Below are 57,671 nucleotides of genomic sequence, written 5' to 3'. Positions count from 1 at the left end.
TATTCAGTTATGTAACCCGGAGCTGACGCCGGATGAGATTAAAGCTCGGGTGTTTGCTGAGGAGAACGAAGTGGCGATCGATTATCAGATCTAATCGCTGATTTATGCCTGAAACGGAGGCTCCGTTGCGTTTTGCCTCGATTTGCATGAGCTAAATTGGGCCTATACCGGCGTTCGGCGGTGTTCAATAGACAGTGACGAAACGCATAATTATGAAAACTACCCCGAACGTAGCGCTTGATCTCACGGGAGGGGGATAGTAGCATGCCTCGGCATAACAACAGGTTATGCCTTTTTTATTTTCTTTTGCGATACAAATAGTTGCGCAATTTTAATGAATAACTATTTGATTACGCATTCTGTTTTGGTGAGTCACGTATTTGCCTGTGGGTCACGAGTTTTTGCAAAAATAACCTTCAAACCTCCCCCTTCATCTGTAGCAGTTCAGCATACGCTGGAGCGTTCGATGGCTGTGTTGTAGCCATCGGCAAGTAGTGCAGGGAGCACAGACAATGGATTCGTATTATGAAAAAACAGAAAGTTAGCCTTGCCTGGCAAATCCTCATCGCATTGATTGTCGGTATTGCCGTCGGTGCCTGGTTGCATGAAAACCCGGCCAATAAGCTGTGGTTGGTGACCAATGTGTTAAGTCCGGCTGGGGATATCTTCATCCGGTTGATCAAAATGATTGTGGTGCCAATTGTAATCACCACGCTGGTGGTGGGTATCGCCGGGGTGGGCGATGCTAAAAAATTGGGACGTATCGGTTTTAAAACCATTGTTTACTTTGAGATCATTACCACGCTGGCGATTGTGATTGGTATTACGCTGGCCAACCTGTTTCATCCTGGGCATGGCATTGATATGTCGATGCTGACCCGGGTGGATATTTCTCAGTATGAGAAAACCACCGAACAGGTGCAAAGCGGTTCGCACAGTCTGGTGGGTACTATCCTCTCGTTGATTCCGCCCAACATTTTTGCCGCGCTGGCCAAGGGTGACATGCTGCCGGTGATCTTCTTCGCCGTATTGTTCGGCCTTGGGCTGTCATCTCTGCCGCGTGAGCAGCGTGATCCGCTGTTGAACGTGTTTCGCAGTGCCTCGGAAACCATGTTCCGCGTCACCAATATGATTATGCGGTATGCCCCGGTTGGGGTATTTGCGCTGATCTCGGTGACCGTCGCCAATTTCGGGTTCGCTTCGCTATGGCCGCTCGCCAAGCTGGTCATACTGGTTTATGCCGCGATTCTGTTCTTTGCGTTGGTGGTGCTGGGAGCGGTAGCGCGTCTGTGTCGGTTACGGATTATGACCTTGATCCGTATCCTGAAAGACGAGCTGATTCTGGCCTATTCCACCGCCAGCTCTGAAACGGTGCTGCCGCGTATCATCCAAAAGATGGAGGCCTACGGTGCGCCGAAGGCGATTACCAGTTTTGTAGTGCCGACCGGGTACTCGTTTAATCTGGATGGTTCAACGTTGTATCAAAGTATCGCGGCTATTTTTATTGCCCAACTTTATGGTATCGATTTGAGCCTGTGGCAGGAATTGGTGCTGGTGTTGACGCTGATGATTACCTCCAAAGGGATTGCCGGCGTACCGGGTGTTTCCTTCGTGGTATTGCTGGCGACCCTGGGCAGTGTAGGGATCCCGCTTGAAGGTCTGGCGTTCATTGCCGGGGTAGACCGTATTCTGGATATGGCGCGTACGGCACTGAACGTGGTGGGCAACGCCCTGGCCGTGCTGGTGATTTCGAAGTGGGAAGGGCAGTTTGACGAAGAAAAAGCGCGAGCCTATGAACTGGAGCAGGCAACAATGGCGGTCCGTCCCGCCGCCAGTCAGGAGTAGACCAGCGCGCTGACAACAGGCCATCGGGCGTTGCCCGGTTCTACGCTTCTCACCCTCACCCTGCGAGCGCTATGCTGGCAGGGTGTTTTTTTATATCGGTTCGTATCGGTATGTTTATGGTATGTGATGCATTGTCGATAAGGCCGTTACGGTGAAAAGATGTTTCATATGGGCTGGCAAATGTGGGAGGCGTTATGGCGTTATCCAATGAAATGATTGAGGACCTCAATCGTATCGCCAGGTGGCTGGCGCTGGATGATTTTTTGCAGGCAAAGCACATGACGCCGGACATGATGATCGTGGCAGGCCATGCCATTTTACCCAATATTTTCGGTGCGCTCACGCTGGCGAAGCACGCCTGTCTCCCGGTGTTGTTCAGTGGGGGGATAGGGCATTCAACCGTATTACTGCGCCAGGCGATCAGCGATAACCCGCTAACCTCTGGGATTGATACCGAAGGGAAAAGTGAGGCAGACCTTTTGTCTGACATCGCTACCACGGTATTCGGTATTAGCACCGACAAGATACTGCTTGAAAATCAATCCAGAAATTGCGGGGAAAACGCAGACTTTAGCCGTGACCTGCTGGCGGATAGAAACGTCGCAGGGAAAGACATCATTCTGGTTCAGGACCCCTTGATGCAAAGACGAACCGCAGAAACCTTTGCATATAGCTGGCGTAAGAAAAATATGAACAGCCGGTTTATCAGTTGGCCTGTATTTATACCAGCACTGGTCATTATAAATAACAAACCGGTGATTAGCGGTGGTCAGATAGCGGGAATGTGGAGTCTTGATCGCTATATTTCCATGATCCTCGGCGAGGTTAAGCGCCTGAAAAACGACCGTGACGGTTATGGCCCATTAGGTGCCGGTTTTATTGGCCATGTGGATATTCCCGACGCCATCAGAATGGCGTGGGAGCGCTTGATAAACAATCCACTTATGGCGCAAAGCGTCAGGTAAGAGTGGCTGAATGAGGGCGGTAGTGTTGCGTATTGGCTGTGTGGCTATAACAGGGGGCGACTATCTTGTATGTTACGTTCTGTTCCGCTAATCCATTTTGGAGCCTGAGGCATGAAGATAGCGTTGGTTGGGTCGGGAAAGATAGTTGCTGCCTGTCTTGAGGTGCTGACAACTATTGAGGGGATAGAACTGTGTGCGTTGTGTGTCCGACAAGGGAGCTTGTCAAAAGGTGAAACGCTCGCCCGTCAATATACTATCCGTTCGCTGTATACCGATTACGATGCCATGCTGCGTGATGAGCATATCGATATTGTTTACCTCGGGATACCCAATCATCTGCATTACGCGTATTCCCACCGGGCATTATCTGCGGGGAAGCATGTTGTCTGTGAAAAGCCGTTTACATCCAGTTATGCGCAATTACTGAGTTTGGTGACGCTGGCGAAATCAAAAAAGCGCTGTTTGTTCGAGGCGATAACCGCAATTCATACGCCCGGATTCCATTATCTGAAGCAAAACATCGCTGAAATTGGCGACATTAAACTGGTACAGGCGAATTACTCGCAGTATTCGAGTCGTTACGATGATTACGTCAATGGGATCGTGCATCCTGCATTTGACCCGGCTTCGTCCGGCGGCGCGCTTTACGACATCAATGTTTATAACATTTACCTTGTCTGCGCGTTATTCGGCGCGCCAGAGCGTGTGAATTATCTGTGCAATAAAGGGCATAACGGTATCGATACGTCGGGTGTTCTCATCATGAGTTATCAGACGTTTATTGCGGTTTGCAGTGGTGCCAAAGATTCAGCCAGCCCGGCTTATTTCACCGTGCAGGGGACGGCGGGCTATGTGAAAGTTAACGATATACCTGGCGTATGCAAGCATGTCGAGTGTGTGAAGCAAGGACAGCTCGCCACATTTGACGATGCGACAGATAACCATCACATGAGGTACGAGTTCGAGGTATTCAGAGATATTGTCAACGCTCAGGATCTTTCCCGCTGTTATCAGTTGCTGGATATGGCGTTGATTGTTGCTCGGGTGCTGGAACAGGCCAGAGTGTGCTGCGGTATTGATTTCCCTCTTATTCAAGAATAACCCGCCGCCGGTCAGCGCGGCGGCGGGATGATCGCGATCAGCGCGGGGTCGACAGTTTGTCCTGCGTTTGCGTTTCGAAGTCGCTGGCGTCGTGACGTTCATGCAACTGGGTGGAGGGATCGCCGCTCAGGCGGTTGACCATGCGGCCGCGCTGAACCGCTGGGCGGGCGAGAATGGCGTCCGCCCAGCGCAGCACATGCGGGTATTCGTGCACGGACAGAAATTCGGCACCGTCATAAAGCCAGCCTTTCACCAGACTGCCGTACCAGGGAAACGCAGCGATGTCGGCGATGGTATAGTGAGAACCGGCCAGATAGTCGCTTTGTGCAAGCCTCTGATTGAGGACATCGAGCAGACGTTTGGTTTCCATTGTGAAGCGATCAATGGCGTATTCGATCTTGACTGGCGCGTAGGCGTAGAAGTGGCCGAAACCGCCGCCAAGGTAAGGTGCGCTGCCCATTTGCCAGAAAAGCCAGGACAGACATTCGGCGCGTTCAGCCGCGTCGGCCGGCAGGAATTCGCCAAATTTTTCAGCCAGATAAAGCAAAATCGCGCCTGATTCAAACACCCGCACCGGCTGTTGCCCGGAGTGGTCCACGAGTGCTGGAATTTTGGAATTGGGGTTGGCTGCCACGAAGCCGCTGCTGAACTGGTCGCCATTGCCGATTCTGATTAACCAGGCGTCATATTCCGCGCCGCTATGACCAAGCGCTAGCAGTTCTTCCAGCAGGATCGTCACTTTCTGGCCGTTTGGCGTCGCCAGCGAATAAAGCTGAAGCGGATGACGGCCGACCGGCAGGGCCTGGTCGTGCGTGGCGCCGGCGATCGGGCGATTGAGACCGCCGCTGGCTCTATTCCAGGCCCAGACTTTCGGTGGTAGGTATTCGGATGAATCGGTCATGCAAATCTCCTGATAATCACATTCGGCAGAGATAAGGATAATGAATGCAGCGGACGTAGCAGACTAACCCACGCTTACACCGACAGTCGTTGCCATTGGTGCGCGTATTATAGCTATAGCGGTTCCGATCCTGATGTCCGTATACCGGGCTGCCTGCCATCTAATCCGTAATTCGCATAAATCAGTTGAGACGCCGGTTCGGGCTTTCGGGTCAATCCGCGTGGGTTACGCTGTGCTGCGCCGTGGCGGCCAACGCCTGCCTGAGCGCCGCGCTATCCACCGCGAACGGTAATCGGGCTGCGACGTCAGCCGGGATCGTCACCTGTGCGGCGATATCGTCCCACTGGGATTCGTCGGTCAGGCCCAGCGCTTGCGGTGTCAACGGGCTGTCATAGCGACGCAACTGCGCCAGCAACTCCGAGTTGTCAATACCGTGGCGCATTTCCAATTGAGCCTGCACGGCCAGACCAAAGCCGACCTTTTCGCCGTGCAGCCAGCGTCTGGATTCCGGTTGACGGGTCAGGCTGTTATGAATGGCGTGGGCGACGCCCAGCCGTGCGCGTTCATCCTTAACGCTGTTGGCGATGCCGGCTAGCGCAATCGTCGCGTCGATCACCCGGCGCAGCGCCGGCGTTACCCGCTGTTGCTGGTTATCCGCCAGCGCTTGCTCGCCGTGCGCATCAAAAATATCGACCGCCAGCCGGGCGATGCGCGCTTTGATATGCAACGACAGGGCATCGTCGCCGTGTCGCAGGTAGGGCAGAAATTCGTACCATTTGGCGAGAGCATCAACGATGCCAGCTTTCAGATAGCGCACCGGCGCGCGGGCTATCACCGTACTATCGACCAGCACCCACACCGGCAGGCGGTTCAGGCTGAGACGACCCTGATGCACGCCGTCGCGGTTGTACAGCACGCTGATGGGCGACCAGGCGGCGCAGGTGGCGGCAAGGGTCGGCACGGCGATCATCGGCAACGCGCTGGACTGGCTGGCCACCGCTTTGGCGGTATCCAACACTTTGCCGCCGCCGACGCCGAGAATCAGCTCGGCGCGTTCGATGTGCACCTGTTCACGCAGCGCCGCGATGCTCTCTTCGGTGCAATAGCCTTCCACAAACAGCGTCCGGTAGTGCAGGCCGTGCTGTCTGAGGCTGGCTTCCAGCGTGGCGGCGGTGTGCTGCCAGGCGGTCGGACTGGTGATGATCAACACTCGTTTCGCCAGCGGCAGGATGTAATCGCCCGCCTGGGCGAGTAGACCGTCCTGATTGAGGTAAGTGTCTGGAACCTGTATGGCGATCATGCTCTCTTCTCCTTGTTTTTTGAGCAGCCTAGCGCTGCATACCCCATTTGCGGACGGTCAGACGCTCCAGCGTGGCGAAAATCAGCCCTTCGACCAGTAACCCGATCAGGATCACCGAAGCTAGCCCGGCGAACACGCGGTCGGTATACAACTCGTTGCGGTTCTGGAAGATATACCATCCCAGCCCGCCTTTACCGCTGGACGCGCCAAAGACCAGCTCGGCGGCGATCAGGGTGCGCCAGGCGAAGGCCCAGCCGATTTTCAGCCCGGAAATAATCGCCGGCAGTGCCGCGGGGATCAGAATATGGACGACGTAGCGCCAGCCGGTCAGGCCGTAGTTGCGCCCCGCCATGCGCAGGGTGTCGGAAACGCCGAGAAAACCGCTGTAGGCGTTGAGCGCCATCGGCCACATCACCGAATGTACCAGCACGAAAATCAGGCTTTTTTCACCAAGACCAAACCACAGCAGCGCCAGTGGCAGTAGGGCGATGGCGGGCAGCGGGTTAAGCATCGCGGTAAGCAGCGCCAGCAGATCGCGACCCCATTGTATCGACACCGCTAGCGTGCTGAGCAACAGTGCCAGCAGGCTGCCGATGACATAGCCTTTGAGCAGCGTGCCAATGGACACGGCCGTTTTCTGCGGCAGTTCACCGCTCAGCCAATCCTGGCAGAATGCTCGCAGCGTCTGGATAAAGCCGGGTAGCATCAGATCATTGTTCTGCCAACGGGCGGCGGCTTCCCATACTGCCAGCAGCAACAGCACCAGCATCAGCCGACGTAGGGTGGTATGCTGCGCCAGCCGAGTCAGCCAGGGCAGCGGTGCTTCCAGTGTATCGGGCGGCAGTGGTGTCAGCTCACGCTGATACTCGGGCCTGACCGGGGGAGATGTATTCATGGGATACCTCAGGTGAAACCGACGCGCCACGAGAGGCTGGCGCCGGCGGGAATAACAGGTCATGGATGCGTCGTGCGGTGTGCTGGAAGGCGTCGCTGCCAGCGTCGTCCAGCGAAAACTGGTGGCAGTTGATTTCCGCCCGCACCCGGCCGGGATGGGGGGACAACAGCAGGATCCGGCTACCGACCACCAGCGCTTCCTCGATCGAGTGGGTGACGAACAGGAGTGTGAAGCGCACTTCTTCCCACAGCGCCAGCAATTCCTCCTGCATCTTGCGGCGGGTGAGGGCGTCCAGCGCGGCGAAGGGCTCGTCCATCAACAGGATTTTTGGCTGCATCGCCAGCGCACGGGCGATGGCAACCCGCTGTTTCATGCCACCGGACAGCGTGTGTGGGTAGGCATCGGCGAATGTCGCCAGCCCGACCTTATCGAGAAAGTGCAACGCCCGCTCGCGAGCCTCTGATGTGCTCAGTGTGCCGCTGGCGACCAGCGGGAACAGCGTATTTTCCAGCACGGTTTTCCACGGCGGCAACTGGTCGAATTCCTGAAACACCATCATACGGTCCGGCCCGGGGCGGGTGACTGGTTGGTTTTCCAGTTGAATACTGCCACCGGCCGGCGACAGAAACCCGCCGATCGCTTTCAGCAGGCTGGACTTACCGCAGCCGGACGGCCCCAGCAGCACGAAGCGTTCCGCCGGGAACACGTCAAAGCTGACATCGTGGGTCGCCTGTATCTGCGCGCGATGGGTGCGGTAACGCAGGTCAACACCGTTGACCTGCAACAGCGGATGTAATGAGTGAGCGGACATCGCCATCTCCTGTAGCCGGATATTAACTTCCCGGCTGATCGTGGATTTCAGTGAAGAAGTAGTCTTTCCAGGACCCAGCCTTGTTTTTCAGTACGCCAAGCTGGTGCAGTTTTTCGGCGTATACCGAGGTACGCTGTGGCACGATGGTGAAATTCACTTCCGGGTCTTCGACGATGCGTTTGACCAGCGGCAGCGGCAGGCGTGAATTTTCCACCCGGAGATAGGTTTCAGCGGCGGCGGCCTTGTTGGCGTTGATAATGTCGGAGGCTTCTTTCAGCGCGTCGTAAAAGGCGCGGTAGGTTTTCGGGTTTTCATCGTGGAATTTCTGGGTGGTGTAGAGCACGTTGAAAGTGCCCGGCCCGCCCAGCACGTCATAGGAACTCAGAATCTTGTGCACGTTCGGGTGCTCCAGCGCCTGATATTGAAACGGCGGGCTGGAGAAATGGGCGGTGATTTCCGAGCCACCGGCGATCAGCGCTGCGTTGGCATCCGGATGCGGCAGGCTGACGGTAATATTGTCGAAGCGTTTGTAGTCGCCGTTGCCGAACAGTTTGGCGGTTTCAATCTGCAATGTGCGCGACTGGAAACCGACGCCGGCGGCGGGGGTGGCGATACGGTCGCGGTCGCTCAGATCGCGCAGGGTTTTCACCGCCGGGTTATTGCTCAGCAGATAATTCGGCATCGATCCCAGCGAGGCGATAGCGCGCACATTCTGTTTGCCCAGCGTACGGTCCCACAGGGTCAGCATCGGCGGCACCCCGGCGGACGCCACATCCAGCGCGCCAGACAGCAATGCTTCGTTGATAGCGGTGGCACCGGACAGCGTGCGCCAGTCGACCTTGATATCCACCCCCTGCTGTTTACCATGCTTTTCAATTAGTTGCTGGTCGCGCACCACGTCCAGAAGCAGGTAGCCGATGCCGAACTGCTGGGCGATGCTGATGCTGCCCTCCGCCTGTGCCGCCAACGGCGCAGCACCCAGCGTGAGCATTAGCGCCAGCAACCAACCGGTTTTGACGTGGCAGGAAGCGGTATTCGGCCCGGTCGTCTTTTCCGCCCGGTTTATTTTTAGGTCCCGGTTTATTGTTATGAATTGCATTTCCACTGGCGCCATCGGTATAGTCTCTCAGTTGGTTAATTATTTAATTAATAAAACTCGGTGATCATTTTTCATTTCGAACGAGATAATTATTTCATGCTATTTTTATAATTCGTGACGACAAAGCTTATTTAGAAATAACTTATTAATATTCCGTTTATAGTTATTTTTGATAACAGTAGTCGATATTCTGTTAAGCAATGTTGTTGCTATGGTTTCCCGTATTATTCACTTACCCTGTTTTCCGCGAGGATTATAGTAAAACCTTTCTGATTTACGGGGACTCGGAGCATGCCTGTTTTTTCTCACGATTATTTACGTCATTATTTGCGCGAACGCCTGAACGAGGCAGCGGTGAACGCGGAGGTGGCCGGTCTGGTGGCGGATAATCTGGTGGAGTCCAGCTTAAAAGGGCACGATTCTCACGGCGTCAGCATGCTGCCGCGCTATATCGCCGCGATTCGCGAAGGCGGGCTGGCACCGCATGCACAGGCGGAAAAAACGCTCGATGCCGGGCCGATGCTGGCGTTTTCCGGACAGCATGGTTTCGGCCAGGTAGTAGCCCGGCAGGCGATCGCACAAGGCATTGAGCGTGCGAAGCAGCACGGCGTGTCGGTACTAAGCCTGGCGGACGTGCATCATCTTGGGCGCATCGGTGCCTGGGCGGAGCAGGCGGCACAAGCAGGGCTGGTGTCGCTACATTTCGCCAATGTCTACACCCGTCCGATCGTTATGCCCTGGCAGGGGCAGCAACCCCGTTTCGGCACCAACCCATTCTGCGCTGGGATTCCGGTAGAAGGTGGCTCACCGGTGATCCTCGATTTCGCCACCAGCGTGATTGCCGGCAACAAGGCGCGCATCGCCTGGAACGAGGGGCGGTCATTGCCGCCGGGGCAGATTGTCGACCATCAGGGCCAGCCTGCGGTGGATCCGCGCTGGCTGATGGAAGAACCCTTCGGCGCACTGCTGGCGTTCGGCCAGCATAAAGGTTCCGGTCTGGCGCTGGTATGCTCGCTGCTTGGCGCGGCGCTAACCGGCGGGTCGACCGAACGCACCGCCACTGGTCAGGGCAAGCAGATCATCAACAGCATGCTGTCGATACTGATCGACCCGGAACGGCTGGGCGGCGGTACCAGCTATCAACAGGAAATTCCTGCATTGCTGGAATGGGTACGCCAGTCGCGTTCCGATGGTGGATTGCTGCTGCCTGGCGATCCGGAACTGCAGGCCTACCGGCAACGGCTGGTAAACGGTATTTTCGTCGACGACGCCAGTTGGCGGCAGTTAACCGAGTTGGAGCAGCAAGTGGCATGAATCAACAGTGAGTCAGCGCGCCGCGATTATTTTTATCACCCTGAATAGCCTGTACGTCATCTTATTTCATAGCGTGTTCTGCCACGTTTTTTTTATTATTTCATCCACCGGTCCTCGTGGGAGAAAAAGATGAAAAAAGCAACGGCTAAAACACATTAATTATTTCCCGAGGAGAAGAATATGCATCTCGCCCGTTTTCCCCGCTTGTCGCTGGGCCATTTCCCTACGCCGCTGGAGTCGCTACCGCGTTTATCGACGTATCTTGGCGGCCCGACGATTTATATCAAACGCGATGACGCCACCGGGCTGGCGACCGGCGGCAATAAAACCCGCAAGCTGGAATTTCTGCTGGCGGAAGCGTTGCAACAGGATGCCGACATTATTATTACTCAGGGTGCCACCCAGTCCAACCATGTGCGTCAGACCATTGCTGCCGCGGCGAAGCTGGGGCTGAAGACGCAGGTCCTGCTGGAAAAGCGGGTTGACGATTACGGTGTTGACTACCAGCGTTCCGGCAATGTGCTGCTGGATAAACTGCTGGGCGGCGACATTGTTGGGCATCTGCCGGCTGGCACCGACATGCAACAGGCGATGGAGGCGCTGGCGGCCACGCTGCGCGAACAGGGTCACCGGCCTTATGTGATCCCCGGTGGGGGTTCTAGCCCGACCGGTGCATTGGGGTATGTCGCCTGCGCAGAAGAGTTGCTGTATCAATCCAGTCAGCAGCGGCTACGTCTTGATCATATCGTACACGCCACCGGCAGTACCGGCACTCAGGCAGGGTTGGTGACCGGGTTGGTCGCCAGTCACAGCGGCATTCCGGTGCTGGGCATCAGCGTACGCGCACCGAAGGCGAAGCAGGAAGAGAACGTGTGGCAACTGGCGCAGCGCACCTGGCAGAAGCTGGGGCTGACGGGCGAGGTGCCGCGCGAGGCGGTTCAGGTTAACAGTGACTATGTCGGGCAGGGATACGGCATTCCCACCGCTGGTACGTTGGAGGCCCTGCAACTGGCGGCGCAACTGGAGGGGATATTGCTGGACCCGGTCTATTCCGGCAAGGCGTTGGCCGGGTTGATCGATCTGGTGCGCAAAGGGCAGTTCGGCAAAAACGACAATGTGTTGTTCATTCATACCGGCGGCGCGGCCGGATTGTTTGGTTATCGCCAGTTGCTTGAACAGCAGGAAGGTTGGTGATGCCGTCGCCGGCGCGTTTTCTGGTCGGGGTGCTGGGCGGCATGGGGCCGCTCGCCACCGTCGACCTGTTGCAGAAGATCATTGCCGCCACACCCGCCGAGCGTGACCAGCAACATGTACCGGTGGTGGCGTGGAATGTGCCACAGATTCCGGATCGCCAGCGGGCACTGGCCGGGATTGGAGTCTCGCCGTTACCGGCGTTGCTGGATGGCGTTGAACACCTTAACCGGCTGGATATCAGCCACCTGATTATTCCCTGCAATACCGCGCATCACTGGTTTGATGAATTGCAATCGGCCAGCCTTGCACCAGTACTGCACATCGCTGATGTCACGCTGGCGCAGGTGAGGGCCGTGCTGAACGGCGCTCCGTCGCCACGGGTGGGGGTGATCGCCACTCATGGCACGCTGGCGGCGGGGTGGTATCAGCAGCGGCTGGCAGCGCTGGATATCGAAACGGTGCTACCTGATGAACAGGAGATGGATAATTTGTTCGTGCCGGGCTGTTATGCGGTGAAACGTGGCGACGTCGCAGCGGGGGGAGCATTGTTCGGACAACTGGCTGAAAGGCTGGCTGCACGCGGTGCCACCCATCTGGTTCTGGCCTGCACCGAAGTGGCACCCGGGCTGGCGGCAACGCAGTCACGCTGGCTGGCGCGCAGTATCGACAGTACCGAGGCGCTGGCCCGGCATTGTGTCGCACTGTGGCAGAAGCATGCGGAGCGGTAACGAATAACCGCCCGACGGCTGGGACCGAGCGGGCGGTTGAGGGAGAAACCGACATGCGCCAGAAGAGCGGTCTGGCGCAATGGCTAACTCAGTAACATTAACTCAGTAACATTAACTCAGTAGTACCCGTACATGGCGGCGAACACCCAGCCGAATACGCTGGAGGTGATGACGCCAATCAGGCCGGGCAGAATGAAGCTGTGGTTAATGACAAACCGACCGATATGGGTCGTACCGGAGCGGTCGAACTGGATAGCCGCCAGATCGCTGGGGTAAGTCGGCAGAATGTAGTAACCATAGCAAGCCGGTGCAGATGCCACGATATACGCTGGGTCGACGCCAATCGCCAAGGCGACCGGTACGATAGCGGCCAGCGCGGCAGCCTGCGAGTTAACGAACTTGGAGACCAACAGCAGGATCAGCGCATAAGCCCAGGGGTACTCTTTTACCAGCGCCCCCAGCGTGTCCTTGATTTGCGCCAGATGAGCACCGAACATCGTTTCCGCCATCCAGGCGATACCGTACACCGCGACAATCGCAATCATCCCGGAACGGAACACCTCATTTTTCGAAATTGACCCCGGATTGGTTTTGGTGGCGATAATAATAATGGCACCAGACAGCAGCATAAACATCTGGATTACCAGCACCATGGACAGTGGTTTGCCGCCGAAGGTCGGACGCAGGCTTTCGACTGCACCCAGCAGAGCTACCGCCGCGATAGTGGCAAGGAAGATCCACATGGCGACCCAGTTGCTGCGTGGCAGTTTGCGATCCAGCAGGGTGGCGGTGTCACCATAGACGTACTCACGGTTTTCCGGTACGGAAATGAATTTCTGGAAATCCGGGTCTTTATCCAGGTCTTTACCCCTGAACCAACTGAAAATCCCGATGGCCAGAATACCCAACAGGGTAGAGGGAATTGTGATTGCCAGTAAGTCCAGAAACTCGAGGTGTTTACCGTGGAAGGTAAATTTACTGAGCATGGCGACCAGTGATACCACCGCCACGGATACCGGGCTTGCGATAATCCCCATTTGCGCGCCGATCGAGCTGGCTGCCATGGGGCGTTCCGGACGGATGTTATTCTTGATAGCGACGTCGTAGATAATCGGCAGAATGGTATACACCACATGGCCGGTACCGCACAGAATCGTCAATATACAGGTGACGAACGGTGCAATAATTGACACGTATTTCGGGTTACGCCGCAGCATTTTTTCCGCTACCTGCAGCATAACGTCCAAACCGCCGGAAGCTTGCAATGTCGCCGATGCAGCGACTACGGAAATGATGACCAGCATCACGTCCACCGGTGGTTTCCCAGGTTCTAGTTTGAAAATGAAAACCAGAATGACGAGTCCGATACCCCCTAATAATCCGAGCGCGATACCGCCTTTTCGCGCACCGTAAAACAGGCAGATCAGGACTATGACAAGTTGAATGATAAAGTCCATAGATTCCCCATTACTCAGCATGACGAGTTAATTAATTGAGATTGGATTACTGTCGTCGCAACTACTATAGGGATTATTCCGTCTATTTTTTCTTGATCTAAGTCTACAATTTCCATTGTTTCTTGCCCGTAGGACAAATTAAATGGCGCATTGGCGAAGATAAAAAAATCGTAGTTTTTTTAGTTTATTAACTATAAGATTAATTTTATAACCTTTAATAAAGATGTGTCTTCACGAGTTTGTTTAATTATTTTCGGTATTTCGCGTTTTTGTTTTGGTATGTGTTTTATTTTTGTTGTGGTGGTGTTTTTTTATGGTTTGTTTTTTGCCCCAATTTGGTGAGTAGCGCTCGCTGATGTTATATCGATAAATGTATTGTTAGTGAATTTTATTTTTATGTTATTGATTTTAAATGATTAAATTTAATTTCGATTTGCTGGTTTATTCTGTTTTCTTTATGTCAATCATATGCGGGCCTGTCGGGAATAAATGATAATAATTTTCGAATCGTCTGGGGGCGTTATTTTATAAATCTATCGGTGGTGTCACATTGTTGTGTTTGTGAGAAAATAAATATCGTACGCTATGACTAATAGTCTATAGGGTTATTAAAATAATGCGGCAATGACGTTTTTTCATTGTCAGTAGTAAACCACCTCCTGGTGAGGTGGTGATTATGGTGGTTTGATTCATGTCACGTTATCAACCTCAACCTCAACCCGGTTGAGCGAGACCGTATTAGCACGTACTTATTCTGTCTGTCGTGCGCTGACCAACGCGGCCATTGCCGGGCAACCCTGTTCACGTTGTAATCCATCAATTACGCCCTGGCGGTCTGTCGGGGTTCTGTTTTGGCTTACTTTCCATTTTCCTTCCAGTGCCGTAATCGGGATTTCCAGCCCGATGATGCCGTTCAGTTGTGCGGCGATAAAGTCGGCCGGTGCATCATCCATACGCCACGGTTGTGGGCGAGCATGTTCATGGGCATCGGTCAGGGCACCGACTTGCTGCCTCAACCACTGTGCGTCGTCGATAACCCTGGGCGTGCCATGTGCCTGAACCATGACGTAATTCCAGGTTGGTACCGCCTTACCCTGCACCTGTTTTGATGGATACCAGTCTGGCGAAATGTAGCTGTCCGGCCCCTGAAATACCACGAGAACCTGGTCGGCTGTTTTCAATGCATCCACCTGTGGGTTATTGCGCGCCAGATGGGCGTGTAAGGTACCGAAGGTACCATCGTCAGTTAAGAGAAAAGGAATGAGGTTGGCTGACAGGCCGCTGGGGCCAGTGGTGATCAGCATCGCAAGCGGGTGGGCGCGCATCAGTGCGTGCAGTGTGGGCAGCCGTGTTTCGCGAAATACCGGTGGACAATGCATGATGATGATTCCTTCTGTCGTGGATCGGTAGCGGGTAATGTCATGTCTGTCGGCTATTTTGTGATGAAATGGACTGCAATAAAGGGCCACTTATGCATAATTTTACCAGTCCACTATACGGCATCGCTCTATGGCTGCTATCTGGCGAGTCAGCGATGCCCGGCAATCACAAATAAGAAGGAGCGCCTTGATGCCTCGACCACGTTGCCTGACCGGGCTGCCGTCGCTGGGCGTGCTGGATCGCACCGCTGGCGCGGTAGGGATACAATTGACTCAGGCGCTGCGGCGCGCTATTCAGCGTGGCGAGTTGAAGGCGGGCGAGCGTATTCCATCAACCCGGACATTGGCGCGAACGCTGGGGCTGGCACGCGCAACGGTGGCGGACGTCTTCGACCAACTGGCAGCAGAGGGATATCTGGATGCGCGCAGCGGTTCCGGCACCTGGGTTTCTTCCGCATTTAGCCTGTCTCCACCGGTTGATGTCACCGCCTTGCAGACGGCACCGTCAGCTCCGGCATCGTTGCCCTCTTCGGTACAACGCTATGCCGCTATCGCTAAGGCGTTATCGCCGTTACCCGCCGTGCCGTTTTCCGTAGCCGTGCCGGAAGGGGACGTGGCGCTGGATGACCGCTGGCGGCGTTTAGGCAATCGGGTACGCGCCAGTAAGGCGGCGATGTTGACCGGGTATAGCGACCCCAGGGGGCTTCCCGCGTTGCGCGCTGCGATCGCGACCTATCTGCGCCAGTCGCGGGCGGTTACGTGCGAGCCAGATAACATCATTCTGACCGAAGGTACGCAGCAAGGGTTATATCTGGCGGCGCGGGTTCTGTTATCACCCGGCGATAGCGCCTGGGCGGAAGACCCTGCTTATGCCGGGTTAACTGAAGTGCTGACCGAATGCGGCGTACAGACATGGCGCATACCGGTGGATGCACAAGGGATGGAGGTTGAACGAGCGGTTCGCCAGCATGGTGATGCCCGCGCGGCATTCGTGACACCCTCTCACCACTATCCACTGGGTATGCCGCTCAGCATGGGGCGTCGTCTGGCACTCTTAGCGTGGGCGAGGCAAAGTGATAGCTGGATAGTGGAAGATGACTATGACAGCGAGTTGCGTTATGCCGGGCATCCGTTCCCCTCGCTGCAAGGGCTGGATGCCGGTCGGGTCGTGTATCTTGGCACCTTCAGCAAGGTGATAGCACCGTCGTTGCGGCTTGGTTATATGGTCGTGCCCACGGCACTGACACCGGCGTTTACCGGTGCTCGCGCGCTGATTGGACGCGCCTCGCCACTAACCGAACAGCACGTGCTGGCGGCGTACATGCAGGAAGGGTATTTCGAGGCGCATATTCGCCGCATCCGCACGGTTTATGCCGAGCGGCGTCGTGTGTTGATTGAGGCGCTGCAACGCGATATTCCCTGGCTGACGATTGAACCCTGCGATCAGGGAATGCATCTGGTGGTGTGGCTACCTGACGGCGTGGCAGACGTGGCGGTTGAACGTGCGGCCAGAGCCAGTGGACTGGCATTGCGTGCCATCTCGCCGATGTATATCGGCCCGGTACGCCGTTCGGGGTTAATGCTGGGGTTCGGTGGCTTTTCGCCCGAGGCACTGCAGCAGGCTGTGCAACAATTACGCGCCGTACTGATACCGTTGTGTCAGGGCATTGATGGTGTGATGTGAGTGCGTGATCTGAATAGGTGATGTCAGTAATCACTTTGCTGGTCGATATCGGTTCCCGGCCATTCTCCTTTTGGTGGTAGCTCGGCTACGCTTTAACGATAGCGAATACACGCGTTTTCACACATTGATTCACTATAGCGCGATGACGAACCAGCGCAGGGTGAACAACTCGAGAAGATGGCAGGTATTTTGCTAGATGATTGCCATAGGGTACGTCTATCGCTATCGCTTCAGGGGAGCAGGGTATGCACGACAATTTGCTGATTGACATGTTGATTGACGGAAAAAGGGTGCTGGGCAAGGGAGCGCCTTACACGGTGCACAACCCGGCCACGGGAGAGGCCATCATCACGATGGCGCAGGCGGATCTGGCACAGGTGGATGCGGCCGTGATGGCGGCGGAAGCGGCGTTTGCCCACTGGGGGCAGACAACGCCCAAAACACGCGCCACGCTGTTGCTGAAGCTGGCGGACTGCATTGAACAGCACGGTGAAGCGCTGGCCCGACTGGAATCGCTAAACTGCGGTAAACCCTACCATGCGGTATTAAATGACGAGATACCCGCAGTAGCGGATGTGTTTCGCTTTTTTGCCGGTGCCGCACGCTGCCTGAATGGCTCGGCGGCGGGCGAATATCTGGAAGGGCATACCTCGATGATCCGTCGTGATCCGGTGGGGGTGGTTGCTTCCATTGCTCCCTGGAATTATCCGTTGATGATGGCTGCCTGGAAGCTGGCTCCGGCGCTGGCGGCCGGTAACTGTGTGGTGCTGAAACCCGCAGAGCAAACGCCGCTGACGGCATTGTATTTGGCCAGCCTGTTGGCTGACCTGTTCCCGCCGGGCGTCGTCAATATCCTGTTCGGGCAGGGACGGGAAATCGGCGATGCGCTGACCGGCCATGAGCGGGTGCGCATGGTGTCACTGACCGGCTCTATTGCCACCGGTTCGCATATTATTGGCAACGCGGCGGCCAGTGTAAAACGTACCCACATGGAACTGGGCGGCAAGGCACCGGTTATCGTGTTTGATGATGCGGATCTGGAGCAGGTGACAGACGGTATTCGTAGTTTCGGCTTCTATAATGCCGGGCAGGATTGCACCGCGGCCTGCCGTCTCTACGTGCAGCGCCCCATCTATGACCAACTGGTGGAAAAGCTCGGTAAGGCGGTTGCTTCGCTCAAAATCGGCCCGCCCGACGACCCGACCACGGAGCTGGGGCCGCTGATCACGGCAGAGCAACTGGAACGGGTGGCTGGGTTTGTCGAGCGAGCCCGCGCACAACCCCACATCCGGCTTATCACCGGGGGAGAACGGGTGCCCGGTGGGGGTTACTATTTCCAACCCACTGTACTGGCTGATGCCCGGCAGGAAGACGAGATAGTCCAGCGAGAGGTCTTTGGTCCGGTGATATCCATTACGCCGTTTGATGATGAAGCACAAGTGGTGGCGTGGGCCAACGACTCCCGCTATGGGCTGGCGTCTTCGGTATGGACGCGGGATATCGGCCGTGCGCATCGCGTTGCTGCCTGTCTGGAGTACGGCTGTACCTGGGTTAACACCCACTTCATGCTGGTCAGCGAGATGCCGCACGGCGGGCAGAAACTCTCTGGTTACGGTAAGGATATGTCGGTCTATGGCCTGGAAGATTACACCATCGTGCGGCATGTGATGATCCGCCATTAACGGTAGCGCGATAACCGACGGGCGGTGAAAAAATGCCCAACCGTAGGGCGAGCTGCACATAAACGGTGCGTTCGCCTTGTTTTTTGGACGTTTTTTATTCTTTATCCGATTGGCAATAGCAGAATGTGACAATAAATGAGCAGTTTTGTCTATGATCTGTTGTAAAAATAAGCAGGGGAAGGACGAAATCGTGATTTTCTGATTAGGCGGGCGGAGTGGTGCGTTCTATGCATTACTTAAATTGGTATCACGTGATACCTCACCCCCAAGGAGCACATTTTGTCCAGATCTCCGTCACATTTCAACCCGCTAGAGTGTTCTCAGCAGGCGCTTGATTTAATAATGAGCGATACCCTTTCCGCCGACGCGATGGCGGCGCTCAATCGTGAAACGCTCAATGCATTTCGTGAGTACGTCAATCCCGGTTTTCTGGAGTACAGAAAATCCGTCACCTCCGGTGGCAGCTTCGGTGCGGTAGAATGGCGCGCCAGCGGCCCCAACACGCTGCTTGATACACAGGGTAACGAATACCTCGATTGTCTCGGCGGTTATGGCATTTTCAATGTCGGTCATCGCAACCCCACCGTCGTGGCGGCCGTGGAAAAGCAGCTTTCTAAACAGCCGTTGCACAGTCAGGAACTGCTCGATCCGCTGCGTGCCATGCTGGCAAAAACGCTGGCGGCCATTACACCGGGTACGCTGAAGTACAGTTTCTTTTGCAACAGTGGCACCGAGTCGGTGGAAGCGGCGATCAAGCTGGCGAAAGCCTACCAGTCACCGCGTGGTAAGTTCAGCTTCATCGCTACCCACGGTGCATTCCACGGTAAATCGCTGGGTGCGTTATCCGCTACCGCCAAACCGGTATTCCGTCGTCCATTCATGCCATTATTGCCCGGTTTTCACCATGTGCCGTTTGGTGACATCCAGGCGATGCGACAGAAAATCGAGCAGTGCCAGCGCAACGGCGAAGGCATCGCGGCGGTGATTCTGGAGCCGATTCAGGGGGAAGGTGGGGTCATTGTGCCGCCGGATCAGTATCTGCCTGCGGTTCGCGCACTGTGCGATGAGACCGGCGCATTGCTGATCCTCGATGAAGTACAAACCGGCATGGGGCGTACCGGCAAGATGTTTGCCTGTGAGCACTATGGCGTGCAACCCGATATCCTGTGTCTGGCGAAAGCGCTTGGCGGTGGCGTGATGCCGATTGGTGCAACGGTCGCGACCGAAGAGGTCTTTTCGGTACTGTTTGACAACCCGTTCCTGCACACCACCACCTTTGGCGGTAACCCATTGGCGTGTGCGGCGGCGCTGGCCACCATCAACGTACTGCTGCGTGATAATCTGGCGGAGCAGGCGGCGCGTCAGGGGGCGTTTCTGCTGACCGGGCTGCAACGACTGGCTGCCGCGTATCCTGACTTGATTGTAGAAGCGCGTGGCAAGGGTTTGCTACAGGCAATTGAATTCAGAGAAAACGCGATCGGCTATGGGTTTGCCAGTGAACTGTTCCAGCGCCGGGTGCTGGTGGCAGGCACGCTGAATAATGCCAAGTCGATTCGTATTGAACCGCCGTTAACCATTACCCCAGAGCAATGTCAGCACGTGCTGCAAGAGGCAGAACGGGCACTGGCGAGGCTACGGGCAACCGGTGTGGACGACGCCAAACCTAAACCTGTTAATAAGGAACTCGCACTTCAGTGAACACCCACCTAGCAGCGTTCAGCCCTGCGCTGAGCCGATACGTAAAGCCAGTCTGATTCGTCGACTGGCTTTTTTACTTACTTTATAGCGTGATATGGTTGCTATTAGGCGATTTTATTTAGCAATGAATGCTCATGAAAAAATTGGATCAAGTCGAACAATCTATTAAATCACTTTTTACCTGCTGTTAATGGCAGTAAGGATAAAGTGATATTCCACAATATGATGGTGCGGAAGGTAAATATGCCGGAATTATCCTTCTGACATTAAACTCTTAGCGTTAAAATGAATAATTATTCAATTTTTTCAATTGTAATATAATCATTGACACTAGTAATATAAAAAATAACTTTAGATGAATTTGTTTTTTCTTGAAATTAACATTTAAATTTATTTAATATCAATTGGTTATAGTTGTTTGCGCAGATATCGATTTTAGTTATGTCAATACGGTGTTGACACCAATTTAAGTAGGAGTTATTTTTTTATTCACTTTGATTGATTTAATATTCATGGCAATTTTATGCGAAAGGATGAAGTTGAACTTACAAATAATCCGGAAATTCTGAATAAATTTCTTAACTATATTGAATCTGATACATTTTCTTGTATTGGGGCAAAAACGGCAGCAGCTATGGGGACATTAATCCATAGAGACTGTTGCAAAAATAACAATGTAAGCTTGGAGGATGTGTATGGATATCTCCGTCAGTTTATTTCGTTACGTGAACAACTAAGTAAAACAAATAGTACTTTTGTGCTGACATTCAGCGACAAATACTGCAGTGACGAAGCTGAGTTTGAAATATTTTTGTGGGATACGTTAACGAGATTGAGCAAAATAGATATGGAATGCGGTTTCTTATGGAGCGAAGAGTGTTCCTCTGATCCTCTGTCACCGCATTTTGGTTTCTCCCTTGGTGGCGAGCCCTTCTTTATTGTTGGCCTTCATCCTAAGGCAACAAGGATCAGTCGTCGCTCTCCTTATCCATCTATCGTGTTTAATTCACATCGACAATTTCATTATCTAAAGGAATTGGGGACATTTGATAAAATGCAGAAAGAAATACGACGGAGAGAAATGGTTATCCAAGGAGATCTTAACCCAAACCTAAGTAATTTTGGTGAGGAGAGTGAAGCCAGACAATATGCCGGTAATATCACGACAAAAGAGTGGGTTTGTCCATTTAAAAAGAAATTGTAAAAACTGTCTCGTCATTGAAATGAGATAAAACTCATCTTTACAATAAATTGATTTCTTTAAAAATCACCTTTTATACTGACTGAAGCTCAATACGTTGCATCGGTGATGGGCAAATTAATAGCAGAGAGTGGTTTACTGTTTAACTTAGTAAACCTATATTTTTGCAACTTGAAATATGCGTGTGAAAAGGTTATACCTAAATGAATAATACGGAAACAATCGTTATTACAGGCGCATCATCAGGGTTTGGTAAAGCGATATCACACAGGTTTTTAATCGAAGGGTATAATGTTGTTGCTATTGCTAGAAGAGCGGATAATCTTAATGAATTGAGTAAAACGTTTCCAGGCAGAGTACTTCCAGTTATCGCTGATATTACTGATAAAAAGTCAGTTGAAGAGGCCTTAAAAGGTATTCCTAAAGAATTCGGATATATCTGTGGGTTGGTAAACAATGCAGGACTTTCTTTAGGGTTTGGTCCAGCACAACATAATGATTTCAGCGATTGGGAAGCAATGATCAATACTAACATTATAGGCCTGCTGCATATTACTAAAATTCTTATTGAAAAATTCATATCGCAAAATCGAGGCCATATCATCAATATAGGATCTGTGGCAGCTAACTACCCCTATATGGGTAGTAATGTATATGGTGCCAGCAAGTCGTTTGTGCATAATTTTAGCCTTAATTTGAAAACCGACCTAGAGGGTACAAACATTAGAGTAAGCTGTATTGCTCCTGGGCTATCTAAAACTGAATTCGCTTTAGTAAGATTTAAAGGTGATGTTAAGAAAGCTGATGCATTATATGAGAATAAAACATATCTGACGTCAGAGAATATTGCTGAAATGGTCTTTTGGACTTATTCTCTCCCGTCAAATATGAATGTCAATATTCTTGAGGTGATGCCGACAGGGCAATCATTCGCGTTAGGGTTTAATAAATAACAGGATCTAAAATGAGTATCATAAATAGTTACAGTGATTGGGATAAATTAGAAGAAATTATTTTGGGTAGTCCAAAGGGACTGACGCTGCCTGATCTAGATATATCATCACGACACTTCTTTGACCTTCAGGAAGAGTTTGTACAAGAGAAGAATGCCGCTTCAGTCCTTTCTAAAGTGAAAGATGAAATGGAAGAGGACTTCCAGGAGATGACATCGGTACTGGAACGATATGGTGTTAAGGTTCGTCGCCCTGACGTTATCCCCCTTGATATAAAGTGCCAAACACCACACTGGAGTTCACAGCAGTCACATGCCCTTATGCCACGAGACTGTTTACTGGTTTTGGGGGATACGTTGATTGAAGTGCCAATGCCATCTCGCAACCGATATTTTGAAAACCAATCGTTTAGGAGTATTGCTCGTGAGTATTTTTCGAGTGGTGGAAAATGGATTTCTGCACCTAAACCAATTTTGACCGATGATACGTATCTGTGGCGTAATAACCATCCCTATCTTGCTGAAGATGATCCTCTATTTGATGCGGCAAATATTATGCGCTGCGGAAAAGATGTTTTTTTCAATATAAGTAACAGTGGTAATCATACTGGCTTTGAATGGCTGAAGAGAACTTTTGGTGACAAATTCAATTTTCATCCAATGTCGATTTGCAGTGATCATGTTGGTACAACGATGCAGTTGTTACGTCCTGGTTTGGCTTTAATAAATGGATCTAGGATGAAACCAGCGGACATACCACACCAATTTAAACATTGGGAATTGGTATTCTTCAATGAGCCTACTGATATAGGATATGCATTTGATTGGGCTAGAGCATCTGTATGGATTTCAATGAATGTGTTATCTATTGATGAAAAAAACATAATCGTTGAAAAAAATCAGCATAAGTTAATGGAGATTCTCGACCGTTGTGGCTTGGAAGTCATCCCAGTTTCCTTCCGCCATGGAAGAACCGTCGGTGGAGGATTCCATTGCTGTTCGCTTGATGTTCGTCGTCAAGGGGACTGCGAGAATTATTTATAAAAATTATATCTACGAATAATTTATGAAGCGTTGCAGGGTAATAATAACCCACGCAACGCAGTAATATAGTGGTTATGGGAGGATAACATGAGTATGGTTATGATGTGTAGTGAGGAGGGAATACACTGGTAGTTAGAAGGATGACACTTGGCTGAATACTACTGAGGAGATGAGTAAATATGAATCCGGGCGTTCTGTCTATTAAAGGGGTAATAAAATTATCAGGCGGTCATCCAGAAGTAATAAAAATAAGTGTCAGAGCAGACCCCCCCCACGAGTATGACGACGAGTGTTCTGGTTTTAATGTTGTTTTTGATGGTGGTGAAAATAATTTTCTTAAGTTTGTACTAAAAAATCTTGAAGGTGAGTCTTATCTTGAAGATGTTTTTTACCCTGAAGAGTTATGGTGTGAATCCGGTTTATTAATGGCGCTATCAGTGGTTTTCTACGTTACCGGTCTTACGAAAATTAAGGTTGTCGAGAGAGAGCTTTTTGCGCTCATAGAAAAATTAGAAAAATCCAACAGAACATTTCCAGAAATAAACATTTCTGAGTTGGAGAATAAGTCGACTAAAGTATATGAAATTAGTTATTCTTATGAAGAAATAGTTGTTTCACATAATACAGACGTTTTTAGTTTATCAGTAGAGCAGAGCATCCTTGATGCAGCCCTGAGTAGAAACATTGAGTTGAAACATATGTGTAGATCAGGCATTTGCATGAAATGCAGGAAAAAAGTTCTCTCTGGCGCCTGTATGACATTATCTCAGCAGGAAGAGCAAGATATGCTAAAGGTACAGCATCTTCTTACTTGCAACTACAAAGCTATCACTTCACTTATTATAGGATGATCATGGAACAAACTAGTTTAATTGCTTTTGCGTTTGCCGCTTTACTGCTTAATCTGAGTCCTGGCCCATCTTTATTTTTTGTAAGTGCAAGGGGAATTAGTGAGGGAAAAGCTGCAGGCGCTGTTTCTGCCTTGGGGCTTGCTTCTGGTAGTTCTATTCATGCACTTTTGGCTGGACTAGGGGTCACCGCTATTGTTGCAAAAAGTGTTTTTGTCGCTAATGCAGTTGCTTTGGTTGGGGGGGTGTATATTCTTTATCTGGGATATGAGTCTCTCAAAGCCGCGCGTGACGTGAGTGATACCAAGGTCGCTGAGTCTGATACAATTAAAAAGAATAGTCTTCTAAAACTTTATTTACAGGCGGTGTCAGTAGAGTTTCTTAATCCTAAGACGATACTTTTTTATCTTTCAATACTGCCAGGCCTTATTTTGACTGGAGGATATACACCAGTCCAAGCACTACTTGTTTCACTCATTGTGCCAGCGACTGCGTTACCTATTGATATGACTGCTGGGCTTACTGGGGGAGTGCTTGCACGTGCATCGCAAAAAAATCGAGCACTCAATGTTACTCTTAATTATGTGTCAGGAGCAGCACTCGTTTTTATCGGTGTTATTCTTCTTTATAAAAATTTCATGGTTGGTTGATATGTACTTCTCAATAGATAGTGCAGCTGCAGATGCTGGTGTAACACATGCTCTCTTTCTGGTTGTTCGAGGTTTGATAGTTTCGCCCAGTAAGCCAGAGTTTTTAAAAAAATGCGAAAATAGTGTGGGTGAATGTATACCAGAAGATATAGGGCGCTATAATTTTGGTATGCGTAAGATTCTTACCAGAACAATTGAACAGAATAATTTTAAAACTGCAGGTGAGAAGCTAAGAGATAATTTCTGTTCGCGAGGATTTAGATCTATAAATAATATCATTGACTCATATAATGAGGTTGCATTTTATTATGGGCTTGGAATCGGTGGGCATGATATCTCTCACATGAGGACAAGTGATTGTGTTGAAATAAAAATTTCATCAGGTGAGGAGAAGATAACCCCTCTTTTCCAGGATAAAGCTAAAACTATAAAATCAGGTGAACTCATATATGGTACAGAAGATAGAGTCATGGCTTGGATTGGCAGCAAGGATGTAGATTCCGATTATTTTAAAATAACAGAGAAAACGACTGACTGCCTTTTTGTTATTATCGGTCATGAATATGTCTCAGCTAATGACCTTTATACTGTTAGCAACAAAATAAGAAGAAATATTGTTGATGCATCTTATGAGTTTCATAGCCATGAATTCGATGTTCAGGAATTTTATTACAACGCGAGAAGTAGCTGATGAGTATCATAGAAAAGTTAATTTATTATCCTCTCAAATCTGGTGCCGGTATCCGTTCGGATGTGTTGCAAGGCGGAACGAACGGTATTAGAAAAGACCGACAATTTTGCCTTTACGGACGAATGAGTAATAAGTTAGTGTCGCTAAGGGAAAATATTAACATTCAGAATGTAGTGATTGTGGATACAGGTGATACTCTTATTATAGATACAGGAGCTATTAAAAAATCATTCTTACATACTAACGGAGATGACACATCTATTCGTATTTGGTCAAGAGAGGTGGAGGTGACGGCATTTTTCGGTGAGGTCTCAGCTTTTCTGAGTAGCTATCTTTTAGAAGATGTAGTGCTTGCTAAAATAAAACATCCCGAAGATTTTAGTCAGAGTTTTATGGATACCGGACCGATACACATTATTGCGCAGTCAGAGCTTAAGAGGCTTGCTAAAATTTGTAAGCTTGATGAGTTAAATCCGATGATATTTAGACCTAACATTATTGTCTCCGATTTTGGCGAACGGAGTGAGAGCGATATTAATAAAGTAAGAATTAATGGGGTTGACTTTTTAGTGACAGAGAGGACTGGAAGATGTAATGCTGTAACTCTATTACATAAAAAAAATCATAACATGTCACACTCAATACTTCTCGATGTATTGGATGAAGAGAATGATAATGACGGTGCATTATTTGGACTATATCTTCGAGCTGACAATGATTTTGAAATAAAAATCCATGATGTAATGGATATTAACTTCGATTAAATAAGACTCTATTTATGGTTGCAACCATAACTACGAGAGTTTTCCTGATAAATAGTAAGCTATTTCCTCGTATGCCTGAAAATCGCTCTTATGCAGTGGCGGTTTTCAGCATTAGTCTCTTTTTCTCTGAAAAAATTTGGTAGTGATAACGAATTGATAATATTAGCCATATATACCCAATAAACCTCACGACGTAGGTTTTAGCGCCTGGAAACGAGTTAATTCGTGGTTTTAGACAGTGAGCTGTCCCATTCTCCTGAGAAATACTGGCATTTCTCTGCGTTATCTAAAACGCGTTGTACGTTGTCAGGTAAATGAACGTTATTCTCTAGCCATTTAAATATTAAATTGTTTTGTTTTTATATCAATATGATGATTCTGTGAAATATCCTTCAGTTCTCTTGCTGTCTGAATTCTTAACTGTTTAATGAGCTCTTTTGCGCTATCCTTGAGAACTTTATCTTTTCTGAAGATTAAGTTTGTTCCAAATGTGATTTTTTCATCGAGATTGAATACATCAAGCTCATCCGGGCCAACATCTATAAGTGTTAAAGGATGAACAATACCAATACCTGACCCAGCCTTAACTATTTCCATGACAGTATGACAAAAAGGTGTTTCAACAATTACATTTAAATTTATTTTTTTTGTTCTACATTCCTTTTCAAGCGCTATGCGTGTCGTATCTTCAGCGTTCAGGGAGATGAAATTGTGTTTTGCCATGTCAGATAGACTAATCATCTTGTTGTTCCCTTTGATGGTGTTCCTGGGGGCAATAACAACGCCATTTACCGTACAAAAACTATAGAACACGCAGCTATTTCCATATATTTCATTGGCTACAAGCCCAAAATCAAATTCACCTGAGTCAACGGTTTCATAGATATCGCGTGAACTGTTAATTGAAAATTTGACTTGCGTCACGGATGATTTTACATAGCTTGCAATGACTTTCGGAGTCAGTTTTTGTCCGAATACGGGATGGGCGGCTAGGTGAATGGTTGTATCTATTCGATTTCTAAGGGATTTCATCTTGTGTTCAATGAGTTCAATCCCCCTGAAGTGCTTCTCCACTTCTGCCATAAGTATGTGAGCATTTTCGGTTGCTTCCAATCTGCCTCTCTCACGTCTGAAAAGCTCAATTCCGTAATCATTTTCGAAAATTTTTAATTTTTGACTGACGGCTGACTGAGAAATGCCAAGCATTTCAGCAGCTTTAGTGGCACTACCTGTAAGCATGACCGCCCTGAAGGTTTCAATTTCCCGGTACATTATCCCATTACTCACACTTATGAAGTCATTAGAAAAAAGTATAGAAATATAAAATTCGAAACGCAATAGTGAAGCCTGTGATATCAACCAAAGCAGGTAACTGGAATGAATAATTATAATTGCGAAAATTCATTTAACTCTTTAGCAACACCGATATATCGGGGATCTACAATCGTCTTTAATAACTTTAAGAGTTTTGAAGAACGAAGAAAGCGTCAGCCAGATGGATTCAGTTACGGGATTACAGGTTCCCCCACTCATAGGGAGTTAGAAAATGTAATTTCAGAACTTGAATGCGCTAAACATACTATTGTGCTCCCTTCTGGGCAATCTGCGCTGGTACTGGTATTAATGGCAACATTGAAGAATGGTGATCATGTTGTGGTCTCTGATTCATGTTACGGTCCGGTAAGAAATTTTCTGACAGAAAATTTAACTGCACTGGGGATTGAGGTGACTTTCGTGCCACCGAGAGAAACTGGCTTTTTACGTAAAGCTATTCAGGATAATACCAGACTGATAATGCTGGAATCGCCGAGCTCCCTGACAATGGAGGTTCAGGATACAGAAGAGATTGTCAGAATTGCACAACAGAAAAATATTCTGACGGTAATGGATAACTCATGGGCTGGTCCTTTACTGTTCAAACCAATGAAATTTGGGGCGGATTTTGTGGTTGAAGCAGTTTCAAAAATGTTGAATGGGCATTCTGACATACTGCTGGGGAGCATCAGCACAAAAGATATTGGATGGCATGCGAAACTCAGAAATCTGCAGGATGTCATGGGAATGTATGTGAGCCCGGATGACTGTTATCTTGCCCTTAGAGGGATCGAAACCTATCCGTTACGTCAGGAAAAACATTCCCACTCCGCGAGGATTATTTCGCAGTGGCTTGAGAATCACCCTGCAATTTCCTCGGTATTACATCCGGGTCTGGCCTCATCAGAAGATAATGCACTGTATAATAAATATTTCGAAGGATATGGTTCTGTATTTTCGTTCACACTTAAAAACGAAAAACGCCTGGATGATTTTTTTAATGCTTTATCCCAATTTAGGATTGGTGCCAGTTATGGCGGAACCGTAAGTCTCATCGCTTACTATTCAGTTGAAACTTTGCAGTCACGTTCATTTTTTAAAGGGTATTCATCGTTAATCAGAGTCTCTATTGGCCTTGAAGATAGTCAGAGGCTTATTGACGACCTGGATTACGCCCTCCAAAAGACTCTGTAAGTACCAATATAAAATATAATTGTTTTTCAATTAAGGAGATTTATATGTCTTCCAGTATCCTTACGTCCAATATGATAGGAAACAGTTTCAAAACAGATGTTCTATGGATTTTAGCTATTTATGGATGTGCTGTGGGTAGCGGTTCACTTTTCTGGCCTATAAGCCTTGGCAGTGCTGGCATCTGGTCAATGGTTATACTCATTGCCTTAGCATTCCCGGTAACATATTTCACTTACCGGGTTCTTTCACAATATATTGCTGTAGGGACAGTTTCTCAAACATCCAAGAGCAACCTTATTGATACTACGAATGAATTACTAGGGAATAAAGCAGTAAAGTACTTAACGGTCGCTTATTTCCTTATCATGATTCCATCACTGGCTGTTTATGCCATTACAATGAGTAATACTTTTCTGGATTTTTTTAAAACACAACTTGGGTTTCCTCCTTTAAACAGAAATGCTACCGTTTTTGGGATAATCCTCATTATGTCTTTAATTTCTCTTGGGAAAACAGAAACAATACTGAAAGTTGTTGGCGTAATAGTTTTCCCCTTCATACTTTCACTCATTTTCTTTGGTGTAATGTCAGTACCTCACTGGAATATGTCTTTTCTGACAGCAGAAGAGAATACAAATTCCATTCCTGAAATTTTAAGATCAACATTTAACAATCTGCCAGTTCTGATCTTTGCGTTCAGCTTCACTCCAATTGTTTCCAGTCTTGTTGCTCATTACAAGCAGTCTCATGGGGAACAGGCATTTAGAAAAATTGATCAGATTTTGATTCTCTCTTTAATCATTATCATCTCAACCGTAGTATTTTTCTCATTGGGCTGTATTTTTTCTTTAACGCCAGCAGAAATTAAAGAAGCACGAATTGAAAATCTTACTTCTTTATCTATTCTGGCGAGAAAGTTTGATGCGCCTTGGCTTGCTATTTGTTCCCAGGTGATTATTTTCTTCGCGGCAATGAAAGCTTTCCTGGGTACATTTATAGCTACACGAGAAAGTCTGATTGGCATGGCTGTTAATATATTTAAATGCGGAAATACGTTCTCTAACGGACTGGGTATGCGTCTTATATCTGTTGGTGTCGTATTCATTATTACGTTGATACCTACAGTTGCAAATCTGGATGTTATCAATATTATTAAATACTTCATGGTGCCTATCAGTGTGTTCATTGTTTTCTTCTTACCTCAGTATGCATTTCACAAGGTTCCAAAACTGAACCATTTAAAAGGTGGTTTTATGAACTGGTTCGTGATCCTGACAGGTATCTGTGCTTTATTTGCAGGTGTTTTGAATATCATTAAACATTTGTTCTGATTACAGCGCGTCATAGTTATACAGTGACTCTTTCCTTTACAATATGATGATAAATATTTAAGGGGCGGTAATATTGTTCTACGTTGTATCGATTCATCTTTAATGATGATGGCTATTTATCTGAATACATCAGGAATAGAATTTTTTGTAAAAAATATAAAGTAACAGATAGGTGTCTCTATGAAATCAAAGATTAATACTGAGCTGGCCCCCGCAGCAATCGGCCCTTACTCTCAGGCTATCCAGTTTGGGAATCTGATTTTCACTTCCGGCCAACTCCCTCTGGATCCGGTAACAATGAAATTTCCAGAGGGAGGGATTAAAGAGCAGACTGTACAGTCACTCAAAAACGTTCAATCAATTCTTGAGGAATGTGGCTCGACGATAGGTCATGTGATTAAAACCACCTGTTTCTTGTCGGATATGACTCATTTTTCAGATTTTAACAAGATCTATGAAGATTTTTTTGGTACGGACACTGCACCAGCCCGCTCCTGTATTCAAGCCGCAAAACTGCCAATGGGAGCTTTAGTTGAAGTGGAGGTCGTTGCGTATATTGAAAATAAATTCTGATTAGTAAATCGATACTCACCCCTTGTCAAAAGGGGTGAATAACCAGGTTGTAAGTGAATTATTCCTGCAGGATTTCATCAGAAGCACTGTATTGATATTTATGTTTAATGAAAAGGAGTTTTTGGCTCTTTATATTACAGGGAGGTGTTTTATATTTTTATCTTATACTCAGGTCAGTCATGTCAATCGGACCTACTCACGATAGTATTCATTTTTATTATAGCCTTCCAGTTACTATTGAAATCAAAAAAAATCTGAAATATTAATTCAACCCGTCTCATCGCCTGTCCTTTTTCCTTCACTATTTTGTCATCCGTGCTTCGCCAGCCTGTCACAGAGTGTTGTCAACATAATCCCCAATTTCCCTGACTGAGACGTCAACTCTGCCGATAGCTGGCTGCATTCCGGTTCGGTGTCGGGGTTAAGCAAAATCCGTGTGCCAGTCGGGATGCGGAGTTGAACCTGCGAGCAGGAGTTTTTTATGGACAGGTTATCTAGACATCCTACCACTGTGTATCAGGCCATCGCCGCCCGGCTGGAAGAAGAGCTGCGCACGGTGTATCGCTGCGGTGACTATCTGCCGTCCGAACAGCAACTGGCGGCACGTTATGACGTCAATCGCCATACGCTGCGCCGGGCAGTGGATGAACTGGTCAATAAAGGGCTGGTTCAGCGTCGGCGTGGCATCGGCATTCTGGTGCTGATGCGTCCTTATGATTACCCGTTACACGCGCAAACACGTTTTAGCCAGAACCTGCTGGAGCAGGGGAGCCACCCCACCAGCGAACGGTTGCTGGCGGTGTTGCGACCGGCTAATGCATCCGTGGCGGCGGCGCTGGGGCGGGAAGAGGGCGATGAGGTGATTCATCTGCGAACCCTGCGCCGGGTTAACGGCGTACCGGTATCACTGATAGACCACTACCTGCCGAATCTTGACTGGTGGCCCGTGCTACAGCGTTTCACCAGCGGGTCGTTGCACGAATTTCTGGCGCGTGAGCTACAGCAGTCACTCACCCGCCGTCAAACCCGCATCAGCGCCCGGGCATCACAGGCGAAAGAGGCGCAACTGCTGGAAGTGGCGCTGCAAACCCCGTTGATGTGTATCCGCACGCTCAATACCTGTAACGGCAGCGGCCGGGTGGCGGAGTATTCCGTCAGTCTGGCACGCGCTGACATGATCGAATTGACCATGGAGCACTGAATGACAACCCAAACCCCACGGCAGCGCTGGCTGTCGGTACTGGCGCACAGCGATGCGGAGCAACTGCGGCGTCACTGGCTGTCGCTGGCATTACAGCCATCCTGGCAGTTGCTGCGCGCACCAGAGATCGGTTTAACCCGCTTGCAGGCGCGCATGGGCGCAACCGGCAATCGCTTCGTGCTGGGCGATGTCACGGTCACGCGGGCGGTCGTCCGGCTGGATGACGGTACCTGTGGCTACAGCTACGTGATGGGGCGTAATAAACCCCATGCCGAACTATGCGCATTAATTGATGGCTTGCTGCAACAGCAAGGTACCCAAAGCGCGCTTTACCAACAACTGATCGTGCCGCTGGCGGCGACTCATGACGAGTTGCGTCAGCAACGCGCACGGGAAATCGCCAGCAGCAAGGTCGATTTCTTTACGCTGGTGCGGGGAGATAACGCATGACGTTACTGGCAGGCTTTTCCCATCCGTGGCGCGATGCGCAGTACGCCTTTCGCCGCATATTAAAAGCGATGAGCGAACCGGGCGTGGTGGTATCGCTGGACCATGACAACGGCTGGGACGGTTTATCGTCTTCCGCTACCGCCGTGGTCTTGACGCTGATGGACCGTGAAACACCGCTCTGGCTGGATCCCGCGTTAGCGCAAGAGGTGCTGTTGTCTAACCTACGGTTTCACACCGGGGTGAAACTGGTCGAACGTGAGGCCGCCGCTTTCGCCCTGCTGCCGGTTAGCCGGGAACTGTCACTGGCGGGGTTTGCGGCCGGTGACGACATGGCACCAGAAAACAGCACGACGCTGGTGCTGGAAGTGCCGGCGCTGGGTGGTGGTCGTGCATTACGCCTGACTGGGCCGGGCATTGCCGAAGTGCGGATGATCGCGCCGCAGTTACCCGCCAGTGTGCTGGATTACCTCGAACATCGCCCGCATGCGTTCCCCGCCGGGCTGGACTTTCTGTTTACCTGCGGCAACACGTTGATGGCGTTGCCGCGTACCACGCATGTGGAGGTGTGCTGATGTATGTCGCGGTGAAAGGGGGCGAGAAAGCCATTGAGGCTGCCCATCAGTTACAGGCGAACCTGCGGCGTGGTGATGCCTGGCTGGCCGAAGTGCAGACCGTGCAGATTGAGCAACAACTGGGGCTGGCGGTAGACCGGGTGATGACCGAAGGTGGTATTTACGACCGGGAGCTGGCGGCGCTTGCCATCAAACAGGCAAGCGGTGATCTGGTCGAGGCAATTTTTTTACTGCGTGCTTATCGCACCACGCTGCCCCGCCTGGCGGATAGCCTGCCGCTGAATACCGGACGGATGCAACTGGAGCGGCGTATCTCAGCGGTTTATAAGGACCTGCCCGGTGGGCAGGTGCTCGGTCCCACGTATGACTATACCCACCGGTTGCTGGATTTCGCCTTGCTGGCGGAAGGTGAAACACCACGTGCGCCCAAGGCTGAGGAACCGCTGGCGGAACACTGCCCGCATATGTTTGACATGATGACGGCGGAAGGGCTGGCGGCGGTCGAGGAAGATGATGGCAGTGAGCCGCTGGATATCACGCGTGATCCACCGGCGTACCCGATGCCGCGCAGTGCCCGTTTGCAGCAACTGGCGCGCGGCGATGAAGGCTTCCTGCTGGCGTTGGGGTATTCCACCCAGCGTGGTTATGGGCGCACCCACCCGTTTGCTGGTGAGATTCGTACCGGTTACGTCACGGTGGAGATAGAGCCGGAAGAGCTGGGGTTTGCGCTGGAAATTGGCGACATCCTGTTGACCGAATGCGAAATGGTCAACGGCTTTACGGTGCCGGAAGAGGATCCACCGCATTTTACCCGTGGTTACGGGCTGGTGTTTGGCCGCGCGGAACGCAAAGCGATGGCGATGGCACTGGTGGACCGGGCGTTACAGGCTCCTGCCTATCAGGAACCGGTCGGCAGCCCGGCGCAGGACGAAGAATTTGTGTTGTCGCACGCCGACAACGTAGAAGCCGCAGGTTTCGTTTCTCACCTCAAATTACCGCATTACGTCGACTTTCAGGCCGAGCTGGCGCTGCTGCGTCAGTTACGCCAGCCACCGCAGGAGGAGCGCGATGAACACGCTGAGCGGGTATAACCCCGGTTATCTGGACGAACAGAGTAAACGCACGATTCGGCGCGCCATTCTTAAAGCGGTGGCGATCCCCGGTTATCAGGTGCCGTTTGGTGGCCGGGAGATGCCCATGCCCTACGGTTGGGGCACCGGCGGCATCCAGCTCACCGCCAGCCTGATTGGCGATGACGATGTATTAAAAGTCATTGATCAGGGGGCGGACGATACCACCAACGCGGTGTCGATCCGCCGCTTCTTTCAGCGGGTCAGTGAAGCGGCGACCACCGAGCGTACCGTCGAGGCGACGCTGATTCAAACCCGTCACCGTATTCCGGAAACACTGCTGCGTGAAGATCAGATCCTGATTTATCAGGTGCCGATTCCTGAACCGTTGCGCTTTATCGAACCGCGTGAAACGGAAACACGCAAAATGCACGCGCTGGAGGAGTACGGCATCATGCAGGTGAAGCTGTATGAGGATATCGCCCGCTTCGGGCATATCGCCACCACCTACGCGTACCCGGTGAAAGTGAACGGTCGCTACATTATGGACCCGTCACCCATTCCTAAATTCGACAACCCGAAAATGCATCAGATGCCGGCGCTGCAATTGTTTGGGGCCGGGCGTGAAAAGCGGATTTATGCGCTGCCGCCTTACACCAACGTGGAAAGCCTCGACTTCGACGACCACCCGTTTAGCGTCCAACGCTGGGATCAACCCTGTGCACTGTGCGGATCGCACGACAGTTATCTCGATGAAGTGGTGATGGACGATCAGGGTACCCGGCTGTTCGTCTGTTCCGATACCGATTATTGCCGTGAACGTCAGGAGGCGGGGCACCATGAATCACATTGATCAAGCGGCAGTGGAGCAGGCGGGCAGGCTCATCGTGGAAACCGGTGATGACGCGCCGTTGTTGCAGGTGTGCAATCTGACCCACCTGTACGCCCCCGGTAAAGGGTTTAGCGAGGTGTCGTTCGATCTCTATCCCGGTGAGGTGCTGGGGATTGTGGGTGAATCCGGCTCCGGTAAAACCACGCTGTTGCGGGCGATTTCCGCCCGGCTGACACCGCAGGCCGGGCAGATTGATTATCAGGGCCGCTCGTTATACGCCATGAGCGAGAGCGATCGCCGCCGCCTGTTACGCACCGAGTGGGGAGTGGTACACCAGCATCCGATGGACGGACTGCGACCCCGCGTGTCAGCGGGCGGTAACATCGGCGAGCGGCTGATGGCGGTCGGCGCCCGCCACTACGGCGATATTCGCCGTCAGGCCGGGCAGTGGCTACAGGATGTGGAAATCCCGCTGTCGCGGCTTGATGACCTGCCCACCACCTTTTCCGGTGGGATGCAGCAACGGTTGCAAATCGCCCGCAATCTGGTGACCCACCCGAAGCTGGTGTTTATGGATGAACCGACCGGTGGGCTGGATGTGTCGGTACAGGCGCGGTTGCTGGATCTGCTGCGCACGCTGGTACGTGATCTGGGGCTGGCGGTGGTGATTGTGACCCATGACCTCGGTGTGGCGCGCCTGCTGGCGCATCGGCTGTTGGTGATGCGTGAGGGCAAGGTCGTGGAAAGCGGCCTGACCGACCGGGTGCTGGATGATCCACATCATCCTTATACCCAGTTACTGGTGTCGTCGGTGTTGGGATAAGCGCAACTGGCGATGAGGTGAACTATGACAACCGAAGGCACATCCATGACCATTCTGCGCGTGGAAAATTTGAGTAAAACCTTTGTTCTGCATAACCAGCATGCTGCCCGGCTGCCGGTGTTACATCAGGCCAGCCTGACGGTATCGGCGGGGGAGTGTGTGGTGTTGCACGGGCACTCCGGCAGTGGCAAGTCCACGCTGTTGCGCTCTTTATACGCCAATTATCAGCCGGATAGCGGGCAGGTGTGGGTACGCCATCGCCATACGTGGGTGGACCTGGTGACGGCCCCAGCCCGGCAGATACTGGCGGTACGACGCGACACCATCGGCTGGGTCAGCCAGTTCCTGCGGGTGATCCCCCGTATTTCGACGCTGGAGGTGGTCATGCAGCCGCTGCTGGAACGCGGCGAAGACCGTGCCGTGTGTGAAGCACGCGCCAGCGCACTGCTGACCCGCCTTAACGTCCCGCGCCGGTTATGGACGCTGGCCCCCGCCACCTTTTCCGGTGGTGAGCAGCAGCGAGTCAACATCGCCCGTGGCTTTATCGCCGACTATCCCGTGTTGTTGCTCGATGAACCGACCGCCTCGCTGGATGCCACCAACCGCGACGCGGTGGTGGGGTTAATAGAAGAAGCGCGAGCGCGTGGCGCCGCCGTGGTCGGTATTTTCCACGATGCAGACGTGCGCGCCCGCGTGGCGGACCGCCTGCATCACATGGCACCCGTCACGCAGGAGCTCACGGCATGAGTGCGACGACCCAGATAATCAATAATGTCCAACTGGTGTTGGCAAACGAGGTGGTCAGCGGATCACTGGCCTGGCGTGATGGTGTGATTGAAGGCTTTTCTTCTACGCCCAGCCAACTGCCGCAGGCGCTGGACGGCGAGGGCGGCTGGCTGTTGCCCGGACTGGTCGAGCTGCATACCGACAATCTGGACAAGTTTTTTATGCCGCGCCCGAAAGTCGACTGGCCAGCGCATTCGGCGATGAGCAGCCACGATGCGCTGATTGTCTCCAGCGGTATTACCACGGTGCTGGATGCGGTGGCGATAGGGGATGTGCGCGATGGCGGCCATCGGCTCGACAACCTGCGGCGCATGATTGACGCCGTGGTGCATAGCCAGCAGCAGGGGGTAAACCGGGCGCAACATCTGCTGCATCTGCGGTGTGAATTACCGCACGATACCACCCTGCCGCTGTTTGAAGCACTGATGGATATCCCGGAAGTGGCGCTGGTGTCGCTAATGGACCACTCGCCAGGGCAACGGCAGTTTGCGACGCCGGAAAAATACCGTGAGTACTATCAGGGGAAATACCGGCTGAACGATGCGGAGATGGATGCGTTTGAAACCGAGCAGCGCATGCTATCCAAACGCTGGTCAACGCCAAACCGACTGGCGATTGCCGCTCACTGCCGTAAGCGTGGTATTGCGCTCGCCAGTCACGATGACGCCACCGCGGCCCATGTGCATGAATCGCTGGCGCTGGGTAGCGTGATTGCCGAGTTTCCCACCACGGAAATCGCGGCGCAGGCCTCGCACACCAGTGGCATGAAAGTGCTGATGGGGGCACCCAATATCGTGCGTGGCGGTTCTCACTCCGGTAATGTGGCGGCGTCTCATCTGGCGGAGCAGGGGCTGCTGGATATTCTGTCATCCGATTATTATCCCGCCAGTTTGCTGGATGCGGCGTTTCGCCTCGCTGACGATGAGCGCAATAGCTTTACCTTGCCGCAGACGGTGGCGATGGTCAGCGACAATCCGGCGCAGGCGGTCGGGCTCGTCGACCGGGGGCGAATAGCCGAGGGACTGCACGCCGATCTGGTGCTGGCGCACCATACCCATGGGCAGGTACGAATCCGTCATGTCTGGGCTCAGGGACGGCAGGTGTTCTGATGGCGCGGCTCATCTGGCTGACCGGGGCGTCCGGCTCCGGCAAAGACACGCTGCTGGATGCCCTGCGGCAGACCGAGCCAGTGCGCCTGCTGGTAGCGCATCGGTATATCACCCGCCCGGCGCAGGCGGGGGGGGAGAACCACATCGCGCTGAGCGAGGCGGAGTTTGCCTATCGGCGTGAGCACAACCTGTTCGCGTTGCACTGGCAGGCACACCAGTATCAGTACGGTATCGGCATTGAAGTCGATCAATGGTTATCTGCCGGGCTGGATGTGGTGGTCAACGGCTCCCGGTCTCACCACCAGCAGGCAGCGCAGCGCTATGGCAATCGGTTATTACCGGTGTGTTTGCAGGTGTCTGCGGCGGTGCTGGCACAGCGTTTACGCCAGCGTGGGCGGGAAGATGAAGCGCAGATAGCGCTGCGACTGCAACGGGCCGATGCGATGGATATCCTCCCGGCGACGTGCCGACGGCTGAACAACGACGGACCACTGGCGCAGACGCTACAGGCGTTCCACACCCTGCTGGCAGCTGAAAAACGAGAGACTGAAAAATGGACGTGATGCTATGGAGCTGATGCTATGGAACTAATGTTTATGGGCACCGGTGACGCACAGCAGGTGCCGTTGACCGGTTGTGAGTGTATCGCCTGCGAACGTGCGCGTCGGGATCCCCGTTTTCGGCGTGGGCCAAGCAGCATGCTGATTCGATGTGATGGCGAGATGACCTTGCTGGATGCGGGCGTGACGCAACTGGAACAGCGCTTTGGCGTGAATGAAATCCGCCGTATTCTGCTGACGCATTACCACGTCGACCATGTTCAGGGGCTGTTTTCGTTGCGTTGGGGCATCGGCGATCGGATCCCGGTATTCGGCCCACCGGATGAACAAGGTTGCGATGACCTGTATAAGCATCCACGACGGCTGGATTTTCAACCGGCGATGACACCGTTTCAGACGGTAGCGATGGGCGCGTTATGGGTGACGGCACTGCCGCTGAATCATTCCAAACCCACCTTCGGTTATCTGCTGGAAACCGGTCGCCATGCCGTGGCGTACTTAACTGACACCTGCGGCCTGCCGGATGATACCCTGGCGTTTTTGCGTGGTAAGCGGCTTGAGCATATGGTGATGGACTGCACCCAGCCGCCGCGCGACACGCCACCGCTCAATCACAGTGATCTGAACACCGTATTGCAGGTGCGTGAGTGGTTACGTCCGGAACACACCTGGCTGACCCACCTCAGCCATGAAACCGACGCCTGGTTGATGCAAAACACCCTGCCGGAGGGCGTACAGGCCGCTGCCGATGGGGCGTGGATTATCGTGTAAGCTATTATTGTCGCGCAAGACATTGTTTTCGTATAATTAATTGTTTAATAGGTAAAAACTGTCGTCATTAATGCGCCGTGGTGGTTTGTTGACGCGGCGTGCCTGCTGGTGTTTTGGTGTGCGTATGGGTAGGCGTTGGTGAGCAGTGATATCGGCTTACCAGCGTGCACGTTGCTGTCGTCCCTCTGTAATGTTCATTTTCTAATCACAAAGCTGTCATCAAGTCTTCATCTGCACTGCGCTTAATAGCGTCCATAGTGTTGACTAACCGTAAACGATGACGAAAACCATGGCACAGGCACTGTTAGCATCCGAAAGCGCTACCCAACTGCGCGCCTATCAACCCCAGACGCAATCACAGTCTCCCATTCTGTCCGTCCGGCAGCTGTGTAAAGCCTATTCCGGGCAGCAGAAACGGGTGCTGGAGAACCTCAGTTTTGACCTGCACGCCGGTGAAATGGTGGCGGTGATTGGCCGTTCTGGTGCAGGTAAATCGACCCTGTTACACGTGATGAACGGCACGATCCCGGCCAGCGAAGGGCAAATCTTGCGCTATACACAGCCGCAAGTCGACGAGCACGGCGAGACGCAGGATGTACTGCAATTCAGTCGCCGTCAGATGCGCCAGTGGCGCAGCGAGTGCGGCATGATCTTTCAGGATTTCTGTCTGGTGCCGCGACTGGATGTGCTGACCAACGTACTGTTGGGTCGCCTGAGCCAAACCTCGACCCTGAAATCATTCTTCAAGCTGTTTTCCGACGAAGACCGCGCCCATGCTATTGGGCTGTTGCAATGGATGAACCTGTTGCCGCATGCGTTGCAACGGGCGGAAAACCTGTCTGGCGGCCAGATGCAGCGTGTCGCCATCTGCCGCGCATTGATGCAGAACCCTAAAATCCTGCTGGCTGACGAGCCGGTCGCCTCCCTCGACCCGAAAAATACCCGCCGCATCATGGACGTGTTGCGACAGGTGAGTGACAACGGCATCACCGTGGTCGTCAACCTGCACTCGGTCGAGCTGGTGAAAGAATATTGCACCCGGGCCATTGGCATCGCACAAGGGCGCATCGTGTTTGACGGTTCGCCGTCAGCATTGACCGACGGGTTGTTGCGTACCTTGTATGGCGACGACCTGCAACCGGTTCATTAATTCCCTGTTTGGCATCACCCGTGCTCCGTTGGTTTTAACAATGATGTTTAACGATGACGTTTGAGCAAGGATGCATTAGCGCTGATGCGGGGCTTTTCGACTATCACATCACCTTGGCATAACGACAAAATAGGCAAACCGATGAAAAAAACTTTTACGTTGACCACGTTGCTGGCCGGTGCGGTAGTGTCCGCCAGCGTATTCGCTGCGGAAACACCGAAAACCCTGAACCTGGGTATTTTGGGCGGGCAGAACGCCACCCAGCAAATCGGCGATAACCAGTGCGTCAAACAGTTTCTGGATAAAGAGCTGAACGTGGACACGCAAATGCGTAACTCGTCCGATTATGCCGGGGTCATCCAGGGGCTGTTGGGTAAGAAGATTGATCTGGTGCTGAGTATGTCGCCCTCGTCGTATGCGTCGGTGTACATCAAAGATCCTAACGCGGTGGATATCATCGGTATTGTGGTGGATGACGCTGACCAGTCACGTGGTTACCACTCGGTGGTGATCGTTAAAGCCGACAGCCCTTATCAGAAGCTGGAAGACCTGAAAGGTAAAGCGTTCGGTTTCGCCGACCCGGATTCCACCTCCGGCTACCTGATTCCTAATCAGGCGTTTAAACAGCAGTTCGGCGGTAATGCGGATAACAAGTACAACAACTTTTTCTCCAGCGTGACCTTCTCCGGCGGCCACGAGCAGGACATCCTCGGTGTGCTGAATGGCCAGTTTGATGGCGCGGTGACCTGGGCATCAATGATCGGTGACTACAACACCGGTTATACCAGCGGCGCGTTTGGCCGCTTGATCCGCATGGACCACCCGGATTTGATGAAGCAGATTCGTATTATTTGGCAATCGCCGTTGATCCCTAACGGCCCTGTGCTGGTGAGCAACGCCTTGTCTGCGCCTTTTAAAGCCAGGTTGATCGCCGCGGTGAATAAGCTGGATAAAGAAGACCACGAGTGCTTCATCAAAGCGGTCGGTGGCAAACAGCATATCGGCCCGGCCAGCGTGGACGACTACAAAACCATCATCGAGATGAAACGCGAGCTGACTAAAGGCAATCGCTAAGCACGGCTAGCGGTGTTGCGCCGGGCTATCGCTCCCGGCGCGTTCCTGAATCCGCGGTGCATCATGGCGCAATATTGAGGACGAAAACACAGGCAGGATGCCTTTCTCGCTTTATGGCGACGCCGACCCGCTCATCTGTTTTCCACCATCCAGACTAAACGCATGCTGAATCCTGATTTTGAACGCTACTACCAGCGCATACGTACGCAGCAAAAGCGCGAGTCATTGATATGGGCGCTGGTGCTGGCCGTGTTGTATATCGGTGCGGGCAAATTGTCCGAATTTAATCTGAACACCCTGTGGACGTCCTTCCCCCATTTTTTTGACTACCTGTCGGAAACGATGCCGGTATTGCACTGGCATCTGCTATTGGCGGATGGTCATACCGAAGGGTCGCTGGCTTACTGGGGATACCGCCTGCCTATCCAGTTACCGCTGATTTGGGAAACGCTTAACCTGGCGCTGGCGGCCACGTTATTCTCGGTGGCGGCATCGGTGGTGCTGGGCTTTCTGGCTGCCGGGAATACCCAGAGCCTGCCAGGGGTACGTTTTACTATCCGGGCGTTGGTGGCGTTTTTGCGCACCATGCCGGAACTGGCGTGGGCGGTGATGTTTGTGATGGCCTTCGGTATCGGTGTCATCCCCGGTTTTCTGGCGCTGGCGTTACACACCATTGGTAGCCTGACCAAGCTGTTTTATGAAGCGATCGAAACCGCCTCGGAACGGCCGGTACGCGGGCTGGCCGCCTGTGGTGCTAGCGTATTACAGCGTATGCGTTTCGGGTTGTGGCCGCAGGTCAAACCGATTGTGCTCTCCTACAGCTTTATGCGGCTGGAGATCAACTTCCGCCAGTCCACCATTCTTGGGCTGGTTGGGGCCGGGGGCATTGGTCAGGAACTGATGATCAATATCAAACTGGACCGCTATGACCAGGTCAGCATCACCATGCTGCTGATTATTGTGGTGGTTTCAATGCTGGATGCGCTGTCCGGATGGTTGCGGCAGCGGGTAGTGGAGGGCAGCAAATGAACATGACTTCGCTGGCGTCGACGGATATCGCCGCCATCAAACAGCAACACCCCGAGCTATTCAGCCAGCAGCGCCGTTATCTGTGGCGTGTCGGGCTGACGGGGGCCGCCGTATTACTTTACTATCTGGTTTTTCTGGTGTTTTTCGGCATCAGCATCGAGCAATGGTTGCGCGGCTTCGGTGAGTTAGGGCGCTACTTTATGCACATGTTCGTGTGGCACGACTTTGCCAACTGGCCGTTTGGTTACTACCTGTCACAGATATTTATCACCATCGCGATTGTGTTCGCCGGTACGCTGACGGCGACGTTGGTGGCGTTACCACTGTCATTTCTTGCGGCCCGTAACGTGATGCACGCGCCGATATTGCGACCGGTCGCGTTGCTGGTGCGTCGCCTGCTGGATGTGTTACGTGGCATCGACATGGCGATATGGGGGCTTATTTTTGTGCGGGCGGTGGGTATGGGGCCGCTATCCGGTGCGCTGGCTATTCTGATGCAGGATGCCGGTTTGCTCGGCAAGCTGTATGCCGAAGGGCATGAAGCGGTAGAACGTTCGCCGAGCCGTGGGTTGAGTGCTGTGGGAGCTAATAGCCTGCAAAAACACCGCTTCGGCATTTTTACCCAATCGTTCCCCACCTTTCTGGCGCTCAGCCTCTACCAAATGGAGTCGAACGTGCGCTCCGCCGCGGTGCTGGGTTTTGTCGGCGCGGGCGGTATCGGGCTGGTGTATGCCGAAAACATGCGGCTATGGAACTGGGATGTGGTGATGTTCATCACCCTGATTCTGGTGGTGGTGGTGATGCTGATGGATGTGTTATCCGCCCATTTGCGCCAGCGTTATATCATCGGCAAACCGTTGCCGTTGTTTGAGCCGGAATCGTCGTCACACTAATTCATCGCCACACTTATTATCGTCACACTCATCATCAGTCATACTGAGTTGACTGACTTATCTGTTTGTTATAACGCCAGTTTTCTATAGGGGAACCGGCGTTTTTATTATCCCATCCGATCATTCCCCTTGCGGGATATCGCAATGATAGACCTGAATACTACCCAGTTGCTTACTGTGACATTCGTCACAAAAATGAGTTCATGTCCGGCCTGCTCGCCTCGTGTATTTTGCCCCCGTTTTGCCGCAAAAAAGCCTCTTGCCGCCTGCGCTTAGTTAGCATTCTGTCAGTGTTTGTAAGGATTTGGTTATGAAAACTGTCATTTAAATAACACTTGAGTATCACTATTCTTAATGATAATTATTGTCATTATCAATATCACGGAGGGTGAAGGCGATGTCAGAGACACAGTGGGCGGTAATGGATGCGGCGGTCATGGAGAGTGGGCAGAGAACCAATGCCGATTATCTGGAGCGTCAAAGACGGTTTGAATCCAATGTGCGCAGTTATCCGCGCAAATTACCGCTGGTCATCCAGCAAGCACAGGGTGTGTGGGTGACGGATGTGGACGGCAACCGGTATCTGGATTGTCTGGCAGGGGCGGGGACGCTGGCGCTGGGGCATAACCACCCGGAGGTTGTCGCCAGTATTCAGGCATTTCTGGCATCGGGCCTGCCGATGCACACGCTGGATCTCACCACGCCGCTAAAAGATGCCTTCTGCGAAACCTTGCTGGCGCTGTTGCCGGGCGGTGAAAGCCAGTACTGCCTGCAATTTTGCGGCCCCTCGGGGGCGGATGCGGTTGAAGCGGCGCTGAAGCTGGCGAAAACCTATACCGGTCGGGGCGGCATTATCAGCTTCTCCGGCGGTTATCACGGCATGACACACGGTGCCCTGGCCGTGACCGGCAATATCGGCCCGAAAGAAGCCGTACAGAATCTCATGCCCGGGGTTCAATTCCTGCCGTATCCCCATGAATACCGCTGCCCGTTGGGGATTGGCGGTGACGCGGGTGTTGAGGCACTCAGCCGCTATTTCACCGGGTTTATCGATGATGTCGAGCGCGGTATGCCACTGCCGGCTGCGGTTATCGTTGAAGCGGTGCAGGGTGAGGGCGGCGTTAACCCGGCACCGGCACGCTGGCTGCAAACGCTGCGCGAGGTGACGCGCCGTCACGGCATCCTGCTGATTGTGGATGAAGTCCAGGCCGGGTTTGCCCGCACCGGCAGTATGTTCGCCTTTGAACAGGCGGGTATTGAGCCGGATATCGTGGTGATGTCGAAAGCGGTGGGCGGTGGTTTACCGATGGCGGTGCTGGGCATTCGACGCGAGTTTGATGTCTGGAAACCGGGTACCCACACCGGCACCTTCCGTGGCAACCAGATGGCGATGGCGACCGGGAAAACCACCATTGATATTTTGCTGCGCGACAAACTGGCGGCGCAGGCGGCGGCACGTGGTGAATGGCTCAAGCAGCAGTTCATGCAGATGCAGCCACGCTTCCCTTGTCTGGGACAGGTGCGTGGCCGTGGCCTGATGCTGGGCATCGAAATTGTGGATGAGCGTCAGCCCGTGCAGGCCGGTGGGTGTTACCCGCTGGATGCCGACCTGGCCGCGGCTATCCAACAGCATTGTTTCCGGCAGGGGCTGTTGCTGGAGCGGGGAGGCCGACAGGGTAATGTGGTCAGGTTGCTGCCACCCCTGATTATTACCGAAGAACAGTGTCGCAGCGTTGTGGCACGTTTTGAGCAGGCGTTAACTGACGCGGTGGCGCAAATCCGCCATCGGTAATTCAGCGTGAATAGCCCGTCATGATCCGAAAAGCGAAATAATAAAAGCCAATTGCTGGCGGCGTTATTACGGGCATCACATTGGGCTGAACAGATTATTTAATGATATGTGCTGGTGGGAACACCCGCGTTTTATTGACTGGGAAAATAATAATGAGGTTGCAGGAATGAAGGTTCGGGCATTATATGCGTTGACGCCATTATTTTTATTTACACAGGCTGACGCAGCAGATAGTACAAATAAAAATGACAGCGAAATGGTGGTCACGGCGTCCCGAACGGATACCGAAAAAAAAGATTCGCCTCAGGTTGTAACCATTATTACTAAAGAACAGATTGAACAGCAGCGACAAATTACCAGTGATTCTTCCCAGATATTAAGTAATTTATTACCGGCAATGGCACCGAGCCGCCAGAAAATGAGCGGTAGCGGCGAAACATTCCGTGGTCGCGCGCCGTTGATCATGGTCGACGGCATTCCGCAGTCGAACCCGTTGCGTCCTACCGGGCGTGAAATGCACACCATTGATTTCTCAATGGTAGACCACATCGAAGTGATTCACGGTGCCAGTGCCAGCAACGGTATCGGTGCGACCGGTGGCGTTATCAATATTATCACTCGCCGCCCGGAACCGGGTTCGTTTAACCAGCACTTCAGCGTGGAAACTACCTCGCCGACGAAAGTCAGCTCAGACACCATGAGCTACAAAACCACTTACGGGTTCAGTGGTCGCGAAGAGTATCTGGATTACCTGTTCTCCGTCAGTTATGAAGATCAGGGGCTGTTTCTGGACGGAAAAGATCGCCCGATTGGGGTGGATAATACCCAGGGCGACCTGATGGATTCGCGCGCCTATGACGTGATAGCGAAGGTTGGCTACTGGCTGGATGATGACCAGCGAATCCAGTTCAGCCTTAACCGTTATCAGATCAAAGGCAAGATGAACTATCTGGGCATTGCCGGTGACCGCGATAAGGGTATCCCGACCACGTCCATATCGGGGCGTCCGGTCGGCGATGCGCCGATGAACAGCGTCTGGACCACCAGCGCTACCTACGATAATTACAATCTGGCGGGCATGAAGCTGAACTCGCTGGTGTATTACCAGAATTACGAGTCGTTGTTCGGCGCAGATAACTCCGCCTCTTTCCAGGATGTCCGCATTGCGCCGCTGAATAAGCTCTATGACCAGTCACGAGTGACCTCCAGCCGTTACGGTAGCAAAGTGGCGCTGACCAAAGACGATATCTGGGATGACTACCTGAAAGCGACCGTTGGGTTCGATACCCTGTTTGATACCGGTAAACAGGATTTCTGGCTGACCAAGCGTATCTACGCACCGCAGATGAAATACACCGATCTGTCGCCGTTTATGCAGTGGGATATTCAGCCGGTCGATTCACTGAAAATCACCACCGGGGTGCGCTATGAGTACGCCCGACTGGACATCGACAGTTTCCGGACGGTGGCGGCCAGTACCGCCAAAGCGCCGAATAACAGCGTGGATGTGCAGGGCGGTCGGCTGAGTTTCAACAAGACGTTGTATAACGTGGGGGCAGTATGGACCACGCCGTATCAGCCATTGAGCCTGTTCGCCAACTATTCACAGGGCTTTGGTATTCCTGACGTAGGCCGCACGCTGCGTGGCATTAAAACCGCCAATCAGTCGGTCAATATGCTGCCGCTGGAGCCGATTGTCACGGATAACGTGGAAACCGGTTTTCGTATCGATAAAGACCCGGTGACCTTTGAGATGAGTTACTACCGCTCGACCTCTAAGCTGGGCGAACGTGTGGTGGATGTCAACGGCACCTTCCAGAGTGAGCGCCAGAAAACCCGCATTGACGGTATCGAAACATCACTGGGCTACAAAGTGAATGACGACCATAGCCTGAAGTTCGGTTATTCCCACATTCAGGGATGGTATGACAGTGACGGCAACGGCAGCCTGGACAGCAAGCTGGACGGCTTAAATATTCCGCCGGATCGCCTGACCGCCAGCTGGTCTGCCAACTGGACGCCGCAGTGGTCTTCCTTTATTCAGGCCAATTACGCCTTCGACAGAATTATGGATAACCGTCAGCAGGACTTTAACGGTTATTTACTGGTGGATGCCGCCGTCGGTTATAAATTGCCGAAAGGCAGAATTAATCTGGCGGTCTCCAATTTGTTTGATAAGGAGTACATCACGTATTACTCGCAAAGCGCGATTGTGAACTCCCTGCGTTATTTCTCCGGTCGGGGAAGAACTGTGACGTTAGGATATAGCGTTGACTTTTAATTCATGTCCCGCCGAAAGGCGGGGCATTACTCAGTTATATATACCCAAAATAATTCGAGTTGCAGGAAGGCCGCCAACACACCTGCAGCCTGAATTATGACGGGTATATTCAGGATAGTTAACCGTCGCCACGACATCACCGGCCGATTGTTATTCTTATGGAGCAGAGATGAACAACCTTAATCATGATGCTTTGTCCAGAATGATAAGCGAAAAAGCAGCCCTGCATGGGTTACTGAATTGCCTTATCAAAGAGTTCGCTATACCGGAAGGGTATTTGCGATATGAATGGCCAGACGAAATGAAAGGGATCCCGCCGGGGGCCTATTTTGATGGCGCGGACTGGAAAGGTATTCCGATGGTTATCGGTTTGCCCGACTCACTGCAATTATTTGTCATGGTGGACCGCCGTGATACGTTCGGCAGCCAGCACTATCTGTCTGATGTCTATCTGCGCCAGTCACAAGGCGACTGGCATTGCCCCGATTTTGAACGTGTGATTGCACGCATACTGGCAGCCTGCGAACACATTGCCGGGAGAAAAAACCCGGAGTTGTACGAGCAGATTCTGCAGAGCAGGCAATTGGTCGGTGCGATTGTCAGCCACAACCAGCGCCAGCAAACAGACGCACCGCTACAGCACTACCTGCACAGCGAGCAAGGGCTGTGGTTCGGCCACCCCAGCCACCCTGCGCCCAAGGCACGCCTGTGGCCTGCACATCTCGGCCAGGAGCAGTGGGCACCGGAATTTCAGGCCAGGGCGGCGTTGCATCAGTTCGAGGTGCCAACAGAAGGCTTACACATTGGTGCCAACGGCCTGACGCCGCAACAGGTGCTGGAGGGGTTTGCTGATCAAGGCCCAGCGGCACCGGGGCGCGCCATCATCTGTATGCACCCGGTTCAGGCACAACTGTTTATGCAGGACGCCCGTGTACAGCAGTTACTGCAAGACGAGGTGATCCGCGATCTGGGGCAAAGCGGGCGTGTCGCCAGCCCGACCGCGTCTATCCGCACCTGGTTTATCGAAGACCATGATTACTTTATCAAAGGCTCGCTGAACGTGCGCATCACCAACTGCGTGCGTAAAAATGCCTGGTATGAGCTGGAAAGCACAGTGCTGATCGACCGGCTGTTCCGCCAGTTACTGGCGCAGCAGGCCGATACGCTGGGTGGGCTGACGGCGGCGGCCGAACCGGGTGTGGTGAGCTGGAGCCCGGTTGGTGTGAGCGAATCGGACCAACACTGGTTTCGCGAGCAAACCGGCGGCATTTTGCGTGAGAACTTCTGTCGCCGTACCGGTGCACAGCACAGCATCATGGCCGGTACGCTGTTTGCCCGTGGCGTCGATTTACAGCCGATGATTCATACTTTCCTGCGCACACACTACGGTGCGGCGCTGGATGACAATGCGTTGTTGTACTGGTTTGACGACTATCAGACGCGGTTACTGCGCCCGGTATTGTCACTGTTCTTCAATCACGGTGTGGTGATGGAACCGCATCTGCAAAATAGCGTGCTGGTGCATCAACAAGGGCGGCCACATCAGGTGTTACTGCGCGATTTCGAAGGGGTGAAACTGACCGACGATCGCGGTATCCACGCGATTCCTGACGATATACACCCCCGCGTGCGCCAGTCGTTGCTGTATTCCCGCGAGCAGGGCTGGAACCGCATCATGTACTGCCTGTTCATCAACCACCTGTCAGAAGCCATTCTGGCGTTGAGTCATGGTCGTGCCCATCTGGCACCGCTGATGTGGCAACGGGTCCGGCAGCAGCTACGTGCGATTCAGGCGGAACTGCGCCAACCGGCACCGGAACTGGAAGCGCTGATCGCCGGTGAGACGGTAGCATGTAAAACCAACCTCAAGGTGCGACTGGCAGCCGAGGCCGATCGTCAGGCCAGCTACGTCCAGTTGCCGTCCCCCTGGGGCGAGACCGCGTACCCGAGTAAGGTGGCAGGCTACGGCGAAGCGTGGCATACCGCGGGGCAGCATAACTCAAGGCGGCATGATTCGCTCGCGCAGGGTGAGGTACAGCAGCATGAGGTGCAGCATGGGTAAGCTGCCACAGCCTGTTCGCCAACTGATCGTTCGCCTGCAACAGCAGCACCGCGATCCGCTGGCCGCGTTTGTCTATGACCTGGCGGCGTTGCGTCAACACGTCAGCGAGGTGATGGCGGCGTTGCCACCCGGTGTCGAACTCTATTACGCCATCAAGGCCAACAGCGAAAAACCGATTCTGGATGCTATCGCACCGCTGGTTCATGGGTTTGAGATTTCCTCCGGCGGGGAAATCGACCGTGTGGCCGGGTGCACCACCGCGAAACCGTTTGTGTTCTCCGGGCCGGGCAAGCTGGATTCTGATTTTGATCTGGCGCTGGAACACGGGGTGGAGGCGGTCCATGTGGAAAGCCGTCATGAGATAGCCCGCTTGCAACAGCGAGCGCAGCAACACGGCGTGGTTCAGCCGGTGTTCATCCGTATCAACCCGGAGCTGGCGTCGTCGCTGACCAGCAAACTGGCGATGGCCGGTACGCCGACACCGTTCGGCATGGATGAGGCAGACCTGCCGGATGCGGTGCGTGACGTGGATAACGCCAGCCACCTGCAACTCAAAGGGTTCCACGTGCATGCTATGTCGCACCAGATGAGTGTGGAGCGGCATCAGCAATTGCTGGATCTGTACCTGACGCGCTGGCCGCAGTGGAAAGCGTTGTCTGCCTATCCACAACAGATTACCCACCTCAATGTCGGGGGTGGTATTGGCGTGCCGTACCTGACGCCGGAGCGTTTCGACTGGTCAGCATTGTGTGACTACCTGCGTGTGCGGTTGGCGCAACAGCCGGATGTACCGGTCGTTCGCTTTGAGCCGGGGCGGTTTATCAGCGCGTATTGTGGCTATTACGCCATCGAAGTGTTGGATAAGAAACGCAGCCACGGTAAGCATTTTCTGGTGTGTCGCGGCGGTACGCATCAGTTCCGCCTGCCGGTGGCGCAAGGACATGACCACCCCATTATCCATCTGCCGTTAGCACCCGCGCAGCCAGCAGGGGAAACGCGCGACTGGACAGTCGTCGGCCAGCTCTGTACGCCGAAAGATGTACTCAGCCGTGACCAGCGCCTGACAGACGTGAATATCGGTGACCTGCTGGTGCTGCCGTTGGCAGGGGCCTATGGCTACAACATTTCGCATGCCGATTTTCTGTGTCACCCCCGTCCTGCGCAGTATTTCATCACCGACGCTGGGGTTATCACGGCGGACGGTACGAAGGTGGACATAACCGGAGTGGTGGACCGTGTCGACTAGCGCTGTTCCTCGCTGGTTGGTGGTGGTGAATGTGCTGCTCGGTACGACGACGGTCAGCCTGAATAACAGCTCGCTGAACCCGGCATTGCCCGCGTTCATCGAGGTGTTTCACATTGGGCCGCTGCTCGCTACCTGGATCGTGGCGGCGTTCATGGTCAGCATGGGGATGACGATGCCGTTGACCGGCTATCTCGGACACCGGTTGGGTAACAAACCACTCTATCTGCTGGGGGTTGCGCTGTTTATCAGCGGCTCGGTGCTGGGGATGCTGGCGGATTCCATCTCGCTGGTGATAGCCGCTCGCACGGTGCAGGGCATCGCCAGCGGGCTGATGATCCCGTTGTCGCTGACGCTGATTTTTTCGGTATACCCCAAACAGGAGCGTGGCGGTATTACCGGTATCTGGGGCGCTATCGTGATGCTGGCTCCGGCGCTGGGGCCGCTGTGCGGCGGCATCTTGCTGACGTGGTTTAGCTGGCGCGCACTGTTTGCCATGAATATTCCCATCGGTGCACTGGCGCTATTGATGGGGCTGGTGGTATTGCCGAAAACCACGCCCGGTGAGCGCAAGCCGTTTGATATGACCGGTTATCTGTTGGTGTCTGCCGGTATTGGTTTGCTGATGGTGGCCGCCGGGCGATTACATCATGCGGCGGCGCTGGCGAATCCACTCAACCTGCTGATGCTGCTGGTGGCAACGGCCTGTCTGGCGGTCTTTGTTCGCGTCGAACTGCGTAAACGCGAGCCGCTGCTGAACCTGCGTATTTTTCAACTGCACGGCTATCGACTGAGTGTGGTGATTGCGGTGGTGCAATCGGTCGGGATGTTCGAATGCCTGGTGTTATTACCGATGCTGGTCCAAATGGTGATGGGCTACAGCGCCATCTGGACCGGGCTGGCGCTGCTGTGCACTGCGCTGTTCGCCAGCTTGTTCGGTAAGCTCGGCGGCAACCTGCTCGACCGCCACGGCCCGGCGCGGGTTGTGGGGTGCGGGGTGCTGCTGACCGCGCTGGCGACTATCGGGTTAGGCATGGTGGGGGCGCAGTCATCCATTGGCGTGGTGTTTGGCTGGATGATACTGCGCGGCATCGGGCTGGGGTTGTCCTACATGCCGGTGACCACCGCCGGGTTGAATGTACTGCCGGAAACGCTGGTCACGCAGGGGGCGGCGATGAACAACATTTCACGCCGTCTGGTGTCATCGCTGGCGATCGTGGTGGCGTCGCTGTACCTCGAATTTCGGCTGGCGGGCAGCGGGCTGGCACAGGAGGCTGCGCGTGCCGCCGCCATCAGCGAGACCTTTATGGCGACCGGCATACTGATCGTGCTGGCGCTGCCCTGTGCCTTGCGTTTCCCCTCGGGTAGTGACGAGACAGCGGCCAACGCGCTGTTGGCTGGGGCTTCACCACCTCACACCGGTACAGGTGAGATGCGCTGAGGCACACAGGTATTGGGTTGACGACTGCTACGCTATTTTGACTGGCAACGTTATTTTTACTGACAAGGTTAAGAGACTGTATGGAAACATTATCCCCCGTCGTATTGCAGGGTATCGCTTGTGACTGGCTGTTGCAGATGGATGCGCAGCGTTATCAACTGGTAGAACAGCGCGTGGTCGGGCAACTGTTACAGACGTTGCTGTACGAAGAGGTGTTGCCTTATCACTGCACGGACATGGGCGAGGGCAACAGCCAGTTTGTGATAACCGGCCGTGATGCACACCACCAGCCGGTAGAATACCGCTGTAATGGATTATTGAGCGACAGCTTTGCGCTGATTCGCCTGGATTACGCCAGTGTGCAGCGCGTTGATACCAGCGGTAATGCACAGTCACCCAACCTGCACCTGATGCTGGAAGAACTGCTGGGCGAGCAGGAGAACAACCCGTTTCTGACGCGTTTTGTGCAGGAACTCGAGCAGACGCAACTGAAGGATTTGCAGTCGCGCGCACAGGATTATCGCCTCAGCAAGCCAGCGCATCAGCTCAGTTTCGATGAGCTGGAGCGCCACTTTATGGATGCACACAGCTACCACCCCTGCTACAAGTCGCGCATTGGCTTTAGCCTGCAGGATAACGCGCAATGGGGGCCGGAATTCGGCCAGCCTTTCGCCATCGTCTGGCTGGCGTTGTCGAAGCAACGCGCATCGGCCAACCAGTCGATCAAGCTGAATCTGGATGACTTCCTGCTCGCTGAGTTTGGTGAAACGCGCTGGCAGGCGTTTAGCGAGCAACAGGCGCGTCAGGGGCGCAAGGCGCAGGACTATCAACTGATACCGGTACACCCGTGGCAGTGGAAAAACGTGATTGCACCGGTGTTTTACCCGGAGTTGGTCAGCGGCGAGCTGATTTACCTCGGTGATTCTGACGACCGCTGGCAGGCGCAACAGTCGATTCGCACGCTGGCGAACGTCACTGAAAAAACACGGCCGTACGTCAAGCTGGCGATGAGTATGACTAACACCTCCAGCACCCGTATTCTGGCACGGCACACGGTGATGAACGGGCCCATCATCACCGACTGGCTGCAACAGCTGATCGATACCGACCAGACCGCCCGCAACCTGAAGTTTGTGATCCTCGGCGAAGTCGCCGGGGTGAGCTTTGATACCCAGAACTTACCCACCACCCGCATGGCGCAAGCCTATGGCGTGATGGGTGCCATCTGGCGTGAAAGCATCCATCAGTATCTGCAACCGGGTGAACAGGCGGTGCCGTTTAATGGGTTAAGCCATGTTGAACACCGCTACGGCGGCGGCGAGCAGGCCCCGTTTATCGACGCCTGGATTCGGCAATACGGGCTGGAAGCCTGGACTCGCCAACTGCTGGAAGTGACGGTTTCCCCCATCATTCACATGTTGTACGCCGAAGGCATCGGCATGGAGTCACACGGCCAGAATATCGTGCTGGTGGTGCGTGATGGCTGGCCGCAGCGCATTGCACTGAAAGATTTCCACGATGGGGTACGCTATTCGCCGGACCATCTGGCACGCCCAGCCATGCGCCCGGATCTGGTGCCGCTACCGGCCAGCCACGCCAAAATCAACCGTAACTCCTTCATCCTGACCGATGACGTTGAGGCGGTGCGCGATTTCACCTGCGATTCGTTCTTCTTCATTTGTCTGGCGGAAATGGCGGTATTCCTGCGTCAGCATTATCACCTGCCGGAAGCGCGCTTCTGGGAAATGACGGCGGACGTGGTGTTGGGGTATCAGGCGGCACACCCACAGCACCGTGTGCGTTATGCGCTGTTTGACGTGTTTGCACCGACCTACGAGGTGGAAGAACTGACGAAACGCCGGTTACTGGGTGACGGCGAACGCCGCTTTAAATCGGTGCCGAACCCCCTGCATCCGTTCAGGCCGTCGTCATGCTAAGAACCAACCATCTTAAGCGCAAGCTGGCGGCCGGTACACCGGTCTATGGGGTAATCGCCTCGATTCCCTCGCCGGTATCGGTGGAGTTGATCGCCGAAGCCGGGTTCGATTTCGTGATTATCGATACCGAACACGTGCTGATTAACCCGGAAACGGTGGAAAACATGATCCGGGTGGCAGAGAGCTATGCGCTAACGCCACTGGTACGGGTGGCGGACGCCAACCCTAAAACCATGCTGCGGCTGCTGGATGGTGGCGCGCAGGGCATTGTGCTGCCGATGGTAGAACAGGCTGAGCAAGTGCAGGCGGCGGTACGTGCCTGCTATTACCACCCGCAAGGCGAGCGCAGTCTCAACAGTGGCCGCCCCGGTGCTTTCGGTAAGCACAGTCTGGCGGAATACGTCGCACTGGCGAACCGGGAAATCCTGCTGGTGGCGATGATCGAAAGCGCCGCGGGTGTGCGTCAGGCGAAGGCGATCGCCGAGGTTGAGGGGCTGGACATGATACTGGAGGGCGCGGCGGATCTCTCCCAGTCGCTGGGTATGCCGTGGCAGACCGCGGCCGCACCGGTGCAGGCTGCGCTGGCCGAGGTGCGTCTTGCCGCCGAGGCGCAGGGGGTGTGCTATTGCGCCATCCCCCGCCAGCCTGACGATCATGCCCGCTGGCGTGAGCAAGGTGTGCGCGCATTTGTTTTGGGCGACGAGCGCGGTATCGCGTTTCGCGCGTTACAGGCCAGACTGGCCGCAACGATTTCAGCAGAAGGACAGTAATCCAATGGAAAGTCATGTGATGAAAAATACGTCTCACTACAAGGATGCCAGCCACAGCGTGATGCAGGATCTGGTGGATTGCCTGTTGGCCGAAGAATTTTTTGGTGCCCAGCCGTTGGCGTTGTATACCGCCGATGAATGGCACCAGCAGTACGGGCAGCCGTCACCGTTCGGTGCGCTGGAGAGCTCGGCCCGTCTGTGGCGCTGGTGCAGCGATGAGCGTGAACAGCGGCATCTGGTGGTGGCGCTGCGCCCTGGCATTACCCAGCGCTGGGAAAAAATACCGGACACGGTGGTGTACGCCTGGCAGCAGGGCGGTAACGACTGGCAGGCGCTGGAGCCGGAAAGTTTCATGCATCTGGTCTTCGCCGGGCAGCACAGTGAGGAAGACAACAGCGGAGAGAGTAACGCCAAAGGGCAGGCGCTGTTTCTGGATGTGCTCAACACCAGCGTGGAACAGACCGCGCTCTCACGCGAGCACCGCATCGATACCGACGAGCTGCTCGCGCGCGACAATGCCGATTTCTTCCACGTCATGGAACAGTGGGCTTCGCTGCGCGACCGGCCGTATCACCCGACCGCCAAAGCCAAACAGGGGCTGAGTGCCGAAGAATACCGTCGTTACGTGGCGGAGTTCGCCGAACCGGTGGCGTTGAACTGGGTGGCGGTGGTCAAAGACCAACTGCAATGTGGCGATGGCATCAGCAACACGGCTGACCAGTACCCGGCACATTATCTGCTGCCGCAGACGGAACAGGCGGCGCTGCAACAGGAACTGACGACACGCGGCATTGCCGACACTCACATCGCCTTGCCGGTGCACCCGTGGCAGTTCGATCATATTCTGGAAACCCAGTTGGGCGAGGCGTTTCGTCACGGTGAATGCCAGCGGCTCGATTTCTGTGCCGCTCGCTACCTGCCGACCTCGTCATTGCGTTCCATGACCCCGTGTTTTGCCAGTGCGGACTACCTCAAACTGCCGATGGCGGTCTACTCGCTGGGGGCGTCACGCTACCTACCGGCAGTGAAAATGATCAACGGTGGGTTAAGTGAAGCGTTGTTGCGACAGGCGCGCGACAAAGACGCGGTATTACAGCAGCGACTGTATCTGTGTGATGAAGGCAAATGGTGGGCGTTTATGCCGCCGCAGGCCACCCTGTTTGATGAAGCGCCACGCCACCTGTCGGCGATGGTACGCAGTTATCCGCGTGAACTGTTTGATGACCCGGATTACCGCCTGCTGCCGATGGCGGCGCTGGGGACACCGTTACCGGGTAGCCGCCGTCACTTCTTTGACGACTGGCTGGCATATCGCAATTTAGCGGCGAATGCCGAGTCGGTATTGACACTGTTCGCCGAGCTTTGCCATTGTTTCTTCGATATTAATTTCCGCATGTTCCGCTTAGGGATGTTGGGTGAGATTCACGGGCAGAACGCGGTATTGGTGTGGAAAGCCGGTCAGGCCCACGGCCTGTTGCTGCGCGACCACGATTCACTGCGTATTCATGTGCCGACGCTGGAACAACACGGTATGCAGGACCCGGTGTACCGCATCAAACAAGGCCATGCCAATACGCTTTACCACGAACGTTTGGACGACCTGCTGTTCTGGCTGCAAACGCTGGGAATTCAGGTCAACATGCGGGCGATCATTGACACGCTGTCGCTGACCTATGATCTGGATGCCGCAACGCTGTGGGGCGTGATGCGCACTGAAATCAATGGGGCGATTGACCGTGCCGGTTTCGCGACTGATACGCAAGCGATGCTGAAAACCCGCTTGTTTGACGCACCCAACTGGCCGCAGAAACTGCTGATCACCCCGATGATCGCCCGCGCCGGTGGGCCGGGGAGCATGCCGTTCGGCAAAGGAGAGGTGATTAACCCGTTTCAGGCAATCATTGGTAAATAGATTGCCATTAACTTTTTAGTGACGGGCTTTGCGGGATATACGCTGGTTTTTGGGCGTAAAAAACTGTGCTGAGGTGGGCGACTTCGCCGGGTGAGCGGCAGGGACGCCGCGAAAGCCCGTGCCGCGTTGGACAAAAACGTCGGGAGCGTTTTTGAACAGCGTTTACGCTGGCCCGCAAGGGTGAACCCGTCAGGGTTCATAATTTAGCCCTTAGCTAGTGGTCAAGGAGAGGCGGCGTTTGAGCCTCTCCTTGTCGTGCGTGCGATGAAGTTGCAAAGAATTCACTTAGTTTATCAAGCACGAAATGTCGCACGGCCCCGGCACGGTTTACCGGCAACAAAAATAATACGGCTGTTTATTAACAGCCTCTAACTGTCCACCAACAGTTCAACCTGTAAGGCAGATCACATCGAATCGTGAATGAGTATTTAGTGTCGCGCCGCCGATTGCTGCGGTGGTCGTTAAGCCTGTTGCCGCTGGGGCTTTCCCGGCCTGCGCTGGCTCAGTCGTTGTTGATGCCGCAACGGGTTATCACCCTGTTTCAGGGCGCGACGGATACCGCCGTGGCGCTGGGGGTGACACCTGCTGGTGTGGTGGATTCGTGGAGTGAGAAACCCATGTACCGCTACCTGCGTCCGGCGCTGGCCGGGGTGCCGCATGTGGGGCTGGAAACCCAACCCAGTCTGGAAGACATCGTGCTGTTAAAGCCCGATACCATCGTCGCTTCGCGTTTTCGCCACCAGCGACTGGAGCCACTGCTGTCGCAGATTGCACCAGTGGTGATGCTCGATGAAATCTACCAGTTCAAGAAAACGGTACAGGTGATGGGGCAGGCGCTGGGGCGTCAGGCGGTGGCGGATACACTGTTGCAGCACTGGCAGCAACGGGTGAACAGGCTGCGTGAGCAGTTGCAACGCCGCTTTGGCAGCGGCTGGCCGCCCACCGTATCAATACTGGATATCCGCGAAGATCATATCCGTAGCTATTTACCCAACAGTTTTCCCGGCTCGGTAGTGAGCGAACTGGGGTTTGGCTGGAGTGAAGCCAGCCGCGCTCAACCGGGGGTATCACTCAAGCTGACCAGCAAAGAGAGCATCCCGGTGGTGGATGCCGATATCTTTTTCATTTTTCTGCGCTCTGAGAGCCCCGCCGTGCAACGCAACTATGAATCGCTGATCCGTCATCCGCTGTGGCAACAACTGCGTGCGCCGCAGCGACAGCAGGTGTGGGTGGTCAATGGCGTCACCTGGAGCCTGTCCGGCGGTATCCTGGGGGCGAATATGATGCTCGATGATATC

Annotated in this window: 51 protein-coding genes (2 of these 51 only partly in view); 43 read left to right on the top strand and 8 right to left on the bottom strand. The window is 53.3% G+C overall.

What is annotated here, in order from left to right; genetic code table 11:
• From cbl to FGI04_RS11205, 4 genes are all read left to right on the top strand, one after another.
• On the top strand, window positions 1–94 hold the final stretch of the coding sequence (gene cbl, locus FGI04_RS11220; RefSeq protein ID WP_407321203.1) for an HTH-type transcriptional regulator Cbl. 860 nt of this gene lie to the left of the window's left edge; only the last 94 of its 954 coding nucleotides appear in the window; its start codon lies beyond the left edge, outside the window; the stop codon is at window positions 92–94.
• 431 nt (window positions 95–525) lie between these two features.
• The gene (gene gltP / locus FGI04_RS11215; RefSeq protein WP_342701377.1) at window positions 526–1,845 is read left to right on the top strand and encodes a glutamate/aspartate:proton symporter GltP; all 1,320 of its coding nucleotides are present in this window, start codon (window positions 526–528) and stop codon (window positions 1,843–1,845) included.
• A gap of 194 nt (window positions 1,846–2,039) precedes the next feature.
• Window positions 2,040–2,810 (top strand): YdcF family protein, encoded by a 771-nt coding sequence (locus tag FGI04_RS11210; RefSeq protein ID WP_407321204.1) that lies wholly within the window; start codon window positions 2,040–2,042, stop codon window positions 2,808–2,810.
• A 111-nt stretch (window positions 2,811–2,921) separates the two neighbouring features.
• Complete coding sequence (locus FGI04_RS11205; protein WP_407321205.1) at window positions 2,922–3,911, top strand: Gfo/Idh/MocA family protein; 990 nt, start codon at window positions 2,922–2,924, stop codon at window positions 3,909–3,911.
• 37 nt (window positions 3,912–3,948) lie between these two features.
• Here FGI04_RS11205 and yghU read toward each other — a convergent pair whose 3' ends face one another.
• From yghU to FGI04_RS11180, 5 genes are all read right to left on the bottom strand, one after another.
• Complete coding sequence (gene yghU, locus FGI04_RS11200) at window positions 3,949–4,812, bottom strand: glutathione-dependent disulfide-bond oxidoreductase (protein ID WP_342701374.1); 864 nt, start codon at window positions 4,810–4,812, stop codon at window positions 3,949–3,951.
• Between the two features lie 211 nt (window positions 4,813–5,023).
• Window positions 5,024–6,112 (bottom strand): iron-containing alcohol dehydrogenase family protein, encoded by a 1,089-nt coding sequence (locus FGI04_RS11195; RefSeq protein WP_407273695.1) that lies wholly within the window; start codon window positions 6,110–6,112, stop codon window positions 5,024–5,026.
• Between the two features lie 28 nt (window positions 6,113–6,140).
• The gene (locus tag FGI04_RS11190) at window positions 6,141–7,007 is read right to left on the bottom strand and encodes an ABC transporter permease (RefSeq protein ID WP_342701372.1); all 867 of its coding nucleotides are present in this window, start codon (window positions 7,005–7,007) and stop codon (window positions 6,141–6,143) included.
• A complete protein-coding gene (locus FGI04_RS11185; protein ID WP_342701371.1) occupies window positions 6,967–7,824 on the bottom strand; it encodes an ABC transporter ATP-binding protein in 858 nt (285 codons plus the stop codon). Before FGI04_RS11185 ends, FGI04_RS11190 begins: the two co-directional genes overlap by 41 nt.
• A gap of 16 nt (window positions 7,825–7,840) precedes the next feature.
• Window positions 7,841–8,809 (bottom strand): ABC transporter substrate-binding protein, encoded by a 969-nt coding sequence (locus tag FGI04_RS11180; RefSeq protein ID WP_342701404.1) that lies wholly within the window; start codon window positions 8,807–8,809, stop codon window positions 7,841–7,843.
• A gap of 399 nt (window positions 8,810–9,208) precedes the next feature.
• Between FGI04_RS11180 and FGI04_RS11175 the strand changes: the two genes are divergently transcribed.
• The 3 genes from FGI04_RS11175 (at window position 9,209) to cuyB (ending at window position 12,153) form a co-directional block, all read left to right on the top strand.
• Window positions 9,209–10,231: a malate/lactate/ureidoglycolate dehydrogenase gene (locus FGI04_RS11175; protein WP_407273693.1), complete on the top strand. Its 1,023-nt coding sequence runs from the start codon at window positions 9,209–9,211 to the stop codon at window positions 10,229–10,231.
• Window positions 10,232–10,411: 180 nt separating this feature from the next.
• Window positions 10,412–11,425: a D-cysteate sulfo-lyase gene (cuyA, locus tag FGI04_RS11170; RefSeq protein WP_342701369.1), complete on the top strand. Its 1,014-nt coding sequence runs from the start codon at window positions 10,412–10,414 to the stop codon at window positions 11,423–11,425.
• Complete coding sequence (cuyB, locus tag FGI04_RS11165) at window positions 11,425–12,153, top strand: cysteate racemase (RefSeq protein ID WP_342701368.1); 729 nt, start codon at window positions 11,425–11,427, stop codon at window positions 12,151–12,153. The genes cuyA and cuyB overlap by 1 nt, the downstream gene beginning before the upstream one ends.
• A 116-nt stretch (window positions 12,154–12,269) precedes the next feature.
• Here cuyB and FGI04_RS11160 read toward each other — a convergent pair whose 3' ends face one another.
• Complete coding sequence (locus FGI04_RS11160) at window positions 12,270–13,610, bottom strand: anaerobic C4-dicarboxylate transporter (protein WP_253001487.1); 1,341 nt, start codon at window positions 13,608–13,610, stop codon at window positions 12,270–12,272.
• A gap of 749 nt (window positions 13,611–14,359) precedes the next feature.
• Window positions 14,360–14,989 carry an FMN-binding negative transcriptional regulator gene (locus FGI04_RS11155; RefSeq protein ID WP_407273692.1) on the bottom strand — a complete coding sequence of 210 codons (630 nt, stop codon included), beginning with the start codon at window positions 14,987–14,989 and terminating at the stop codon, window positions 14,360–14,362.
• A gap of 190 nt (window positions 14,990–15,179) precedes the next feature.
• On the opposite strand from FGI04_RS11155, the gene pdxR reads away from it, so the two are divergent.
• The 10 genes from pdxR (at window position 15,180) to FGI04_RS11105 (ending at window position 26,203) form a co-directional block, all read left to right on the top strand.
• The gene (pdxR, locus tag FGI04_RS11150) at window positions 15,180–16,673 is read left to right on the top strand and encodes a MocR-like pyridoxine biosynthesis transcription factor PdxR (RefSeq protein ID WP_342701366.1); all 1,494 of its coding nucleotides are present in this window, start codon (window positions 15,180–15,182) and stop codon (window positions 16,671–16,673) included.
• 245 nt (window positions 16,674–16,918) lie between these two features.
• The gene (gene patD, locus FGI04_RS11145; protein WP_407340129.1) at window positions 16,919–18,355 is read left to right on the top strand and encodes an aminobutyraldehyde dehydrogenase; all 1,437 of its coding nucleotides are present in this window, start codon (window positions 16,919–16,921) and stop codon (window positions 18,353–18,355) included.
• Between the two features lie 279 nt (window positions 18,356–18,634).
• Window positions 18,635–20,053, top strand: coding sequence for a putrescine aminotransferase (gene ygjG / locus FGI04_RS11140; RefSeq protein WP_407336734.1), 1,419 nt, complete (start codon window positions 18,635–18,637; stop codon window positions 20,051–20,053).
• A 523-nt stretch (window positions 20,054–20,576) separates the two neighbouring features.
• Entirely contained in the window at window positions 20,577–21,257 is a 681-nt protein-coding gene (gntA, locus tag FGI04_RS11135; protein WP_407336733.1) for a guanitoxin biosynthesis heme-dependent pre-guanitoxin N-hydroxylase GntA, read from the top strand.
• A gap of 200 nt (window positions 21,258–21,457) precedes the next feature.
• Window positions 21,458–22,207, top strand: a complete 750-nt coding sequence (locus FGI04_RS11130; RefSeq protein WP_407336732.1) for an SDR family NAD(P)-dependent oxidoreductase — start codon at window positions 21,458–21,460, stop codon at window positions 22,205–22,207.
• An 11-nt stretch (window positions 22,208–22,218) separates the two neighbouring features.
• Window positions 22,219–23,250, top strand: a complete 1,032-nt coding sequence (locus FGI04_RS11125) for a hypothetical protein (RefSeq protein WP_407336731.1) — start codon at window positions 22,219–22,221, stop codon at window positions 23,248–23,250.
• A gap of 179 nt (window positions 23,251–23,429) precedes the next feature.
• Complete coding sequence (locus FGI04_RS11120; protein WP_407336730.1) at window positions 23,430–24,101, top strand: 2Fe-2S iron-sulfur cluster-binding protein; 672 nt, start codon at window positions 23,430–23,432, stop codon at window positions 24,099–24,101.
• A 2-nt stretch (window positions 24,102–24,103) separates the two neighbouring features.
• Window positions 24,104–24,748, top strand: coding sequence for a LysE family translocator (locus FGI04_RS11115; protein WP_407336729.1), 645 nt, complete (start codon window positions 24,104–24,106; stop codon window positions 24,746–24,748).
• 1 nt (window position 24,749) lies between these two features.
• Window positions 24,750–25,439 carry a phenylalanine--tRNA ligase beta subunit-related protein gene (locus FGI04_RS11110; protein WP_407336728.1) on the top strand — a complete coding sequence of 230 codons (690 nt, stop codon included), beginning with the start codon at window positions 24,750–24,752 and terminating at the stop codon, window positions 25,437–25,439.
• The gene (locus FGI04_RS11105) at window positions 25,439–26,203 is read left to right on the top strand and encodes an MOSC domain-containing protein (protein ID WP_407336727.1); all 765 of its coding nucleotides are present in this window, start codon (window positions 25,439–25,441) and stop codon (window positions 26,201–26,203) included. Before FGI04_RS11110 ends, FGI04_RS11105 begins: the two co-directional genes overlap by 1 nt.
• A gap of 336 nt (window positions 26,204–26,539) precedes the next feature.
• On the opposite strand, the gene FGI04_RS11100 is transcribed toward FGI04_RS11105, so the two are convergent.
• Window positions 26,540–27,475, bottom strand: a complete 936-nt coding sequence (locus tag FGI04_RS11100) for a LysR substrate-binding domain-containing protein (protein WP_407336726.1) — start codon at window positions 27,473–27,475, stop codon at window positions 26,540–26,542.
• A gap of 105 nt (window positions 27,476–27,580) precedes the next feature.
• Between FGI04_RS11100 and FGI04_RS11095 the strand changes: the two genes are divergently transcribed.
• From FGI04_RS11095 to FGI04_RS10970, 26 genes are all read left to right on the top strand, one after another.
• The gene (locus FGI04_RS11095) at window positions 27,581–28,711 is read left to right on the top strand and encodes a trans-sulfuration enzyme family protein (RefSeq protein WP_407336725.1); all 1,131 of its coding nucleotides are present in this window, start codon (window positions 27,581–27,583) and stop codon (window positions 28,709–28,711) included.
• Between the two features lie 44 nt (window positions 28,712–28,755).
• A complete protein-coding gene (locus FGI04_RS11090) occupies window positions 28,756–30,042 on the top strand; it encodes an aromatic amino acid transport family protein (RefSeq protein WP_407336724.1) in 1,287 nt (428 codons plus the stop codon).
• Window positions 30,043–30,222: 180 nt separating this feature from the next.
• Window positions 30,223–30,615: a RidA family protein gene (locus FGI04_RS11085; RefSeq protein ID WP_407336723.1), complete on the top strand. Its 393-nt coding sequence runs from the start codon at window positions 30,223–30,225 to the stop codon at window positions 30,613–30,615.
• A 481-nt stretch (window positions 30,616–31,096) separates the two neighbouring features.
• Complete coding sequence (gene phnF, locus FGI04_RS11080) at window positions 31,097–31,816, top strand: phosphonate metabolism transcriptional regulator PhnF (protein WP_342701360.1); 720 nt, start codon at window positions 31,097–31,099, stop codon at window positions 31,814–31,816.
• Window positions 31,817–32,266, top strand: coding sequence for a phosphonate C-P lyase system protein PhnG (phnG, locus tag FGI04_RS11075; protein ID WP_019846292.1), 450 nt, complete (start codon window positions 31,817–31,819; stop codon window positions 32,264–32,266).
• On the top strand, window positions 32,263–32,838 hold the full coding sequence (gene phnH, locus FGI04_RS11070; protein WP_407336722.1) for a phosphonate C-P lyase system protein PhnH: 576 nt from the start codon (window positions 32,263–32,265) through the stop codon (window positions 32,836–32,838). Before phnG ends, phnH begins: the two co-directional genes overlap by 4 nt.
• Complete coding sequence (locus tag FGI04_RS11065; protein ID WP_407336721.1) at window positions 32,838–33,929, top strand: carbon-phosphorus lyase complex subunit; 1,092 nt, start codon at window positions 32,838–32,840, stop codon at window positions 33,927–33,929. Before phnH ends, FGI04_RS11065 begins: the two co-directional genes overlap by 1 nt.
• Entirely contained in the window at window positions 33,907–34,761 is an 855-nt protein-coding gene (locus tag FGI04_RS11060) for an alpha-D-ribose 1-methylphosphonate 5-phosphate C-P-lyase PhnJ (RefSeq protein ID WP_407336720.1), read from the top strand. Before FGI04_RS11065 ends, FGI04_RS11060 begins: the two co-directional genes overlap by 23 nt.
• Window positions 34,748–35,563, top strand: coding sequence for a phosphonate C-P lyase system protein PhnK (gene phnK, locus FGI04_RS11055; protein ID WP_407336719.1), 816 nt, complete (start codon window positions 34,748–34,750; stop codon window positions 35,561–35,563). Before FGI04_RS11060 ends, phnK begins: the two co-directional genes overlap by 14 nt.
• A 24-nt stretch (window positions 35,564–35,587) precedes the next feature.
• Window positions 35,588–36,310: a phosphonate C-P lyase system protein PhnL gene (gene phnL / locus FGI04_RS11050; protein WP_342701355.1), complete on the top strand. Its 723-nt coding sequence runs from the start codon at window positions 35,588–35,590 to the stop codon at window positions 36,308–36,310.
• Complete coding sequence (gene phnM, locus FGI04_RS11045; protein ID WP_407321215.1) at window positions 36,307–37,458, top strand: alpha-D-ribose 1-methylphosphonate 5-triphosphate diphosphatase; 1,152 nt, start codon at window positions 36,307–36,309, stop codon at window positions 37,456–37,458. Before phnL ends, phnM begins: the two co-directional genes overlap by 4 nt.
• Window positions 37,458–38,021: a ribose 1,5-bisphosphokinase gene (gene phnN, locus FGI04_RS11040; protein ID WP_342701353.1), complete on the top strand. Its 564-nt coding sequence runs from the start codon at window positions 37,458–37,460 to the stop codon at window positions 38,019–38,021. The genes phnM and phnN overlap by 1 nt, the downstream gene beginning before the upstream one ends.
• 18 nt (window positions 38,022–38,039) lie before the next feature.
• A complete protein-coding gene (gene phnP / locus FGI04_RS11035) occupies window positions 38,040–38,789 on the top strand; it encodes a phosphonate metabolism protein PhnP (RefSeq protein WP_407336718.1) in 750 nt (249 codons plus the stop codon).
• 289 nt (window positions 38,790–39,078) lie between these two features.
• Window positions 39,079–39,939, top strand: coding sequence for a phosphonate ABC transporter ATP-binding protein (gene phnC, locus FGI04_RS11030; RefSeq protein WP_342701351.1), 861 nt, complete (start codon window positions 39,079–39,081; stop codon window positions 39,937–39,939).
• Window positions 39,940–40,080: 141 nt separating this feature from the next.
• Window positions 40,081–41,013 carry a phosphonate ABC transporter substrate-binding protein gene (phnD, locus tag FGI04_RS11025; RefSeq protein ID WP_407273679.1) on the top strand — a complete coding sequence of 311 codons (933 nt, stop codon included), beginning with the start codon at window positions 40,081–40,083 and terminating at the stop codon, window positions 41,011–41,013.
• Between the two features lie 162 nt (window positions 41,014–41,175).
• Window positions 41,176–42,042: a phosphonate ABC transporter, permease protein PhnE gene (gene phnE, locus FGI04_RS11020; protein ID WP_342701349.1), complete on the top strand. Its 867-nt coding sequence runs from the start codon at window positions 41,176–41,178 to the stop codon at window positions 42,040–42,042.
• Complete coding sequence (gene phnE / locus FGI04_RS11015; RefSeq protein ID WP_342701348.1) at window positions 42,039–42,935, top strand: phosphonate ABC transporter, permease protein PhnE; 897 nt, start codon at window positions 42,039–42,041, stop codon at window positions 42,933–42,935. The genes phnE (FGI04_RS11020) and phnE (FGI04_RS11015) overlap by 4 nt, the downstream gene beginning before the upstream one ends.
• Before the next feature lie 397 nt (window positions 42,936–43,332).
• Window positions 43,333–44,727, top strand: coding sequence for a diaminobutyrate--2-oxoglutarate transaminase (locus FGI04_RS11010; RefSeq protein WP_407336717.1), 1,395 nt, complete (start codon window positions 43,333–43,335; stop codon window positions 44,725–44,727).
• Between the two features lie 166 nt (window positions 44,728–44,893).
• A complete protein-coding gene (locus FGI04_RS11005) occupies window positions 44,894–47,008 on the top strand; it encodes a TonB-dependent receptor (RefSeq protein WP_038906384.1) in 2,115 nt (704 codons plus the stop codon).
• Window positions 47,009–47,177: 169 nt separating this feature from the next.
• Window positions 47,178–49,070 carry an IucA/IucC family protein gene (locus FGI04_RS11000; RefSeq protein WP_407336716.1) on the top strand — a complete coding sequence of 631 codons (1,893 nt, stop codon included), beginning with the start codon at window positions 47,178–47,180 and terminating at the stop codon, window positions 49,068–49,070.
• Window positions 49,063–50,316, top strand: a complete 1,254-nt coding sequence (locus tag FGI04_RS10995; RefSeq protein ID WP_407336715.1) for a type III PLP-dependent enzyme — start codon at window positions 49,063–49,065, stop codon at window positions 50,314–50,316. The genes FGI04_RS11000 and FGI04_RS10995 overlap by 8 nt, the downstream gene beginning before the upstream one ends.
• The gene (locus FGI04_RS10990; RefSeq protein WP_407336714.1) at window positions 50,306–51,754 is read left to right on the top strand and encodes a DHA2 family efflux MFS transporter permease subunit; all 1,449 of its coding nucleotides are present in this window, start codon (window positions 50,306–50,308) and stop codon (window positions 51,752–51,754) included. Before FGI04_RS10995 ends, FGI04_RS10990 begins: the two co-directional genes overlap by 11 nt.
• Window positions 51,755–51,834: 80 nt before the next feature.
• The gene (locus tag FGI04_RS10985) at window positions 51,835–53,691 is read left to right on the top strand and encodes an IucA/IucC family protein (protein ID WP_407336713.1); all 1,857 of its coding nucleotides are present in this window, start codon (window positions 51,835–51,837) and stop codon (window positions 53,689–53,691) included.
• Window positions 53,685–54,461, top strand: a complete 777-nt coding sequence (locus FGI04_RS10980; protein ID WP_407321221.1) for an HpcH/HpaI aldolase family protein — start codon at window positions 53,685–53,687, stop codon at window positions 54,459–54,461. The genes FGI04_RS10985 and FGI04_RS10980 overlap by 7 nt, the downstream gene beginning before the upstream one ends.
• 19 nt (window positions 54,462–54,480) lie before the next feature.
• Complete coding sequence (locus FGI04_RS10975; RefSeq protein WP_407321222.1) at window positions 54,481–56,373, top strand: IucA/IucC family protein; 1,893 nt, start codon at window positions 54,481–54,483, stop codon at window positions 56,371–56,373.
• Window positions 56,374–56,789: 416 nt separating this feature from the next.
• A protein-coding gene (locus FGI04_RS10970; protein ID WP_407321223.1) for an ABC transporter substrate-binding protein crosses the window boundary here: on the top strand, window positions 56,790–57,671 show its 5' portion. The gene runs 36 nt beyond the window's last position; only the first 882 of its 918 coding nucleotides appear in the window; the start codon lies at window positions 56,790–56,792; its stop codon lies off the right edge, out of view.

It is taken from the genome of Dickeya ananatis (genome assembly GCF_019464615.1).
GTDB classification, from domain to species: Bacteria; Pseudomonadota; Gammaproteobacteria; order Enterobacterales; family Enterobacteriaceae; genus Dickeya; species Dickeya oryzae.
The sequence above is the reverse complement of the archived record's forward strand: the minus strand, read 5'-3'. Positions and strand labels throughout refer to the sequence as shown.

Excerpts from the sequence above, each read along its gene's own strand:
- gltP (WP_342701377.1), top strand. The coding sequence starts at position 526 with ATGAAAAAACAGAAAGTTAGCCTTGCCTGGCAAATCCTCATCGCATTG.
- FGI04_RS11210 (WP_407321204.1), top strand. The coding sequence starts at position 2,040 with ATGGCGTTATCCAATGAAATGATTGAGGACCTCAATCGTATCGCCAGG.
- FGI04_RS11205 (WP_407321205.1), top strand. The coding sequence starts at position 2,922 with ATGAAGATAGCGTTGGTTGGGTCGGGAAAGATAGTTGCTGCCTGTCTT.
- yghU (WP_342701374.1), bottom strand. The coding sequence starts at position 4,812 with ATGACCGATTCATCCGAATACCTACCACCGAAAGTCTGGGCCTGGAAT.
- FGI04_RS11195 (WP_407273695.1), bottom strand. The coding sequence starts at position 6,112 with ATGATCGCCATACAGGTTCCAGACACTTACCTCAATCAGGACGGTCTA.
- FGI04_RS11190 (WP_342701372.1), bottom strand. The coding sequence starts at position 7,007 with ATGAATACATCTCCCCCGGTCAGGCCCGAGTATCAGCGTGAGCTGACA.
- FGI04_RS11185 (WP_342701371.1), bottom strand. The coding sequence starts at position 7,824 with ATGGCGATGTCCGCTCACTCATTACATCCGCTGTTGCAGGTCAACGGT.
- FGI04_RS11180 (WP_342701404.1), bottom strand. The coding sequence starts at position 8,809 with ATGCTCACGCTGGGTGCTGCGCCGTTGGCGGCACAGGCGGAGGGCAGC.
- FGI04_RS11175 (WP_407273693.1), top strand. The coding sequence starts at position 9,209 with ATGCCTGTTTTTTCTCACGATTATTTACGTCATTATTTGCGCGAACGC.
- cuyA (WP_342701369.1), top strand. The coding sequence starts at position 10,412 with ATGCATCTCGCCCGTTTTCCCCGCTTGTCGCTGGGCCATTTCCCTACG.
- cuyB (WP_342701368.1), top strand. The coding sequence starts at position 11,425 with ATGCCGTCGCCGGCGCGTTTTCTGGTCGGGGTGCTGGGCGGCATGGGG.
- FGI04_RS11160 (WP_253001487.1), bottom strand. The coding sequence starts at position 13,610 with ATGGACTTTATCATTCAACTTGTCATAGTCCTGATCTGCCTGTTTTAC.
- FGI04_RS11155 (WP_407273692.1), bottom strand. The coding sequence starts at position 14,989 with ATGCATTGTCCACCGGTATTTCGCGAAACACGGCTGCCCACACTGCAC.
- pdxR (WP_342701366.1), top strand. The coding sequence starts at position 15,180 with ATGCCTCGACCACGTTGCCTGACCGGGCTGCCGTCGCTGGGCGTGCTG.
- patD (WP_407340129.1), top strand. The coding sequence starts at position 16,919 with ATGCACGACAATTTGCTGATTGACATGTTGATTGACGGAAAAAGGGTG.
- gntA (WP_407336733.1), top strand. The coding sequence starts at position 20,577 with ATGCGAAAGGATGAAGTTGAACTTACAAATAATCCGGAAATTCTGAAT.
- FGI04_RS11130 (WP_407336732.1), top strand. The coding sequence starts at position 21,458 with ATGAATAATACGGAAACAATCGTTATTACAGGCGCATCATCAGGGTTT.
- FGI04_RS11125 (WP_407336731.1), top strand. The coding sequence starts at position 22,219 with ATGAGTATCATAAATAGTTACAGTGATTGGGATAAATTAGAAGAAATT.
- FGI04_RS11120 (WP_407336730.1), top strand. The coding sequence starts at position 23,430 with ATGAATCCGGGCGTTCTGTCTATTAAAGGGGTAATAAAATTATCAGGC.
- FGI04_RS11115 (WP_407336729.1), top strand. The coding sequence starts at position 24,104 with ATGGAACAAACTAGTTTAATTGCTTTTGCGTTTGCCGCTTTACTGCTT.
- FGI04_RS11110 (WP_407336728.1), top strand. The coding sequence starts at position 24,750 with ATGTACTTCTCAATAGATAGTGCAGCTGCAGATGCTGGTGTAACACAT.
- FGI04_RS11105 (WP_407336727.1), top strand. The coding sequence starts at position 25,439 with ATGAGTATCATAGAAAAGTTAATTTATTATCCTCTCAAATCTGGTGCC.
- FGI04_RS11100 (WP_407336726.1), bottom strand. The coding sequence starts at position 27,475 with ATGTACCGGGAAATTGAAACCTTCAGGGCGGTCATGCTTACAGGTAGT.
- FGI04_RS11095 (WP_407336725.1), top strand. The coding sequence starts at position 27,581 with ATGAATAATTATAATTGCGAAAATTCATTTAACTCTTTAGCAACACCG.
- FGI04_RS11090 (WP_407336724.1), top strand. The coding sequence starts at position 28,756 with ATGTCTTCCAGTATCCTTACGTCCAATATGATAGGAAACAGTTTCAAA.
- FGI04_RS11085 (WP_407336723.1), top strand. The coding sequence starts at position 30,223 with ATGAAATCAAAGATTAATACTGAGCTGGCCCCCGCAGCAATCGGCCCT.
- phnF (WP_342701360.1), top strand. The coding sequence starts at position 31,097 with ATGGACAGGTTATCTAGACATCCTACCACTGTGTATCAGGCCATCGCC.
- phnG (WP_019846292.1), top strand. The coding sequence starts at position 31,817 with ATGACAACCCAAACCCCACGGCAGCGCTGGCTGTCGGTACTGGCGCAC.
- phnH (WP_407336722.1), top strand. The coding sequence starts at position 32,263 with ATGACGTTACTGGCAGGCTTTTCCCATCCGTGGCGCGATGCGCAGTAC.
- FGI04_RS11065 (WP_407336721.1), top strand. The coding sequence starts at position 32,838 with ATGTATGTCGCGGTGAAAGGGGGCGAGAAAGCCATTGAGGCTGCCCAT.
- FGI04_RS11060 (WP_407336720.1), top strand. The coding sequence starts at position 33,907 with ATGAACACGCTGAGCGGGTATAACCCCGGTTATCTGGACGAACAGAGT.
- phnK (WP_407336719.1), top strand. The coding sequence starts at position 34,748 with ATGAATCACATTGATCAAGCGGCAGTGGAGCAGGCGGGCAGGCTCATC.
- phnL (WP_342701355.1), top strand. The coding sequence starts at position 35,588 with ATGACAACCGAAGGCACATCCATGACCATTCTGCGCGTGGAAAATTTG.
- phnM (WP_407321215.1), top strand. The coding sequence starts at position 36,307 with ATGAGTGCGACGACCCAGATAATCAATAATGTCCAACTGGTGTTGGCA.
- phnN (WP_342701353.1), top strand. The coding sequence starts at position 37,458 with ATGGCGCGGCTCATCTGGCTGACCGGGGCGTCCGGCTCCGGCAAAGAC.
- phnP (WP_407336718.1), top strand. The coding sequence starts at position 38,040 with ATGGAACTAATGTTTATGGGCACCGGTGACGCACAGCAGGTGCCGTTG.
- phnC (WP_342701351.1), top strand. The coding sequence starts at position 39,079 with ATGGCACAGGCACTGTTAGCATCCGAAAGCGCTACCCAACTGCGCGCC.
- phnD (WP_407273679.1), top strand. The coding sequence starts at position 40,081 with ATGAAAAAAACTTTTACGTTGACCACGTTGCTGGCCGGTGCGGTAGTG.
- phnE (WP_342701349.1), top strand. The coding sequence starts at position 41,176 with ATGCTGAATCCTGATTTTGAACGCTACTACCAGCGCATACGTACGCAG.
- phnE (WP_342701348.1), top strand. The coding sequence starts at position 42,039 with ATGAACATGACTTCGCTGGCGTCGACGGATATCGCCGCCATCAAACAG.
- FGI04_RS11010 (WP_407336717.1), top strand. The coding sequence starts at position 43,333 with ATGTCAGAGACACAGTGGGCGGTAATGGATGCGGCGGTCATGGAGAGT.
- FGI04_RS11005 (WP_038906384.1), top strand. The coding sequence starts at position 44,894 with ATGAAGGTTCGGGCATTATATGCGTTGACGCCATTATTTTTATTTACA.
- FGI04_RS11000 (WP_407336716.1), top strand. The coding sequence starts at position 47,178 with ATGAACAACCTTAATCATGATGCTTTGTCCAGAATGATAAGCGAAAAA.
- FGI04_RS10995 (WP_407336715.1), top strand. The coding sequence starts at position 49,063 with ATGGGTAAGCTGCCACAGCCTGTTCGCCAACTGATCGTTCGCCTGCAA.
- FGI04_RS10985 (WP_407336713.1), top strand. The coding sequence starts at position 51,835 with ATGGAAACATTATCCCCCGTCGTATTGCAGGGTATCGCTTGTGACTGG.
- FGI04_RS10980 (WP_407321221.1), top strand. The coding sequence starts at position 53,685 with ATGCTAAGAACCAACCATCTTAAGCGCAAGCTGGCGGCCGGTACACCG.
- FGI04_RS10975 (WP_407321222.1), top strand. The coding sequence starts at position 54,481 with ATGAAAAATACGTCTCACTACAAGGATGCCAGCCACAGCGTGATGCAG.